54 protein-coding genes (2 of these 54 cut by a window edge) are annotated in these 56,995 nt (G+C 62.9%); 13 read left to right on the forward strand and 41 right to left on the reverse strand.

Annotation, left to right across the window (positions count from 1 at the left end; genetic code table 11):
• The 3 genes from QCE58_RS20465 to oxlT all read left to right on the forward strand — a co-directional run.
• Window positions 1-117, forward strand: partial view of a GntR family transcriptional regulator gene (locus QCE58_RS20465; RefSeq protein WP_250522018.1) — the 3' portion only. 642 nt of this gene lie to the left of the window's left edge; 117 of the gene's 759 nt are visible here — the last part of the coding sequence; its start codon lies off the left edge, out of view; its stop codon occupies window positions 115-117.
• Window positions 118-251: 134 nt separating this feature from the next.
• On the forward strand, window positions 252-1,871 hold the full coding sequence (locus tag QCE58_RS20470) for a gamma-glutamyltransferase family protein (protein WP_250521927.1): 1,620 nt from the start codon (window positions 252-254) through the stop codon (window positions 1,869-1,871).
• A 101-nt stretch (window positions 1,872-1,972) separates the two neighbouring features.
• Window positions 1,973-3,253, forward strand: coding sequence for an oxalate/formate MFS antiporter (oxlT, locus tag QCE58_RS20475; protein ID WP_244808217.1), 1,281 nt, complete (start codon window positions 1,973-1,975; stop codon window positions 3,251-3,253).
• A gap of 21 nt (window positions 3,254-3,274) precedes the next feature.
• On the opposite strand, the gene QCE58_RS20480 is transcribed toward oxlT, so the two are convergent.
• Window positions 3,275-4,126, reverse strand: a complete 852-nt coding sequence (locus QCE58_RS20480) for a LysR family transcriptional regulator (protein WP_008348117.1) — start codon at window positions 4,124-4,126, stop codon at window positions 3,275-3,277.
• 134 nt (window positions 4,127-4,260) lie between these two features.
• Between QCE58_RS20480 and QCE58_RS20485 the strand changes: the two genes are divergently transcribed.
• Window positions 4,261-5,133 carry a DMT family transporter gene (locus QCE58_RS20485; RefSeq protein WP_250521928.1) on the forward strand — a complete coding sequence of 291 codons (873 nt, stop codon included), beginning with the start codon at window positions 4,261-4,263 and terminating at the stop codon, window positions 5,131-5,133.
• A 63-nt stretch (window positions 5,134-5,196) separates the two neighbouring features.
• Here the strand turns inward: QCE58_RS20485 and QCE58_RS20490 are convergent, their stop codons facing one another.
• The 10 genes from QCE58_RS20490 to QCE58_RS20535 form a co-directional block, all read right to left on the reverse strand.
• The gene (locus QCE58_RS20490; RefSeq protein WP_250521929.1) at window positions 5,197-6,738 is read right to left on the reverse strand and encodes an amidase; all 1,542 of its coding nucleotides are present in this window, start codon (window positions 6,736-6,738) and stop codon (window positions 5,197-5,199) included.
• Window positions 6,739-6,767: 29 nt separating this feature from the next.
• Window positions 6,768-7,532, reverse strand: a complete 765-nt coding sequence (locus QCE58_RS20495; RefSeq protein ID WP_250521930.1) for an SDR family NAD(P)-dependent oxidoreductase — start codon at window positions 7,530-7,532, stop codon at window positions 6,768-6,770.
• 46 nt (window positions 7,533-7,578) lie between these two features.
• Window positions 7,579-8,229, reverse strand: coding sequence for an ANTAR domain-containing protein (locus tag QCE58_RS20500; protein ID WP_250521931.1), 651 nt, complete (start codon window positions 8,227-8,229; stop codon window positions 7,579-7,581).
• Between the two features lies 1 nt (window position 8,230).
• Complete coding sequence (locus QCE58_RS20505) at window positions 8,231-9,385, reverse strand: transporter substrate-binding domain-containing protein (protein ID WP_008348129.1); 1,155 nt, start codon at window positions 9,383-9,385, stop codon at window positions 8,231-8,233.
• An 81-nt stretch (window positions 9,386-9,466) separates the two neighbouring features.
• Window positions 9,467-10,453 carry an acetamidase/formamidase family protein gene (locus QCE58_RS20510; RefSeq protein ID WP_008348131.1) on the reverse strand — a complete coding sequence of 329 codons (987 nt, stop codon included), beginning with the start codon at window positions 10,451-10,453 and terminating at the stop codon, window positions 9,467-9,469.
• Window positions 10,454-10,465: 12 nt separating this feature from the next.
• Window positions 10,466-11,173: an ABC transporter ATP-binding protein gene (locus QCE58_RS20515; RefSeq protein WP_008348132.1), complete on the reverse strand. Its 708-nt coding sequence runs from the start codon at window positions 11,171-11,173 to the stop codon at window positions 10,466-10,468.
• On the reverse strand, window positions 11,170-11,880 hold the full coding sequence (locus QCE58_RS20520; protein WP_008348134.1) for an ABC transporter ATP-binding protein: 711 nt from the start codon (window positions 11,878-11,880) through the stop codon (window positions 11,170-11,172). Before QCE58_RS20520 ends, QCE58_RS20515 begins: the two co-directional genes overlap by 4 nt.
• A complete protein-coding gene (locus tag QCE58_RS20525) occupies window positions 11,877-12,959 on the reverse strand; it encodes an ABC transporter permease subunit (RefSeq protein WP_008348137.1) in 1,083 nt (360 codons plus the stop codon). Before QCE58_RS20525 ends, QCE58_RS20520 begins: the two co-directional genes overlap by 4 nt.
• A gap of 8 nt (window positions 12,960-12,967) precedes the next feature.
• Window positions 12,968-13,837, reverse strand: coding sequence for an ABC transporter permease subunit (locus QCE58_RS20530; protein WP_250521932.1), 870 nt, complete (start codon window positions 13,835-13,837; stop codon window positions 12,968-12,970).
• 72 nt (window positions 13,838-13,909) lie between these two features.
• A complete protein-coding gene (locus QCE58_RS20535) occupies window positions 13,910-15,142 on the reverse strand; it encodes an urea ABC transporter substrate-binding protein (RefSeq protein WP_008348141.1) in 1,233 nt (410 codons plus the stop codon).
• A 337-nt stretch (window positions 15,143-15,479) separates the two neighbouring features.
• Between QCE58_RS20535 and QCE58_RS20540 the strand changes: the two genes are divergently transcribed.
• Together QCE58_RS20540 and QCE58_RS20545 are read left to right on the forward strand one after the other, a co-directional pair.
• On the forward strand, window positions 15,480-16,289 hold the full coding sequence (locus tag QCE58_RS20540) for a class II aldolase/adducin family protein (RefSeq protein ID WP_008348142.1): 810 nt from the start codon (window positions 15,480-15,482) through the stop codon (window positions 16,287-16,289).
• 100 nt (window positions 16,290-16,389) lie between these two features.
• The gene (locus QCE58_RS20545; protein ID WP_250521933.1) at window positions 16,390-17,694 is read left to right on the forward strand and encodes an MFS transporter; all 1,305 of its coding nucleotides are present in this window, start codon (window positions 16,390-16,392) and stop codon (window positions 17,692-17,694) included.
• A gap of 9 nt (window positions 17,695-17,703) precedes the next feature.
• Here the strand turns inward: QCE58_RS20545 and QCE58_RS20550 are convergent, their stop codons facing one another.
• A complete protein-coding gene (locus QCE58_RS20550; protein WP_008348147.1) occupies window positions 17,704-18,615 on the reverse strand; it encodes a LysR family transcriptional regulator in 912 nt (303 codons plus the stop codon).
• Between the two features lie 152 nt (window positions 18,616-18,767).
• On the reverse strand, window positions 18,768-18,980 hold the full coding sequence (locus tag QCE58_RS20555) for a DUF6900 domain-containing protein (protein ID WP_250521934.1): 213 nt from the start codon (window positions 18,978-18,980) through the stop codon (window positions 18,768-18,770).
• 320 nt (window positions 18,981-19,300) lie between these two features.
• Between QCE58_RS20555 and ptsP the strand changes: the two genes are divergently transcribed.
• Window positions 19,301-21,832 carry a phosphoenolpyruvate--protein phosphotransferase gene (gene ptsP / locus QCE58_RS20560; protein ID WP_250521935.1) on the forward strand — a complete coding sequence of 844 codons (2,532 nt, stop codon included), beginning with the start codon at window positions 19,301-19,303 and terminating at the stop codon, window positions 21,830-21,832.
• Window positions 21,833-21,853: 21 nt separating this feature from the next.
• A complete protein-coding gene (ptsG, locus tag QCE58_RS20565) occupies window positions 21,854-23,638 on the forward strand; it encodes a PTS glucose transporter subunit IIBC (RefSeq protein ID WP_250521936.1) in 1,785 nt (594 codons plus the stop codon).
• A 1-nt stretch (window position 23,639) separates the two neighbouring features.
• Here the strand turns inward: ptsG and QCE58_RS20570 are convergent, their stop codons facing one another.
• Both QCE58_RS20570 and QCE58_RS20575 read right to left on the reverse strand, forming a co-directional pair.
• A complete protein-coding gene (locus tag QCE58_RS20570) occupies window positions 23,640-24,848 on the reverse strand; it encodes a benzoate/H(+) symporter BenE family transporter (protein WP_250521937.1) in 1,209 nt (402 codons plus the stop codon).
• 75 nt (window positions 24,849-24,923) lie between these two features.
• A complete protein-coding gene (locus QCE58_RS20575) occupies window positions 24,924-26,246 on the reverse strand; it encodes an MFS transporter (RefSeq protein ID WP_033536208.1) in 1,323 nt (440 codons plus the stop codon).
• Between the two features lie 290 nt (window positions 26,247-26,536).
• Between QCE58_RS20575 and QCE58_RS20580 the strand changes: the two genes are divergently transcribed.
• The gene (locus tag QCE58_RS20580; RefSeq protein WP_200889168.1) at window positions 26,537-27,043 is read left to right on the forward strand and encodes a MarR family winged helix-turn-helix transcriptional regulator; all 507 of its coding nucleotides are present in this window, start codon (window positions 26,537-26,539) and stop codon (window positions 27,041-27,043) included.
• Here the strand turns inward: QCE58_RS20580 and QCE58_RS20585 are convergent, their stop codons facing one another.
• The 13 genes from QCE58_RS20585 to QCE58_RS20645 all read right to left on the reverse strand — a co-directional run bounded on the left by QCE58_RS20585 (window position 27,044) and on the right by QCE58_RS20645 (window position 40,847).
• Complete coding sequence (locus QCE58_RS20585; RefSeq protein ID WP_250521938.1) at window positions 27,044-28,639, reverse strand: MFS transporter; 1,596 nt, start codon at window positions 28,637-28,639, stop codon at window positions 27,044-27,046.
• Window positions 28,640-28,686: 47 nt separating this feature from the next.
• Complete coding sequence (locus tag QCE58_RS20590; protein ID WP_250521939.1) at window positions 28,687-29,310, reverse strand: N-carbamoylsarcosine amidohydrolase; 624 nt, start codon at window positions 29,308-29,310, stop codon at window positions 28,687-28,689.
• Window positions 29,311-29,328: 18 nt separating this feature from the next.
• Window positions 29,329-30,363, reverse strand: a complete 1,035-nt coding sequence (locus QCE58_RS20595; RefSeq protein WP_034470926.1) for a 2,5-dihydroxypyridine 5,6-dioxygenase — start codon at window positions 30,361-30,363, stop codon at window positions 29,329-29,331.
• A complete protein-coding gene (locus QCE58_RS20600; RefSeq protein ID WP_250521940.1) occupies window positions 30,350-31,198 on the reverse strand; it encodes an alpha/beta fold hydrolase in 849 nt (282 codons plus the stop codon). Before QCE58_RS20600 ends, QCE58_RS20595 begins: the two co-directional genes overlap by 14 nt.
• Before the next feature lie 11 nt (window positions 31,199-31,209).
• Window positions 31,210-31,962, reverse strand: coding sequence for an Asp/Glu racemase (locus tag QCE58_RS20605; protein ID WP_034471022.1), 753 nt, complete (start codon window positions 31,960-31,962; stop codon window positions 31,210-31,212).
• A gap of 34 nt (window positions 31,963-31,996) precedes the next feature.
• Window positions 31,997-32,962: an amidohydrolase family protein gene (locus QCE58_RS20610; protein WP_250521941.1), complete on the reverse strand. Its 966-nt coding sequence runs from the start codon at window positions 32,960-32,962 to the stop codon at window positions 31,997-31,999.
• Window positions 32,963-33,033: 71 nt separating this feature from the next.
• A complete protein-coding gene (locus tag QCE58_RS20615) occupies window positions 33,034-34,224 on the reverse strand; it encodes a 2Fe-2S iron-sulfur cluster-binding protein (protein WP_034470917.1) in 1,191 nt (396 codons plus the stop codon).
• A gap of 10 nt (window positions 34,225-34,234) precedes the next feature.
• A complete protein-coding gene (locus tag QCE58_RS20620) occupies window positions 34,235-35,071 on the reverse strand; it encodes a xanthine dehydrogenase family protein subunit M (protein WP_250521942.1) in 837 nt (278 codons plus the stop codon).
• Window positions 35,068-37,473, reverse strand: coding sequence for a xanthine dehydrogenase family protein molybdopterin-binding subunit (locus tag QCE58_RS20625; RefSeq protein WP_250521943.1), 2,406 nt, complete (start codon window positions 37,471-37,473; stop codon window positions 35,068-35,070). The genes QCE58_RS20620 and QCE58_RS20625 overlap by 4 nt, the downstream gene beginning before the upstream one ends.
• A gap of 20 nt (window positions 37,474-37,493) precedes the next feature.
• Complete coding sequence (locus QCE58_RS20630) at window positions 37,494-38,003, reverse strand: aromatic-ring-hydroxylating dioxygenase subunit beta (protein WP_309780184.1); 510 nt, start codon at window positions 38,001-38,003, stop codon at window positions 37,494-37,496.
• Window positions 38,004-39,296: an aromatic ring-hydroxylating dioxygenase subunit alpha gene (locus QCE58_RS20635; protein WP_175980955.1), complete on the reverse strand. Its 1,293-nt coding sequence runs from the start codon at window positions 39,294-39,296 to the stop codon at window positions 38,004-38,006. It abuts the gene before it with no gap.
• Entirely contained in the window at window positions 39,283-40,527 is a 1,245-nt protein-coding gene (locus tag QCE58_RS20640; RefSeq protein WP_250521944.1) for an NAD(P)/FAD-dependent oxidoreductase, read from the reverse strand. The genes QCE58_RS20635 and QCE58_RS20640 overlap by 14 nt, the downstream gene beginning before the upstream one ends.
• Before the next feature lie 14 nt (window positions 40,528-40,541).
• A complete protein-coding gene (locus QCE58_RS20645; RefSeq protein ID WP_175980970.1) occupies window positions 40,542-40,847 on the reverse strand; it encodes a non-heme iron oxygenase ferredoxin subunit in 306 nt (101 codons plus the stop codon).
• Between the two features lie 166 nt (window positions 40,848-41,013).
• On the opposite strand from QCE58_RS20645, the gene QCE58_RS20650 reads away from it, so the two are divergent.
• Together QCE58_RS20650 and QCE58_RS20655 are read left to right on the forward strand one after the other, a co-directional pair.
• A complete protein-coding gene (locus QCE58_RS20650; RefSeq protein WP_250503250.1) occupies window positions 41,014-41,310 on the forward strand; it encodes a hypothetical protein in 297 nt (98 codons plus the stop codon).
• A gap of 22 nt (window positions 41,311-41,332) precedes the next feature.
• On the forward strand, window positions 41,333-42,457 hold the full coding sequence (locus QCE58_RS20655) for a DSD1 family PLP-dependent enzyme (RefSeq protein WP_250521945.1): 1,125 nt from the start codon (window positions 41,333-41,335) through the stop codon (window positions 42,455-42,457).
• On the opposite strand, the gene QCE58_RS20660 is transcribed toward QCE58_RS20655, so the two are convergent.
• The 5 genes from QCE58_RS20660 to QCE58_RS20680 all read right to left on the reverse strand — a co-directional run bounded on the left by QCE58_RS20660 (window position 42,445) and on the right by QCE58_RS20680 (window position 46,458).
• Window positions 42,445-42,741 (reverse strand): DUF3325 domain-containing protein, encoded by a 297-nt coding sequence (locus QCE58_RS20660; protein ID WP_175980974.1) that lies wholly within the window; start codon window positions 42,739-42,741, stop codon window positions 42,445-42,447. The two genes, QCE58_RS20655 and QCE58_RS20660, sit on opposite strands and share 13 nt — an antisense overlap.
• Window positions 42,738-44,396, reverse strand: coding sequence for a PepSY-associated TM helix domain-containing protein (locus QCE58_RS20665; protein ID WP_409014135.1), 1,659 nt, complete (start codon window positions 44,394-44,396; stop codon window positions 42,738-42,740). The genes QCE58_RS20660 and QCE58_RS20665 overlap by 4 nt, the downstream gene beginning before the upstream one ends.
• Window positions 44,363-44,650: a DUF3649 domain-containing protein gene (locus tag QCE58_RS20670; protein WP_034470895.1), complete on the reverse strand. Its 288-nt coding sequence runs from the start codon at window positions 44,648-44,650 to the stop codon at window positions 44,363-44,365. Before QCE58_RS20670 ends, QCE58_RS20665 begins: the two co-directional genes overlap by 34 nt.
• A gap of 262 nt (window positions 44,651-44,912) precedes the next feature.
• Complete coding sequence (locus tag QCE58_RS20675) at window positions 44,913-45,164, reverse strand: hypothetical protein (protein WP_250521947.1); 252 nt, start codon at window positions 45,162-45,164, stop codon at window positions 44,913-44,915.
• 79 nt (window positions 45,165-45,243) lie between these two features.
• A complete protein-coding gene (locus QCE58_RS20680; protein ID WP_008348170.1) occupies window positions 45,244-46,458 on the reverse strand; it encodes a YeeE/YedE family protein in 1,215 nt (404 codons plus the stop codon).
• 125 nt (window positions 46,459-46,583) lie between these two features.
• On the opposite strand from QCE58_RS20680, the gene QCE58_RS20685 reads away from it, so the two are divergent.
• Window positions 46,584-47,264, forward strand: coding sequence for a dihydrofolate reductase family protein (locus tag QCE58_RS20685; RefSeq protein ID WP_250521948.1), 681 nt, complete (start codon window positions 46,584-46,586; stop codon window positions 47,262-47,264).
• A 112-nt stretch (window positions 47,265-47,376) separates the two neighbouring features.
• Window positions 47,377-48,099, forward strand: a complete 723-nt coding sequence (locus QCE58_RS20690) for a DeoR/GlpR family DNA-binding transcription regulator (protein ID WP_008348173.1) — start codon at window positions 47,377-47,379, stop codon at window positions 48,097-48,099.
• 74 nt (window positions 48,100-48,173) lie between these two features.
• Here the strand turns inward: QCE58_RS20690 and QCE58_RS20695 are convergent, their stop codons facing one another.
• The 8 genes in view from QCE58_RS20695 to deoC are tightly spaced (at most 60 nt apart) and all read right to left on the reverse strand, a layout consistent with a single transcriptional unit that may run on beyond the window.
• Window positions 48,174-49,193: an ABC transporter permease gene (locus tag QCE58_RS20695; protein WP_250522019.1), complete on the reverse strand. Its 1,020-nt coding sequence runs from the start codon at window positions 49,191-49,193 to the stop codon at window positions 48,174-48,176.
• A gap of 38 nt (window positions 49,194-49,231) precedes the next feature.
• On the reverse strand, window positions 49,232-50,752 hold the full coding sequence (locus QCE58_RS20700) for a sugar ABC transporter ATP-binding protein (RefSeq protein WP_250521949.1): 1,521 nt from the start codon (window positions 50,750-50,752) through the stop codon (window positions 49,232-49,234).
• Window positions 50,753-50,799: 47 nt separating this feature from the next.
• Entirely contained in the window at window positions 50,800-51,804 is a 1,005-nt protein-coding gene (locus tag QCE58_RS20705; protein WP_250436582.1) for a substrate-binding domain-containing protein, read from the reverse strand.
• Window positions 51,805-51,856: 52 nt separating this feature from the next.
• Window positions 51,857-52,900, reverse strand: coding sequence for an ABC transporter permease (locus tag QCE58_RS20710; RefSeq protein WP_008348180.1), 1,044 nt, complete (start codon window positions 52,898-52,900; stop codon window positions 51,857-51,859).
• The gene (rbsK, locus tag QCE58_RS20715) at window positions 52,897-53,829 is read right to left on the reverse strand and encodes a ribokinase (RefSeq protein ID WP_250521950.1); all 933 of its coding nucleotides are present in this window, start codon (window positions 53,827-53,829) and stop codon (window positions 52,897-52,899) included. Before rbsK ends, QCE58_RS20710 begins: the two co-directional genes overlap by 4 nt.
• Window positions 53,826-54,308, reverse strand: coding sequence for an RbsD/FucU family protein (locus QCE58_RS20720; RefSeq protein ID WP_008348185.1), 483 nt, complete (start codon window positions 54,306-54,308; stop codon window positions 53,826-53,828). The genes rbsK and QCE58_RS20720 overlap by 4 nt, the downstream gene beginning before the upstream one ends.
• A 60-nt stretch (window positions 54,309-54,368) precedes the next feature.
• Window positions 54,369-56,759: an aldehyde dehydrogenase family protein gene (locus tag QCE58_RS20725; protein ID WP_008348187.1), complete on the reverse strand. Its 2,391-nt coding sequence runs from the start codon at window positions 56,757-56,759 to the stop codon at window positions 54,369-54,371.
• A 26-nt stretch (window positions 56,760-56,785) separates the two neighbouring features.
• Window positions 56,786-56,995, reverse strand: the 3' end of a protein-coding gene (deoC, locus tag QCE58_RS20730; RefSeq protein WP_250436587.1) for a deoxyribose-phosphate aldolase. Its footprint extends 798 nt past the window's final position; 210 of the gene's 1,008 nt are visible here — the last part of the coding sequence; its start codon lies off the right edge, out of view; it ends in the stop codon at window positions 56,786-56,788.

Consider the following 56,995-nt stretch of genomic DNA (forward strand, 5'->3'; position numbering starts at 1 on the left):
AGCGGCAGCCAGGCAAGCGTGAGCGGCCTCACGATGCAGCGCCTGCTCGCCGCCCGCACCGAAGCGGGGCGTTCGAGCGTCGCGCACGCACCGGCGCGACCGCGGCGCACCATCTGACGGCATCGCCGCACTTCCTTCAAACATGCGGCAAACCACGCTGCAAGGCATAGCCAGCAAGGCTCCATAGGGTTTTCACGGACGCCTGGCACGGAACTCGCATTGACGATTTCGTTGTATACAAGGAAACGTCGATGTCTCTGGAAGTCTCTGCTGCACTCAATCCCACACGCGGCTCGCGCGGCATGGCCGTGGCGCCGCATGCGCTTGCATCGCAAAGTGCGCTCGCCGTCCTTCGCGAAGGCGGCAACGCCGTCGAAGCGATGATCGCGGCCGCCGCCACCGTCGCGGTGGTTTATCCGCACATGAACAGCATCGGCGGAGACGGCTTCTGGCTGATCTCGCGTCCGGGTCACGCGCCGATTGGCATCGAGGCGTGCGGTGCGGCAGCGATGCGCGCCGACATCGGCACGTATCGCGCGCTGGGCCTCGACGCCATTCCTGCACGCGGCCCGCTCGCGGCCAACACCGTCGCGGGCACCGTCTCCGGTTGGGACTTCGCGCAGCGCTTCTCGAAGAACACGCTCGGCGGACGCCTACCCGTTGCGCGTCTGCTGGAAGACGCGATTCATTATGCGAAGGCGGGCATTCCCGTCACGCGCAGTCAGTCCGACTGCATGGCGGGCAAGTGCGGCGAACTCGGAAACGTGCCGGGCTTCGCGCAAACCTTCATGCCCGATGCCCGCGTGCCGCGCACCGGCGAGCGCTTCGTCAACGCGCGTCTCGCCGCAACGCTGCAACAGCTCGCCGATGCCGGTCTCGACGACTTCTATCGCGGAGATCTGGCGCGCAGCATCGCGCACGACCTGTCGTCGCTGGAAACGCTCATCACCCTCGCCGATCTCGAACGGCACACGGCTCGCGAACGTACGCCGCTCGCGCTCACGCATACGCTGGGCACCGTCTACAACATGCCGCCGCCGACGCAAGGTCTCGTGTCGCTGCTGATTCTCGGCGTGCGGGACCGCGTGCTGACCGACGACATGAACCCGCTCGGCCCCGAGTTCGTCCATGCATGCGTCGAAGCGACGAAGCTCGCCTTCAAGGTGCGCGACGAACACGTGACCGATCCGGACCACATGCGCATCGATGCCGTCACGCAACTCGATCCCGCCGCGCTCGATGCGATGGCCCGGCAAGTGTCGATGTCGCGCGCCGCGCCCTGGGGCCGTGGCCGCGGTCCCGGCGATACGGTCTGGATGGGCGTCATCGATGGCGATGGCGTTGCCGTCAGCTTCATCCAAAGCATTTATCACGAGTTCGGCAGCGGCATCGTTCTCCCGCAGTCGGGCATCAACTGGCAGAACCGGGGTTGCAGCTTTTCGCTCGATCCGTCGTCGCTCAATCCGCTGATGCCGGGCCGCCGTCCGTTCCACACGCTCAATCCCGCGCTCGCCCGTTTCGCCGATGGCCGCACGATGGTCTACGGCAACATGGGCGGCGACGGCCAGCCGCAATCGCAGAGTGCGGTGTTCTCGCGCATCGCGCGATTCGGCTGGAATCCGCAGGCCGCGATCGATGCGCCGCGCTGGCTGCTTGGCCGCACGTGGGGCCAGTCGACCGACTCGCTCAAGCTGGAAGCGCGCTTTCCCGACGAGACCATCGACGCATTGCGCGCGCTCGGTCACGACGTCGAAGTGCTCGCCGCCTACGACGAAGCGATGGGGCACGCCGGCGCAATCGTTCGGTATCCCGATGGATTATTCGAAGCCGGTCACGATCCACGCAGCGACGGCTCAGCCGCCGGCTGGTAACGCTCAACACGCTCTTGCTTCGAAGTGATCCGGTTCCGCGCTCGTCGAACCGGAGGGCACGACTCATCCTTTTTTAGCCGCACATCAACCGGGGAACGCCTATGAACACACGCATCCAGACACTGCACGACGATGCGGCCGCGCCCGCGATCGCCGCTCACAACCGCTGGCTGCAACTCGGTCTCGGCCTGCTTTGCATGATGTCGATTTCGAGCCCGCAATACGTGTGGACGCTGCTGACGAAACCGCTGTCGGCGAAGCTCGGCGTGCCGCTGCCCGAGTTGCAGGTCACGTTCTCGCTGCTCATCATCCTGCAGACGTTCTTCTCGCCGTTTCAGGGCAAGCTGATCGACCGCTTCGGTCCGCGCCTGCTGATTTCGCTCGGCACCGTCATGTCGGGCCTGAGTTGGGTGCTCTCGTCGATGGCCGCGAGCACATCGATGCTGTATCTCACCTACGGTCTCGTGGGCGGGCTCGGCACGGGCATCGTGTATGTCGGCGTGGTCGGGCTGATGGTGCGCTGGTTCCCCGACCGGCGCGGCTTCGCGGCGGGCGCGGTGGCCGCGGGCTACGGCATGGGCGCAATCGTGACGACGTTCCCGATCTCGGCATCGCTGGCGGCGCGCGGTCTCGATGCGACGCTGTCGATCTACGGCATCGCGTTCGCGGTCGTGGGCTTCGTCGCATCGCAAGGCTTGCGCGTGCCGCGTGACGAAGCGCCGGCGAAGGCATCGGCGGTGGCGGTATCGAACGTGCCGAATCTGCGTCCTTCGCAAATGATGAAGTCGCCGCTCTTCTGGCTCATGTTCGCCATGATGACGATGATGTCCACCTCGGGCCTCATGGTCACATCGCAGATGGCGACCTTCGCGGCGGACTTCGGCATCACGAAGGTCGTCGTGTTCGGCATGGCCGCGCTGCCGCTCGCGCTGACCATCGACCGCTTCACCAACGGACTCACGCGCCCGCTGTTCGGCTGGGTCTCCGACAAATTCGGCCGTGAAAACACGATGTTCTTCGCCTTTGCGCTCGAAGGCGTGGCGATGGCGCTGTGGCTCCTGACGCGTGACAACGCCGTCTTGTTCGTGCTGCTCTCGGGCGTCGTCTTCTTCGGTTGGGGCGAAATCTTCTCGCTCTTCCCGTCCACCTTGACGGATACCTTCGGCACGCGCCACGCCACCGAAAACTATGGCTGGCTGTATATCTCGCAGGGCATCGGTTCGATCTTCGGCGGACCGCTCGCGGCGCTCTTGCATCAGCACGCGGGAAGCTGGGTGCCGGTGTTCAGCGTCGGGATCACGCTCGACATCGTGACGGCCGTGCTCGCGATGTTCGTGCTGAAACCGATGCGGGCGAAGTTTCTCCAAAGAGCCGGCGCTTGAATGCTCGAATCGTGCGCGGCGCTAAAGCCGGAACTGCTGCCGCAGCGCCGTTGCGAGCAGATCGATGGCCTCGGTTGCGCGTCCGGTGTCACCGCGCATCAACACCACCTCGTGATCGGCTACATGCGCAAGACCGTCGATCACGCGCATGTCCGCGGTGACTCTTGCCCGGTCGAGCAGCGTCACCGCGAGCCCTGATTCGACGCACGCCTTGATGACTTGCGTCGATGCGCTGTCGAGCACGACTCGCCACTTGCGCCCCGCGGCTTCCAGTGCGTCTGTCATCGCCAAACGATAGGGACACGGCTCGGCGTACAGCGCCAATGGAACCGGACGTGACTCGTCGAGCGCGAACGTCGGACTGCCGACCCAGACGGGCGTCGTCAGCGTCAATACGTTCGCCGATCTGCTTCGGTGCGCGGGCTGAACGAAGATCGCCAAGTCGAGCTTGCCGCGCGCGATCTGATCCCGCAGCTTGAAGCTCGGCGCGGTCTTCACTTCGAGCACCACGTCGGGCCAGCTCGTCGCGAAGTCCGGCAGGATGTCATGAATCACATGAGCAGCGTATTCGTCGGGGATGCCGAGCACGACGCGGCCCGCCAGCCGTTTGCCCTTGATCTCGTCGATTATCCGGTCGTGAGCCGCCAGCAACTCGCCCGTGCTCGCCAGCAACCGTTTGCCCAACACGGTCAGCGTGACCGACTGATTGTCCCGCTCCAGCAATCTGCCGCCCGCAGCGGCTTCCAGACGCTGAATGTGAAGGCTCACCGCCGCCGGACTTCGGTTGACGTGCTCGGCCGCCGCCCGGAAGCGCCCCAGCCGCGCTATCGCGTGAAAGGTCCGCAGCAGTTCGATGTCTAGCACTGTGCTCATCGTGTGATCCCGGGTGGTTTAGCGTTGTTGAACGACCGGATCAGTATATTTTGATTTTCGAATCCACGGCGGCGCGCTAGTGTGGATGCATGGCGAGAACATACACAGACCAGCCCGTGCCGGGACGGAGCCCCATGCCGCTGCCTTTTCTCGAAGCGGCAATGGTGCTCGCCTGGAGTTCGGGCTTCATCGGAATGCGGTTCTCGGCGGACTATGCGCCGGTCTACCTGGTGACGTTGTGGCGGTTCATCGCGCTGTCCATCGGCTTGTTTCCGTTTGTGGCGCGGGAGATGCGGCATGCGCCCAAGTCTGTTCTGATCCGGCAATCATGCATCGGCGCATTGGCGATGGCCGGCTATCTTGCGGGCGTCGCGGGTGGCGTGCAGCTTGGCGTGCCCGCCGGTCTCGCGGCCCTCATCGCGGACTTGTTGCCTGTCGGCGTGGTGCTGATTACCACGTGTCTCTTTCGCCAGCGCAGCCCGGCTGTCGTGTGGGCCGGATTAGGGCTCGGTCTTGCCGGGACGCTGATCGTCTGTCGCGATGCCCTTTCTCTCGGCAGCGCGCCCGCATGGGCCTATGGACTGCCGGTCGCGGGGATGCTATCGCTCGCGGCGGGCACCGTCTGGCAGCAACGTTCTTCGCACTGCGGCACCCTGACTCCGCTCGGCATGCTCTGGCTGCAGAGCTTGGTGTCGTGCCCGATCTTTCTCGCGTTGCAAGCATCTCAAGGCCGCATTGCACCGATGCTGTCCGCCGGTTTCGCGGCGAGCGTCGCGTGGAGCGTCATCTTCGCGACGCTCGGCGGATGCGGTCTTTACTGGGCGTGTCTGCGGCGGACATCGTCTGCTCGCGTGACGAGCGTTCTGTTCCTCAGCCCGCCCGTCACGCTGATCTGGGCATGGGCGATGTTTCGCGAGCCGCTATCGTGGCTGATGGCTCTCGGCACGGTGATATCCGGCGCGGGAATACTTCTTGTCGTCAAGCGCAGCAGCGGCGATGGCGGCTAGCGCGGGATTCGTGCGGCCCGCCCGCAAAGGCGAGCCATTCGACGCACGCGCGTGCAACCCGCGTCAGGCGAGCACAGGCGCCTTCCGCTTGCCCGCGCCTTGCTCATACGCATAGGCCAACGCGAGCAAGGCGCCTTCGTCCCACTGGCGGCCCACGAAGATGAGGCCGAACGGCGAGCCCGACGCGTAATAACCCGCCGGCACCGCGACGCCCGGCAGACCCGCGATATTGATCTCGCCCACGGTCGTTTCCTGAATGGTGTCCTTGCCGTGTAGCGGCGGAAGCTCGCAACGCATCTGCGGGAAGACGAGGGCATCGAGTCGTTGCTCGTCGAACACCTTGTCGAAGAGACGCAGATAGCGCGCCTTCAGTGCGACGAATTCGGGCATCTCCGGCGGCAGCGACGGATTCGCCAGCGCGGCCTTGAAATCCGCCAGGTTATGCATGAAGTTCAACACGCCGTCCGGACCGAATGCGTCTTCGTCCTGCGTGGCCTGCGCGAACTCCGCGAAGGTCTTCAGCGCCGCGCCCTTGCCGAGCCGTTCGAGATACTTCTCGACATCGTAGGGAATGGATTCGAGACCGCGCGCATCGAAATTGGCCAGCGGCGCAGTCGTCTTGCGCAAATCGGCGAAGCCCGAGCCTTGAAACGGATCGTCGATCAGCGTCGCGCCGAGCGATACCAGTTCGCCCTTCGCACGCTCGTACAACGCGGCGGCTTCGTCGGAAAGCGGCTGATTGCGCCACCCGGGACCGTAGAGCCCGATGCGTTTGCCCCGCAGCGCGTTGCCGTCCAGCGCGGCCGCATAGCCGCCTTCCGGTTGCCGGCCCACGCTCGCGAGCGTCTTCGGGTCTTCGCTCGTATAGCCGGCGAGCACGTCGAGACACAGCGCGGCGTCTCTCACGTTGCGCGCGATCGGCCCGACGACATCGCGGTTGCCCGACAACGGCACCACGCCCGCATTCGGCACCAGACCGATGGTCGGTTTGATGCCCACGAGATCCTGCGCCGATGCGGGATTCTGGATCGATCCGCCGGTTTCCTCGGCGAGCCCGAGCACCGCCATGCCCGATGCCACCGCCGACGCCGTGCCCGCGCTGCTGCCGCCCGGCACGCGGTCGCGCATCGCGACATTGATCGTGGGGCCCGCCCAGCTATCGTTGGCGTGCGAGCCGGTGTGGCTCAGGATCGGCACGTTCGTCTTGCCGAGCAGAATCGCGCCCGCACGACGCATGCGCGCGACGACCGGCGCATCGCGCTCGGGCATCAGATCGACGCCGCCCGTCTTGCTGTACAGCTTCGACCATCCCGCGGTGGTCGGGAAGCCGACCATGTCCATCGGGTCCTTGATGACGACCGGCACGCCCGCGAGCGGCCCCAATGCTTCACCGGCCGCGCGCCGTTCGTCGATGCTGCGGGCATCGTCGAGCGCCGCCGGATTCAGAAAGATCAGCGCGTTATAGGTGCCGTTATGGCGCTCGATCCAGTCGAAGCAGGCCCGCGCCAGTTGCTCGGCCGTGAACTTGCCGCGCTTGAATCCGTCCTGCACGCTCTCGACCGTGAGGTTGACGAGATCGATGTCGATCGCACTGCGTGTTTCCATTCGATGCCCCCGTTGAGTTGCCCGGTTTGTCAGAGTTGAACGCCGCGCGTGAGCGCACCATCGACGACGATGTTCGCGCCGCTCACGAAGCTCGCCGCCGGACTCGCAACGAACGCCACCGCATTCGCGATCTCCTGCGGCTTGCCCATGCGGCCGGTCGGATTGAGCGCCAGCGCGCGTTCGAACAGCGCCGGATCGTTGTGCTCGATCCAGTCCCACACGCCGCCTTCGAAGTACACGTTGCCCGGCGAAACCGTGTTCGCGCGAATTCCCTTCGATGCGAGTTGATTCGCGAGCCCCTGCATGTAATGCACGAGCGCGGCCTTGAAGACGCCATAAGGTCCCGCAGCGAAGTCGATCTCGCGTCCCGATACGCTCGAAATCGCGACGATCGAAGCAGCCTTGCTCGCGGTGAGATACGGCATGGCGGCATCGACGAGATTGACCGTGCCGAGCAGATCGGTCTCGAACTCCTTGCGCCACGATTCGATGTCGTTGCCGATAGCAAGCGCGCTCACGTTGGACACGAGGATATCGAGCCCGCCCCACTCCGCACCCACGCGCTCGACCCAGGCCTTGAGCGCCGCGCCATCCGACACATCGACGGCCGCGCCCGATGCCCGAGCGCCGCTCAGTTCGGACAGCGCGCTCGCAGTCGCCGCGACGCTGGCCGCGTCGCGTGCGCAAATGGCCACGTCGGCGCCCTCGGCAGCCAGCGTCCGCGCAATCGCGAGACCGATGCCCTTGGTTCCGCCGGTGACGATCGCCTTCAAGCCCTTCAGTTGCAGGTCCATGTTCGTCGCTCCTTTGTACGTCGATGAAAATGGCGGCACGACGCGCTCACTCCCGGTCGCGCCCGTCCTCCGTTGAAAGTCCGCGCGCGATCTGCAGGACTTCGCCCGCCTGAATGACGGAGTGGCAGATATCGTCGATGGTCACGCGCTTTTCCATCGCCTGCGCGCGCAACATGTCGTACGCTTCGCGCTCGCTCACGCGATGCATGATCATCAAAATGTTCTTGGCTTCCTGCAGATGCCGGCTGTCGAGCAGCTTCTGTTCGAGCCTCGCGATGCGTTGCGTATGCTGACGCGTGCGCCTCGCGTGATAGAGCGCCATCACCACGGTGGACAAGAGACCGGAGGCGCGAATGGGCGTCGTGACGATGCCGTCCGATCCCAGCTTGATGGCCTGATCGATGAACGTCGGGTTCTCATACGCCACCACGCAGATGACGGGCGGCGCATCCGGACCGCTCCACTCGCCCTTCGGCGCACGCTCTTCGGGCAGCAACGCGCGAAACACCAGATCGGTCTTCTCGGGCAGCGTGTCCGTGGGCGGCCAGCATCGCTCCACCTGAAAGCCCATGCGCCTCAGATGATTCGTGAGCGTCAGTCCGTCATCGTCATCGGGATGAAACACGACGACGCGCGCATTGCGCTCGAGAATCGAACCCGTCAGGCTTCGCTGGCCTCTGTCTGTTCGCGCGCTCACGTCAGTACTCTCGCGTGCTCAGCTTCGTGACCCAGTCCCCGAGCGTCTGACGCGTCATGTACGGATCGGGGCCGACGGCGAACTTGGACTCGCGCAGGATCGTGAACTGGCCGTCGGCATTCGCGCGGCCGATGCGCGGATAGAGCGCCATGTGATGATTGACCGGATCGATACGCACGCGGCCTTGCGGCGCAGCGTATTCCGAGCCGAGCAGATGCGGCATGATCGCCCCGATCTCGTCGGAGCCCGAGCGCGCGTAGGCCTCGGCGAACATGTGCATCTGATAGTACGCGGCCTCCCAGTTCATGTCGGTCGGGGTATCGGAGCCGTAGCGCGACTGATGATGCGCCACCGCGCGATGATTCTCTTCCGTGTCGATGCTCTGAAAATACGGCGCCGCCGTGATGTGCCCCGCCGCGATGCCACGCTGCATCGCGTGGATTTCCGTCTCCGATGTGTTCAGGCTGCCGATCGGCATGCGCGACGGATCGAAGTCCGCGTGCGCGTAGGCATCGTAGAGATACGGCACGGTCGCGCCGATGACCGTGCTGAAGATCCAGTCCGGCGACTTGCGCCGGATGTCCGCGACGACCTGTTCGAACTGCTCGCGCGTGGCGTCGAGCGAAAGATAGCGTTCGCCGAGGATCGCGCCTTCCGGATGCTGAAGCAGCAGCTCCTGCATGGTGCGGTTGCATTCGTACGGATAGACATAGCTCGAACCGACGAAATACACGCGCGCGCCGAACGTCTCCGTCATGAAGTCCGCGAGTTGCACGCCGTTCTGATTGGGCGACGCGCCGCTGTAGATGATGTTGTCCGAATACTCGAAGCCCTCGTACATCTGCGCGTAAATCAGCAGACGGTTGTGCTTTTCGACGACGGGCAGCATCGCCTTGCGGCTCGTCGATGTGTATCCGCCGAAAATCGTATTGACGCCGTCCTTCACGATCAGACGCTCCGCAAGCTCGCGGAACGCAGCCGGATCGGACGCGGGATCGTAGTGGACGGCGACGAGCTCGCGCCCGCCTATGCCGCCGCGCGCATTGATCTCTTCGACGGCGAGGCGTGCACCACGCCATTGAGACTGCTCGAGCAACGCGGTCGAGCCGCTCGTCGAACACAACAGGCCCACTCGGATGGGATCGGACAAAGCCATTTCGTGACACGCTCTCGAATGCGCGCGGAACGGCGGCCCCGCGCGTGATACCAACTGCTCTGGATTCGTCTGACTGACGCGTTATTTGAGGTAGTGCTTGGCGACCATTGCGCCAACCGTGTATTTTGGATCGACAAAATTGCCCAGTCGAACCTTGCCGACCTGACTCAGCATCATGTACGCGTCCCACTTGTCGAAGCCGTATTCCGCGGCCATCCACAGCACGAGTTCACGGTACGCGATGCGCGTCGCGTCTTCCAGCGGCCGCGCGCTGCCGATGCTCATCAGCGCATCTTCGTTTTCGAGGCGCGGCCAGTCGATCTGCCACTTCTTGATGAGATCGACGCGCACGGTCGTCGTGCTCTGATATTCGACGGCCGTGCCGCAGACTTCGCCGTCGCCCTGACAGGCGTGTGCATCGCCGATGAACAGCCGTCCGCCCGGCGAGCGCACCGGCAAGTACGTGATGCTTCCCGGCCCCATGTCGGGCACGTCCATGTTGCCGCCGTGATTGTCGGGGGTGAGCGAATTGATCGAATCGATTTCGGGTGAAAGACTCAGCGTGCCGATATGCGGCTTGTACGGCAGCGTGTTGCGTTTGCTCCAGTACACGTTTTCTTCGTCGATCTTGATCTTGCGCACCACTTCGGGCAGCGGCTCGTTCAGGAGCGCGGTGTAATCCGTGCCCGTCAATCCGCCGAAGTTCGGGATCATGCAGCAGAAGCCGTGCGGATCGTCGCCGCGCGGCGCCATCTTTTCGATGTAGACGGCGACCACATCGCCCTTCTCCGCGCCCTCGATCATGATCGGCCCGTTCTGCGGATTGAGGAACGGCACCTGCAGCACTTGCGACGGCTTGTCCGTCTCCTCCCTGATCTTGCCTTCGAACGCGTCGCGCGTTTCCACGACGACGCGATCGCCGGGCTTCACATGCAAGACCGGCTGCGAGTACGGGCCGATCGTGTAGTGATACGTCTTCTGCATTTCCTCGGTCAGATGGTGTTCCACCGGCTCGCGATCGGCGCCGACGCCACGCTTCATCATGATCGAGTCTTCAAGCCATTTCATGTTTCGTCTCCGTCACAGTGCCAGATACTGGCGAATCAGTTGTTCGTCCGCGAGCTGCGCGGGGCTCAGCGTCTCGACGATGCGGCCCTTGTCCATCACGCAGCAGCGCGTCGCGATGCGTTCGACCATCCCCATGTCCTGCTCGACCAGCACCACGCCGATGCCCGTTTCACGCGCGATCTGCTGAAGCGTCTCGCCGATCAGATCGACGATCGATGGCTGGATGCCTTCGGAGGGCTCATCGAGCAATACCACTTTCGGCGAACTGATGAGCGCCCGCGCGATCGCAAGCTGCTGCTGTTCGCCGCCGCTCATGGTTCCGGCCTTCTGCTGGTAGCGCTTCTTCAGAATCGGAAAATAGCCGACCACCTTGTCCTTCATCTGCGCCGCCTGCGCGCGATTCGCCTGCGCGCCGACCTGCAGGTTTTCCGCGACCGTCAACGCGCCGAAAATCTCGCGGCCTTGCGGCACGTAGCCCATGCCCTTCTGCGCGCGAACATACGGCTTTTCGTGGCCGATGGATTCGCCATCGAGTTCGATGCTCCCCGCATCGAGATCGATCAGCCCGATCAACGCGCGCATCAGCGTCGTCTTGCCGACGCCGTTGCGCCCGATGAGCGCCAGCACTTCGCCCGCCCCGACGCTCAACGACACGCCGTTGAGCACGCGTCCGCCGCCGTATCCCGCTTCCACGCCCGACACCTGAAGCAACGCGCTCATTTCTTCTTCCCCAGATAGACTTCCGCGACATCGTCGCGTGCGAGGATCTCGTCGAGCGGGCCATCGGCGAGCAGGCTTCCTCCGTGCAACACGGTCACGCGCGACGCGATCTGCTTGACGAAGGTCATGTCGTGCTCGACCACCATCATCGTGAGACCCGCAGCCGACAGACGCTTGATGAGCTCGCCGGTCGCATGGGTTTCCTCGACGGACATGCCGGCGACGGGTTCATCGAGAAAGAGCAGCTTCGGACGCAGCGATACGGCCATCGCGATTTCGAGCCATTGCTTCTTGCCGTGCGACAGATTGCGCGCGAGCACATGTTCCTCGTTTTCCAGCATGAAGCGCTGCAAGAGTTCATCGAGGCTTTCGGGGCGATCGTCCTTCGCGCGATGCAGCGACAGTTGCAAGTGCTGACGCACGCTCAGGTCCGGGAACACGCCGGGAATCTGGAACTTGATGCTCATGCCCATGCGAATGCGTTCGTGCGGCAGCACATGACTCATGTCCTGGCCGAGAAACATCACGCTGCCTTCCGACGGCCGGTGCTCCCCCGTGATGAGCTTGAAGAACGTGCTCTTGCCCGCGCCGTTCGGCCCGATCACGCAGCGAATCTCGCCTGCATCGATGCGGAAGTCGATGCCGTTGATGACGTGCGCGCCGCCGAAGTGCTTCTTGAGTCCGCGCGTTTCCAGCAGCGTGGTCATGACTTGCCCTCCTCCCGTTTGAGACATGCGCCGCCGCGAGGCGCATCCTGACCCGCGCGGCCCTGCATGCGCCGCAGATGCCGCGCGACGAACGGCAGCAGACCTTCCGGCGCCGCGAGCACGACGATCAACAGGATCGCGCCGAGCAGGATCAGCGCGTACTGGCTGCCGTACACCGCGAGATTCTGCGAAAGCCACACGAGGAGCGCCGTGCCGAGAATGGTCCCGCCGATGCTCTTTCTGCCCGACGTCGCCACCCAGATCACAGGCATGGCGGCGGACGTGAGGCCCATCGTCGAGGGCGTGATGTAGGAGCCCCAGATCGTGTACAGGGCGCCCGACAATCCGCCGAGCGCGCAGCCGAGCACGAACACGAGCAACTGATGCCGGCGGATATCGACGCCCAGCATCTCGGCGCGCTGCGGATTCTCGCGAATGGCGATGAGCGTGAGGCCGAACGTGCCGTCGAGCAGCTTGCGCATCGCGGCATAGACGACGATCAGCAGAATCAGCACGAGGTAGTAGAAGCTCGCGTTTTCCAGCGTGAGCGGTCCGCCCGGCCAGGGAACCGTGAGCGGCGGCATGCCGCCCATGCCGTTGTAGCCGTTCAGGCGCGCTTCGCCGATCGCCCATTGCGGACCGGCCGTCTGCGACATGAACGTTTCGAGCACGAGCGTCACCGACAACGTGACGATGCCGATGAACACGCCCTTGATGCGGCCATAGAAGATCATGTAGCCGATCAGCGCCGCCGCGACGATGCTCACCACCAGTCCCGCGCCGAGACCGAGCCACGAATCGAACCAGGCATCGCCGTAATTCAGCGTGAAGATGCCGTAGCTGTAGCCCGCCAATCCGAAGAAGGCGGTCTGCCCGAAGGACAGGATGCCGCCATAGCCCCACATTGCGGCGAGGCCGACCGCGCCGAACGCCCACAACAGGCAGTACGCGAGATTGCCGCTCGTGGTGGCATCCACGACGAGCGGCAGCGTGAGCGCCACGAGCCAGGGCACGTAGTGCGCCGCGCGAGTCGTGGCGCTCGCGGGAGATAGCCGCGAAGGCTCTTTCGTTTGCTTCACATTGCCTCCTAGCGCGCGCGGGAAAAGAGGTTGCCGAGACCTTGCGGCATCAGCCGGATCACGACGATGACCGTCACCAGCAAGCCGATCTGCCCGAACAACTGACCATACGAGGCCGTGAGCGCGGTCTGGATGACGGCGAGCACGGCCGCGGCGGGCGTCGTCCCCGCGATCACGTTCGCGCCGCCGACGACCACCGACACGAACGCCTGCACGATGAAGTTGCTGCCCATCGTCGGCACGGCGGTCATGGTCGGCGCATAGAGCGCGCCGGTCAGGCCCGCGAGTCCCGCGCCGAGCGCGAACGTCAGCGTATAGAGACGGTCCGTGCGCAGGCCGAGACATTGCGCGATGCTGGCGTTCTGGATCGTCGCGCGGGCGCAGACGCCGTAGTTCGTCTTGAAGAACAGCAGATAGAGCGCGAACAGGATGGCCAGCGCGATGCCGGGCAGCACGGCGCGGTACGTCGAAAACGAATAATCGCCGAGCGAGAACGATCCGAACGGCGTGCCGATGCCTTCTATCGAAGGTCCGGCGACGAGCAGCATGGTCTGCTGCACGATGAGGCTGATTGCCCACGTCGCCACGACGGAATCGAACAAGCGGTCGTACAGGTGGCGAATCACGAGCCGCTCGATCACCACGCCCGCGAACGCCGCCGCGAGCGCCCCGAGCAGCATGGCGAGAGGAAGCGGCAAGCCGCGCTTGGCCGCGATGATCGTCACGTAGGCGCCGCACATGATGAACTCGCCATGCGCGAGATTGATGACGCCCATCATGCCGAAGATGACCGCGAGACCGAGCGCCGCGAGCACCAGATAGGCGAAGCTGTCGCCGAACTGATAGATGAGCGAATAGAGAACCGAAAAGGTGGCCATGCATGCTCCACGTTCAAGAGACCTGCGCGCGCCCGTCGTGTGCGTCGCGCGCGCCGGCCCGGATCAGGACGATCAGGACTTCTTGGGCAGGTTCGATGGCGTGTACTGGCGATGATCCGGCTTGTTGGGCAGATCGCAGCCCACCTTGCCGAGCCAGTACGGCTGGACGTCGTCCCAGACCTTCGGAATATCGACCGAGTGATCGTCCTTCACATGCACGAGGTAAATGGTGTGGCTCGCGTGATGGCTCTTCGGGTCCATGCACACCTTGCCCTGCGCGCCTTCCGTGCAGATGCCGCTTTCGAGCGCCTTGCGCACCGCGTCCTGATTCGTCGTTTTGGCTTTTTCGACGGCGGCCTTGTAGAGATAGATGGCGTCGTACGCGTTCGCTGCTTCCTGATTGATGTACGGCTCGTTCGGGAACTTCGCGTGGAAGCGCTTCTTGAAGTCGTTGCTGGCGGGCGTATCGACTTCTTCGACGTAGTTCGCCGTCACGTACATGTCCTTCAGCGCAGGCGGTTTGAAGCGCTTGTGCTCATACGCCTGACCGACGTTGACCGAACTCGCCATCGGCAGATTCAGATGTGCCGACGCCTGCTGCTCGTAGTACGACGCCTGATTGGCGCCGACCAGCAACGTCACCACGAAGTCGGGCTTCGCCTTCTGGATGTTCTGGATCGTCTGTCCGAACTGCGATACCGACAGCGGAATGAATTCCTCGCCGGCCATCGTGCCGCCGTTCTCCTTGACGATGTTGCGGACCCACTCGGCGGAAATCTGCCCGAAGTTGTAGTCGGCGGCGATGGTGTACACCTTCTTGCCGTACTTCTGCATCATCCACGGGATCAGCGTCGAGAATTGCTGTTCGGGCACGGCGCCCGTGACGAACGTGTTGGTATCGCACACGCCGCCTTCGTACTGATTGTCGTACCAGTAAAGCTGTTTCGCGCGGTCCATGATCGGCCGAATCGCTTCGCGAGATGCGCTCGAGAATGCGCCGAAGATCACATCGGGCTTGTCGGTCTGAACGAGACGCCGTGCCAGTTCCTGGAACTTGGTGTTGTCGGATTGCGTGTCGTAGGCGATCAGCGAGACAGGACGTCCGAGGATGCCGCCCTTCGCGTTGATCTCATCGACTGCGAGTTGCGTGGCGTGAATTTTCGGAATGGTCGCCAGTGCGAAGTTTCCCGAGGCATCTTCCAGCAGGCCGATCTTCACGGGATCGGCGGCACTCGATGCGAGCGAAGTCAGTGCAAGTCCTGCGGTAAGGGCGAGACGCATCCAGCCCGACGGCTTCAGCAACATGCGGATTCTCCAGAAATGAGCGCTAGAACAGGGGGAAAAACGCGGACAAAAAAAAGCCCCCTGACGAACCGCGGGTTCGTCAGGGGGCTTCTGTGCCGGATCCTCGGGCGGACATCTTTGTCAGGCCGCGAGGTATGGAGCCCAGTCTAATGCGTCAAATTTTTCCTTGTCAACGGTGGACAAAAATCGCCGGATGGCCGAAATCGCACGCGCGGCACAGGCGCCGGTGAAGCGGCGGGCCGGACGATATGCATAAATCCTATTCCGGATAGCCCCTGAATCCGCCGAAAGTCCGCTTCTATACTGGCATTCCATACCTTCACGAGGAGACGAAACGATGTTGATGGACGCCAAGGACTCGGTCTACAGTCCGACACAGGACGACCTGATTTTTCCGCAAGAACCGACGTTTTCGAGTTCCGCCGAGGAACGCCGCTATCGCAAGGAGCATCTCGCGGCCGCGTGCCGGATCTTCGCGCGTCATGGCTTCAGCTTCGGCTTCGGAGGCCATCTGACGGTGCGCGATCCCGAGCATCCGGAGCTTTTCTGGACCAATCCGATGTGCGTGCCGTGGTCGCGCACGAAGACATCGCAACTGGTGCTCGTCGATCATTCGGGCACGGTGATCGAAGGCAAGTACGCCGTGAATCGCGCGGGCTATGTGCTGCATTCGGCGATTCACGCGGAGAACCCCGACATCATCGGCTCGTGTCACGCGCATACCGTCAACGGCGACGCCTGGGCCGCGATGGGCAAGCCGCTCGACTACGTGACGCAGGACGCGTGCATGTTCTACGGCAGCCATACGGTGGTGCGCGATGGCGCGGGCAAGGTGCCGGTCGCGAATGAATCGGGCAATCCGATCGCGCGCGCCTTCAACGATCACAAGGCCATCATCCACCAGAATCACGGGCTGCTGACCGCGAGCCGTCACAGTATCGACGATGCCGTGTGGACGTTCATCGCGCTCGATCATTGCTGCAGGATGCAACTGCTGATGGACGCGGCCGAGTCGCGCCCGATCGAGATCGATCCGGAGTTCGCGGAGTATTCGCATCGCCATCTGGGCAATTCGTTCATCAGCTGGCTGCATTTCCAGACCATGCTCTACGAAATCAACGAGCAGGAGCCGGATTACCTCGACTGACCCATCGGTGTGCGAGGTACGGCGGCGGGATGCGCCATGTCGCAACTTGCCCGCGCATGCCGCCCGAGAGCGCTCAAGAAAATCTATATTGGAGACACGCATGGACGCGCTATATGGCGAAGAAGCCGTCAGACAGACGGACATGAGCCGCACTTACTACCGAGCCTACTGGCGGCTGTTGCCGCTATCGCTGATCTGTTATCTCGTTGCCTATCTCGACCGCGTCAACGTTGGCTTTGCGAAACTGCAGATGCTCGACGCACTGCGTTTCGACGACGCGATCTACGGCCTCGGCTCGGGCATCTTCTTCGCGGGCTACTTCTTCTTCGAGGTGCCGAGCAACCTCATCATGCGCCGTGTCGGCGCGCGTAAGTGGATCGCCCGCATCATGCTGACGTGGGGCGTCATCTCGGCGGCGATGATCTTCGTGCAGACGCCGATGCAGTTCTACATCGCGCGCTTTCTGCTCGGCGCCGCCGAAGCCGGTTTCGCGCCCGCGATCATGTATCTGCTCACGCTGTGGTTTCCGGCCCGCTATCGCGGCCGCGCGATGTCCATCTACGTGATGGGCGCGCCGCTCGCGTTCGTCGTCGGGGGTCCGATCTCCGGCTACATCCTGCATGCGTTCTCCGGCAACGCGCATATGGCTGCGTGGCAATGGCTTTTTCTGATCGAAGCGATTCCGGCCGTCGTGCTCGCGTTCGTCGTGCTTGCCTTTCTCGATGACGATCCCGCGCGCTCGCGATGGATCAGCGAGGACGAGCGCTCGAACGTGCTGGCCGAAATTCGCGCGGAGAACGCCGGCAAGATCGATCATCCGAGCGTGCGCGCGTTTCTCGCCAACCGGAAGCTGTGGTGGTTCTGCGCTATCTTCTTCTGCCTCATCATGGGCCTCTACGCGCTCGGCTTCTGGATGCCCTCGCTCATCAAGCGCAGCGGCGTGACCGATCCGTTGTCCATCGGCCTGTATTCGGCGGTGCCGAACGTCGTGGCGGCGATCGCGCTGTTCGTGTCGAATCGCAGCGCCGACCGCACCGGCGGACGCCGCGCGCATTTCGCCCTCTTCATGCTGATCGGCGCGGTTGGACTGGCCACGAGCATGTGGCTTTCGGCAGGCCCGATCATGACGACGCTCTGTCTGTCGATCGCGGCGGCGGGCGTCTATTCGTGCGTCGCGCTCTTCTGGGCGCTGCCGACGAGCCTCTTCGTCGGCGCATCGGTCGCGGCGGCGCTCGCGTTCATCAATTCGGTCGGGAATATCGCGGGCTTCGTATCGCCTTATCTCGTCGGCATGCTCAATGTGATGGTCGGTCACGCGGAAATCGGCATGTACGTGATCTCCGCGTTTCTCGTGCTCGGCGCGGCGATGACCATGCGTCTGCCGAAGACGCTCGACGACAAGTGAAACGCCGGCTCAGGCGGCCCACGGCGGCCGCTTGAGCCTTTCCGTCACGTAGTCGATGAACGCCCGCACACGCGGATGCAGCGACGAGTCGCGCGGATACAGCGCATAAATCGCGGTTTCGTCCTTCGGCTGGAAGTCGGTCAAGAGCGGCACGAGCATGTTGCTGCGAATCGACGGAAGCACCATATGCTCGGCCATGCGCGTGATGCCGACGCCAGCGAGGCACATGTACACCGAGCTCACGCCGCTGCTCGTCTGAAAGTTGCCGTCGATGAGCATGGACGTGCGCTCGCCATCGACCATGAAGGGCCAATGGTTGAGATGATCCATCGGCGGCTCCCACATCAGGCAATTGTGGTTGACGAGATCCGCCGGCACCGAAGGCACGCCGTGCCGCGCGATATACGAAGGCGACGCGGTCACGACGCGTTGCAGATGACACAGCTTGCGGCTGACGAGATTCGAGTCCTGCAGGCTTCCCATGCGGATCGCGACATCGAATCCTTCGCCGATCACATCCGCGAGCGTATCCGACAGCGACAGGCGCACCCGCAGGCCGGGATAGCGCTCCAGAAAGCCCGGAATGAGCGGCACGATCTGATCCATGCCGAACGAAGTCGCGACCGTCACGCGGATACTGCCGGTCATGTGCTGACCCGCGCGCGCGAGTTGGGCTTCGCCGGTGTCGATGTCGTCGAGAATGCGCTTGCACAGCGCGAGATATTCGTTGCCTTCCTGCGTGACCTGCAGACTGCGCGTCGAGCGCCTGAGCAGCGCGACGCCGAGGCGCTTTTCGAGCGCCGAGACCGCGCGGCTGACATACGGCTGCTGAAGGTTGAGCATGAGCGCCGCAGCGGTGAATCCGCCGGTTTCCGCGACGGCCTTGAAAATCCTCATTTCGACGAGGCGTTCGTCCTTCATGTACTCGGTGCGGCCTAAGCGATGATCAACCAGCGATCTTAGCCAGCGGCCGCTTACTTCTATATCGGGAGTTGCACGGGTATGGATTCCCGGCCGATTCGAGCGGCTCGAGCACGGGCTCGCGACCTCAGAAACCGTCTCGCCAACCGTCTTCAGACGGTGCTCGCCGCGCGCTTCACGCCGTTTCCGACCAAAAGACCCAAGTCGTAAGCGCGTTCGAGCGCGCGCCCGAGTTCCTCGACGCGACACATGCGGATGTCCGCGCTCGGCTTGCCGATCGGATCGAACGATTGAATGCCTAGCTCGTCGCGCGCGATTGTCAACAGCGGCTCCCAATAAGCTTCAGTCTTGTTGCGGTAGGTCATGGTTTGCGCTCCTTTCTCTTGCATTTATTACTTAACAAGCTTAGTAGCGCGAGCCCCCGTTACCTGCGACGGATCGCCGCGATTCGAATGTCGTCTCTAGAAATCGTCATTGCGCCGCGAAACAATAGCGCGCTTTTTGCCGCCACTGCTCTTGAAAGCAGAACGCGGCGTTTCAGAATCCGAATCGATGTGGGCAATCCGGCACGTACTGCGCGCTTTTGCGAACGCACATCCATTCGGTCAGCGAATCATGGAGCCGTTGCCTATGATTGATCTCAGGCCGGTTCCAGCTCATCGTCAAAGGACAAGGAGTCGTTCACATGAAAGCTCCTCAACGTTTGGCACGAATCGAGTTGATAGCGCCGTTGTCAGGCGTGATGGTCCAACTCGACACCGTGCCCGATCCAGTTTTCGCGCAGAAGATGGTCGGCGACGGCGTATCGATCGATCCCACTTCGGACGAATTGCTCGCCCCGCTCTCGGGGACAGTCACGCAGCTGCATCGAGCGGCGCACGCGGCGACGATCACCGGCGAAAGCGGTCTCCAGGTGCTGATCCACATCGGCCTCGACACCGTGATGCTGCGCGGGGAAGGCTTCACGCCGCTCGTCAAGGAAGGCGACACCGTCACGACCGGCCAGCCGCTGATCCGCTTCGATCCGGTCGTCGTCGGCGCGCGGGCCGTGAGCCTGCTCACGCAGATGGTCATCGCCAACGGTGAGCTCGTGACCCGCTACGTGCCCGCCACGGGCCTCGTCACGGCGGGCAAGGACGTCGCGTTGACGGTCGAATTCGTCGGCGCCGCCGCGGACGACGCGAGCGGCGGCCCAGCAGGCGCCATCCGGTCAGACGAAATCACGCTGCCGAATCCGCAAGGCCTGCACGCGCGGCCCGCTGCGGTATTCGCCGCCGAAGCCAAGAAATACAAATCCGACATTCGCGTCCTGCGCGGCGACGACAGCGCGAACGCGAAATCCGTCGTCGCGCTGATGGCGCTCGCGACGAGCTTCGGCGACAAATTGCGCGTCGAGGCCGCCGGCCCCGATGCCGGCGAAGCCGCCGCCGCGCTCGCGCGCCTGCTCGCGTCGGGCTCGGGCGAAAAGCCCGGCGACGCGCCCGCGCCCGCCGTTGCCGCGGCCGAACCGGTCGCACCGGCGCGCGCCCCGTACACGAACGCCAACGAATTCACGGGCGTATCCGCGTCGCCGGGACTCGCGGTCGGCAAGATCGTGCAATTCCGCCGCGAAGTCATCGACGTGGCCGAGGCGGGCGAATCGCCGCAACGCGAACGCGCACGGCTCGACGCCGCGCATCACGAAGCGCGTCAGCAAATCGAGGCGCTGAAGGCGAATCTGACCGATCCGTCCAAGGCGCAGATCCTCGACGCGCACCTCGAACTGCTCGACGATCCCGATCTCACCGACGCGGCCATCGCCGGCATCAGCGACGGCAAGAGCGCGGGTTTTGCGTGGCGCGCCGCGTTCGAGACGCAGGCGAGCAATCTGGAGAGGGTCGACAACGCGCTTCTGCGCGAGCGTGCGGGCGATATCCGCGATGTCGGCCGCCGCGTGCTGGCGCTGCTCGCGGGCGTAAAGCAGGCGCATATCGACGTGGCGGACGAATCGATCCTCATCGCCGAGGAGCTTTCGCCCTCGGACACGGCCTCGCTCGATCGCAGCAAGGTGCTCGGTTTCTGCACGACGACCGGCGGCGCGACGAGTCACGTCGCGATTCTGGCGCGCTCGCTCGGCATTCCGGCGATCTGCGGCATCGACGAAGATGCGCTGCAATTGCCCGATGGCACGCTCGTCGTGCTCGACGGTTCGCACGGCAGCCTGCGGCGCAATCCCAGTGCGGACGATCTGGCCAAGGCGCGCGAGCGCATCGACCGTCAGACGAAAAAGCGCGAGGAAGAGAAAGTCGCCGCGAGCAAGCAGGCCGTCACGGCGGACGGGCATCGCGTCGAAGTCGTTGCAAATATCCGGAATGCGCAGGAAGCGCGCGATGCGGTCGCGGCGGGCGCGGAAGGCGTCGGACTGCTGCGTTCCGAATTTTTGTTCGATAACCGCGACACCGCGCCGTCGGAAGACGAACAGGCCGCCGAATATTGCGCCGTGGCCGAAGCGCTCGGCCGCGAGCGTCCGCTCGTCGTGCGAACGCTCGACGTCGGCGGCGACAAACCGCTGTCGTACCTGCCGCTGCCGAAAGAGGACAACCCGTTCCTCGGGCTGCGCGGCGTGCGCGTGAGCCTCGATCGTCCCGATATGTTCCGCACGCAATTGCGCGCGATTTTGCGGGCCGCGCCAATCGGCAATCTGCACATCATGTTCCCGATGGTCGCGTCCATCGAGGAAGTGCGCGCGGCCAAGCGGCTTCTTCAGGAAGAAGCCGGCGATCGCATCGACAGCGTCAAGGTCGGCGTGATGATCGAAGTGCCGTCCGCCGCGCTCATCGCCGAGCCGCTCGCGCGCGAAGTCGATTTCTTTTCCATCGGCACCAACGATCTGACGCAGTACACGGTCGCGATGGATCGCGGACATCCGAAGCTCGCGAAACAGGCGGACGCGCTGCATCCGGCGGTGCTGCGTCTGATCGGCATGACCGTCGATGGCGCGCACAAGCATGGCAAGTGGGTCGGCGTGTGCGGCGGCATCGCGTCCGATGCGATGGCGGTGCCGGTGCTCGTCGGCCTCGGCATCGACGAGCTGTCGGTCAGCGTGCCTGCCGTCGGCTCGATCAAGGCGCAACTCGCGCGCCTCACGATGGGCGAAGCCCGCCAGCTCGCGGCAAAGGTAATCACGTTGGGCACGGCCGCCGAAGTGCGCGCCCTGCTCGCCCCGTACGCGGAATAAGCGGAACAAGCGGAGAAAAAAATGTTCAAAAACGCATTCGGCGTGGTGCAGAAGGTCGGCAAGTCGCTGATGCTGCCGGTCGCGGTGCTGCCCGTCGCCGGCCTCTTGCTCGGTCTCGGCGCGACCGATTTTCATGGCTACGTGCCCGCCATCATCCTCGAACTGATGAAGAACGCCGGCGACGTGATCTTCGGCAATCTGCCGTTGATCTTCGCGATCGGCGTGGCGCTCGGCTTCACGGAAAACGATGGCGTATCGGGAATCGCCGCGACCATCGGCTATCTCGTGATGACGGCGACGCTCGGCGTCATCGCGAAGCTCGAAGGCGTCGAGCCGACGATGATCATGGGCATTCCGTCGATCCAGACCGGCGTGTTCGGCGGCATTCTCGCGGGCGGTCTCGCGGCGTGGATGTTCAACCGCTATTACCGCATCACGCTGCCGGCCTATCTCGGTTTCTTCGCCGGCAAGCGCTTCGTGCCGATCGTCACGGCCATCGGTGCGATCGTGCTCGGCGCGGTGCTGTCGGTCGTGTGGCCGCCGATCGGCGGTGTCATCAAGGCGTTCTCGCAATGGGCGGCGGTCTCCGATCCCCGCACCGCAGCCACCGTGTACGGTTTTGTCGAACGTCTGCTGATTCCGTTCGGTTTGCATCACATCTGGAACGTTCCGTTTTTTTTCGAGGCGGGCAGCTTCCTCGATCCGACGACAGGCAAGATCGTTCATGGCGACATCAACCGTTTCTTCGCCGGCGATCCGACCGCGGGCATTCTGTCGGGCGCCTTCCTGTTCAAGATGTTCGGCCTGCCCGCCGCAGCGATCGCGATCTGGCATTGCGCCAAACCCGAAAAGAAGGTTGCGGTCGGCGGCATGATGGTGTCGGCAGCGCTGACTTCCTTCCTCACCGGCATCACGGAGCCGATCGAGTTCGCGTTCCTGTTCGTCGCGCCCGTGCTGTACTTCATTCACGCGTGTCTCGCGGCGTCGGCGCAATTCGTCGCCAATACGCTGAACATGCACATGGGCTTCACGTTCTCGCAAGGCGCGATCGACTTTTTGATGTTCAACCTGATCGGCAACAAGGCGACGCACGCGTGGTACGTGTTCATCCTCGGGCCGATCTATGCGGCGATCTATTACGTCGTGTTCCGTTTCGTGATTACGCGCTTCAATCTCAAGACGCCGGGACGTGAGGACGATACGGCGGCCACTGCCGCGGTAAGTTCCAGTGGCGTCGGCGGACGCTCGCGCGATCTCGTGCTCGCGTTCGGCGGCCGCTCGAACATCAAGAGCCTCGATGCGTGCATCACGCGCCTGCGCATCACGGTGAACGATCCGTCGCTCGTCGATGATGCAAGGTTGAAGGCGCTCGGCGCTGCGGGCGTCGTGCGCGTCGGCAACGGCGTGCAGGCGATTTTCGGGCCGCTGTCGGAGAACATGAAGACCGACATGCAGGACTATCTGAAGACCGCGGGAAGCGACGCCGATCTGCCAGTGGCGGGCGCAGCATCCACCGCCACAGCTTCCGACGCGATGAGCGCCCCGGGTGCGGCGCCCGCGCAGGATGCAGCGCAGCAGAAGGCGCGCGCGGAAAAGATTCGCGCGGCGCTGGGCGGTGCGGCCAATATCCTCAAGCTCGAACCGCTCGCGGCCACGCGCTTGCGCGTCGCGCTCGGCGATGCGTCGCGGCTCGACGGCGCCGCGCTGAAAGCAGCGGGCGTGCCGGCGACGCAGCCGCTTGCCAACGGCGAAGTCGATCTGATCGTTGGACTCGAAGCGGAGAGCCTTGCGGGCGCGATGCGTTGATTCACGCGGGCACGTCGCCCGAGCGCGGCTTTTCCACGGCGTAGTAAGCGAGGCACCCCGCCACGACGCCCCAGAAAGCCGCGCCGATACCAAGCAAGGTCACGTCGCTGAGCGTAACGACGAACACGATCATCGCGCTCAGCGGCAACGCCGAACGAAACGCGCTGACGAAAGACTTTTCGAGCACGCCCATCATCGCGAGCCCGGCGAGAATCGCGATATACGCGCCGGGCAGATTCGCCAGCAGAAACACATATGCCGTGGCGAACACGCCGATCGCCACGCATATGACGCCCGCGATCAACGCGCCGATGTAATGCCGGCCATGCGTGCCGCCCGACACGAGAATCGCATTGCTCGGCCCCGCAAGCACCGAAGGACAGCCGCCGAACGGCGCGGTGATCGCGCTCAGTACGCCGCTATAGATCGTCACGAGCCGCAACGACGTGCGATATCCCGATGCCCGCGTCACCGCGATTCCCTGCGCGTTCTGCACGAAAATCACGGTGATGAGCATCGGCAACAAGAGTTGCGAGATCGCGTGAATATCGAAGCGCGGCGCGACGAGCGCAGGCGTCGCCGTCCATGCGCCGCCGCTGTGACTCGGCAAACGGAAGCCCGTTGCGAAGAGAATCGCCGCGCCTGCCAGCATCGCGCCGATGAGCGGCGGCATGGGCGCTGCGTTGCGTCGCTCGAGCCACATCAGCCCGAAGAACGCGATCGACATGCTGGCGCCTATGAGCGGCGCGGCTATCGTCGAATGCACGACGGCCAGCACGTACTTGATGAAGAGTCCGGCGATCATCGCCATGACGATCGCCATGGGCACCCATCGGTCGAGCAGCGCGACGAGGTTCGTCACGCCGAGCACGAGCAGCACCGCGGCGCACACGAGATACGTGCCCACGGCTGCGCCGAATCCGTATTGCGCGATCACCGGCGCGGCGAGAATCGCGCCGGGAATCGTCCACAGAAAGAGCAAAGGCTGACGCGTCTTCCAGCTGATGACGATGCTCGCCAGCCCGTTCATGCCGATCGACGCGAACAGCCACGACGATGTCTGCGCGAAGCTCAAGCCGCCCTCGCGCGACGCGGCGATGATGATCGCGACCGGTCCCGTCGCGGAAAAAGTCATGCTCGCGAACGCAAGCGAAAAGTACAAAAACCATGACCGGCCGATGCCGCTATCGGATGCGCCGCCAACAGACATGTGTCTCGCTCGAACGGAAGCGTTTTCTCGCGTCGGCATCGACGCAGAAAAACGCTGCGGATTGAAGGGCCGGCCTCAATGCGCCATCGATTCGGCATGTACGGGCGCACGCCATGCGAGACCGATGATCACGCCGAGCACGCAAAGCGCGCCAATGTACCAGGCGGGGGCCATCGTGATGCCCTGCCGCCCTACCAGAAACGAGGCGATTGCGGGCGCGGTGCCGCCGAAGATCGCATACGCCGTGTTGTACGAGAGCGCGAAACCGGTGAAGCGCACTTCCGGCGGAAAGCTCTTCACGATGATGTAAGGCCCGAGCGTGATCGTCCCGATCAGGAAGCCGCCGAGGATATACAGCGCCCACACGGACTGACTGCCCGCGTTCAGGTTCATGTAGAACGCGCCGGTGACGAGCAGCATCGCGACACTGCCGATCGCATACGCGCGCCCGCCGCCGATCTTGTCGGCTGCCCATCCAGCGAAGGTGCTGCCGACGATCAGCCCGAAGATCGACCACGAGTTGTTCGTGAAGACATCCTTCGGCGCGAAGTGGAACTGCGATTGCAGGAACGTCGGCGTGTAGAGGAAGTACAGCACGAAGATGCCGGAGAACACCCACGTCGCCAGCAGCGAGACGATCACCGCGCCGCGATGCTCTTTCAGCACGACCGCGAGCGGCAGACGCGCATCCGCTTCACGCTTCGCACGCAGCGCTTCGAACACCGGCGTTTCCTGCAGATAGCGGCGCAAATAAACGGAGATCAGACCGAACGCGCCGCCCGCGATGAACGGCAGACGCCAGCCCCAGCTCTTCAGATCCGCCGGCTCCATGTTGCCGATGAGGAACTTCGCCGACAGCGCGCCGAGCAGAATGCCGGTGCAAAGACCCGACATCAGAAGACCGCATGCGAGACCGATACGATCGCGCCTGACATGCTCGGAGCAGAAGATCCACGCACCCGGCACTTCCCCGCCGACCGAAAGACCCTGCAAAACGCGGCACAAGAGAAAGAGCAACGGCGCGACGATGCCGAGCGTCGCATAGCTCGGCAACAAGCCGATGAGCAACGTCGGCGCGGCCATGAGAAAAAGGCTCAGCGCGAACATCTTCTTGCGGCCGATGCGATCGCCAAAGTGCGCGAAGAAGATGCCGCCGATCGGACGCACGAGATAACCCGCTGCGAAGATGCAGAACACTTCGAGCTGCGCGAGCCATTCGGGCGTCTGCGGCGGAAAGAACACGGTGGCGAGCAGCTTCGTGAAGAACACCGCGACGATGAAGTCGTAGTACTCCAGCGCGCCGCCTAGCGACGCCAGCATCAGCGTCTTGATATCGTTGCGTGACATCGACCGCCCATGAATGGCGACGTCGTCCGTCTGTACCGGGGTAGAACTCATCTTTGGCTCCAAACTCTGAGTGAGGTGACGTTCAACGCATTCGCCATTTAATCAGCATGCTGATTATTCATGCGCGCCTTCTTCACCTGCGCATGACCCTGTGCGACGCATCGTTCTATTGACTTCGCGTATTGACTTCAATCATTGACATCCGGCGCTCCAGCCATCAGCATTTCGTCAGTACGCTGACGGATAGATTTGTATCCGGAAAAAATTGGGAGCGCAACTGTGATTGCACCTACAATCTTTAGATTCCTGCGTGGCAAAACTTCTTCGATAAAGGGTTAAGGATGAGTACCGTTGCCGATAAAAAAGCTGCTGTTTCCGATGGCGGCATCGAGACCGGACACTTGTGGCAGCGGCCGGGGTTTCTGATCCGGCGGCTCAATCAGATCCATATCGCGCTCTTCTTCGAGTGCTGCAAGGACTTCGCCATCACGCCCGTGCAGTACGGCTTGCTGACCACATTGAGCGAGCGGCCCGGTCTCGACCAGACATCGCTGTGTGCGGAAGTGGGCGTCGATCGCACGACGATGGCCGACGTGCTGCGCCGTCTGGAGGAACGCGGACTCGTCAAGCGCGAGCCGAGTCCGCACGACGGGCGCCTCAAGATCGCGAACATCACGGCGAAAGGACGCCGCACGATGAAGGACATGTACGGCAGCATGCGTGAAGCTCAAGTCAGATTCCTTGGCCCGCTGAGCCCCGAAGATCGCGCTCATTTCGTGCGAATGATGATGCAGCTCGTCGAAGGCAATAACCAGTACGGCCGCACTTCCCTGAAGCATTTCGACTGACTATCGCGTGATATCGCGGCGGTACGTTTCGGGCACGAAGAGCGCGCCGACCGCGAACGACACTACCGCGATCACGATCGGATACCAGAGCCCGAAGTATACGTTGCCGCGCGCCACAGCCATCGCCGACACCACGAACGGCAGCATTCCGCCGAACCAGCCCGAACCCAGATGGAACGGCAACGATAGCGACGTATATCGAATGCGCGCCGGAAACAGCTCGACCATGAATGCGGCCATCGGGCCGTAGACCATCGCGAGATAAAGCAGCAGAAGCCACATCAGAAATACGACCATTGGCGCGTTGATTTTCGACGCATCCGCATGCGCCGACCAGCCCGAGGCGATCAACGCCTTTTCCAGTTCGCGTTTGTCGCTTCCATGAACGACGATCGAGCCGATTTGCGTCGATGCCGCTTCTCCCGCTTGCAACGGAGCGCGGTCATACGAAACACCCGATGCGCTGAGAAACGAGCGTATGCGATCGCATTCCGTCACTGGCGCGGAGAACAGCGTAAAGCGGCAATCGTCCGCGTGGACCGTGACAGGTGCGCGCTTCTGAAACGCTTCCAACCGAGGATTCGCGTAGTGCGTGAGCGCATGAAAGATCGGTTGCGTCGTCGCGGCGAGCAACAGGCACGCGAGCATCATGATCCACTTTCGTCCAATGCGATCCGATAGCCAGCCGAACACGAGGTAGAACGGAAATACCGCGATCAATGCAATCGCGAGGAACAGGTTCACCGTATTGGGCGCGACTTTCAGCGTGTTCTGCAGAAAGTACATGGAGTAGAAATGTCCAGTGCCGAAGACGACACCCACGCCCGATGCCGTGCTGAACAGCATGATCAACACGTATTTGAGGTTCGCCCATTCGCCGAAGCTCTCGCCTATCGGCGAAGTCGATAACCTGTTCGCGCGCTTCATCTCACGAAAGGTCGGCGATTCGGCGAGCTTCGTGCGCAGATACACCGAGATCGCGAGCAACACGATCGACACGAGGAACGGCACGCGCCAGCCCCAACTCTGGAATGCGGCTTCGTCCATCGATGCACGGCTGATGCTGACCGCCGCGATCGATGCGAGCAGGCCCAGCGTCGCTGTCGTTTGCAGCGAGCTCGTATAAAAGCCGCGCCGATCCACAGGCGAATGTTCCGCGAGATAGGTCGCCGCGCCGCCCGTTTCGCCGCCGAGCGCGAAGCCTTGCAAGAGCCGCAACGCAACGAGCAAGCCAGGCGCCGGCATGCCGATCTTGTCGAACGACGGCAGCAAGCCCACGCCGATGGTCGCGACGCCCATCAACACGATGGTCGCCATGAACGTGTACTTTCGCCCGATGCGATCGCCGAGCCTGCCAAAGAAGAGCGCGCCGAGCGGACGTACGAGGAAGCCCGCACCGAACGTCGCGAGACTCGCGAGAAAGGCCACCGTATCGTTGCCGCTCGGAAAGAACAACGTGCTGAACGTGCCCGCTAGCGCAGCGTAGATATAGAAGTCATACCATTCGAGCAACGCACCGAACGAAGACGCGACGATCAGCGTGAATTCATGACGCGTGACTGCGCGGTGCGACCGCTCCGAAAGAGACGTGGCCATGTCGATCCCATGCGCCCTGGCATCAGGCGAGCCGTGCTACGAGATGATCAAAGATCTTTGAGCAATTCGAGCGCTTCATCACGCTTCATCACGGCAGCGTATTTCTGCGCCATGTCGAAGAGATTCGCCTCGTGCGGCGCAATCGCGCGATCACCGACGCAATCCGACAACACGAATGGACGAAATCCGTATTGCATCGCATCGACGACGGACGACCGCACGCAACCGCTCGTCACTGCACCCGCGACGACGAGCGTTCGCACGCCATGCTGCGTGAGCCATGCCGCGAGCGACGTCCCGAAGAACGCCGATGGCGCTGTTTTGCGCACGACGAGTTCGCCTGCGCGCGGCGTGAGCTGCGGCACGATCGCGCTGTCGTGCGAATCTTCCTTCAGCGCGAGCAGGCCCGGCACTTTCATCGTGAAGACGTTGTGATCGGAGTCATCGTCGGCGAAGACGATACGGCTATGTGCAACCGGCCAGCCCTTCTCGCGCGCATGCGCAAGCAAGGGCACGGTGTTCTCGATGGCTTGCGGAATATTGCCGCCGCCGAACACGTCGGGATTCGCGAAGCCGTTCACCAGATCGACGATCAAAAGGCCGACCGGCGCTTTCGGTTCGAGCGTCGAGCCGAAGCTCTGACGCTTGTAGGTTTCGATATCGTGGGACATGTGCGGGGTTTTCCTGGGTCAGCGGTCGAGGACCACGCCATCGCGCACGACGGCTTCGCCATCGAGGAATACATCGCAATGACGCAGCGGAATGTCGATATGACAGGTCGTCGAGCGGCTGCCGCCGGCTTCGTTATTCGGTCCGAGCGAAAACAGGAAGTTGCCTTCGAACGCGCGCGCATCCATGCCGATGGTCGCCTCGCGATCGTAGAGCCCGAGCGTCGACCAGTGAGCGCGCGGCTGCAGGCCCCAGCCAATGTGCGAAATCGCGTAGGCCTCTGGATCGTTGAACGTCGCCATGTATTCGCTTAGCAATTGCGCGTCGATGCCGCCTTCGATGCGCTTTGCATAACCGCCTTCGACGGTCAGTTCGATGCGTTCCTGCACATAGCTTTTCTGCGGCAACAAAATATCGCCGCGATCGATCACGATGCGGCCATGCGCCTTGCCATCGTTAGGAAACGTCAGCGCGAATCCGCTTGGCCAGTGATCCCAGCGCCCCGGTTCATCGACGAAACCGTATTCGGCGATCGGTTCGAACTCGCCGAGCGGACAGCGAAAATCCGTCCCCGCGGCGGAGACGATATGCATCTCCTTAGCGCGCGCGATGCGCGCCCGTGCGGCGAGCACGCGTTCGCGATCGGCGGGTGTCGGCACGAGGCGCGTAAGCACTTCGGGTGGCTCGACCGCGAGCAGGATCTTCGTGCCGGCCTTGAGTATGTCGAGTTGCTCGGGCGAGAACAGCAAGGTCATCAGATCGAGCACGAGATCGCTTTCCTTCAACGCGGCAATCGCGGCCCGGTTGCCGGTCAACGGCGTCGTGCCGAGATACGCGAGGGAATCGCGGCTCAACGCCTTCTCGCCGTTCACCGGCGGCAAGTCGAGGCGATTGACGATTGCGCCCATCGCTTGCGTCGCGATCAGTGCGGTCGATAGCGTTTGCGGATGCGTCGACGCGCTCGTGAGAATGGTGACGGTCTGCCCTGCTTCGAGACGCGAGAGCTCGAGCACCTTCGTCCACGCATCGACCATCTGATAATCACTGACTGGCATGATTGCCTCCTTCAACGAGCGTCGGAATGGATGCCCCGAGGAAATCGCCGAGCGCGGCGTGAAAGCCAGCTTCGTCGTCCCACGGAATCATGTGACCAGCGTCACGCACGCGCGTGTGCTGAAGATGCGGCACGAGTGCGCGAATCTCTTCGACGTCTTCGTCGCGCACGACGTCGCCTCTGCCCGCGGTGACGAGCAGCGCGGCAATCCGCAGATGCGCGAGATCGGCGTGAATGTCGTCGGTATGGAAGCCTTCAAAGCTCGCGCGTATCGCGCGTTCGTCACATGTATGAAGCCACTCCGCGCGCAACGCGAGTTGTTCATCGGTCCATGTGGGACAGAAGGCGCGCATTGCGTCGGCCGTCATGCCTTCGCGCGACTGCCGGATAGAATCGATGTACCACGGCAATTGCGACGGATAGCCACGACGTCCCGGTCCCGAAACGGGCGGATCGATCATCGCGAGACGCGTCATGCCCGCGGGCTGCGAACGCGCAGCGCGTATGCCGATGCGCGCGCCCATCGAGTGACCGACGACGCTGTAGCGCTCGAATCCCAAAGTAGTTGCGAACGCAACCAGATCGGCGGCTTGTGCGTCGAGGCTGTAGTCGAGCGAATCCGATGCCGACGACAAGCCTCGTCCGCGCACATCGAGCACATAGGTATCGAACACTTGGCCAATATGCTCCGCGACGAAGCCCCACGTCACCGCAGGACTCGTAATGCCCGGCACGATGATCACCGGATCGAGTCCCGTGCGTGCGCCACCGTAACGCAGATAGTGCTGACGGATGCCATTCGCCTGAACGTTCGCGCCGTACAGATAGGTCGACATGTCGCCCTCGCTCAATATGCGCCGGACAGCAACGCGCCCGCGCCCGGCACGACGGCTTCGAGACCGAGTTGCTTGAGCATCGCATAGGTCGTCGCGACGGCCGCGGTGACGACCGGCTTGCCCGTCATTGCCTCGACCTTCGCGATCACCGGCAACGAAGGCATCTGCACGCATGCCGACAGCACGATGGCATCGGCTTCCTCATATCGCATCGACATGACGATCTCGGGAAGGCGGCTCGGATCATGACGCGCGACTTCGAGATTGTCGGGAATCTCGAGCGCGCGATAGTCGATCACGTCGTAATCCTCATTGCGGATATAGTCGACCACGAGTTCGGTCAACGGCTTCATATAAGGCGTGACGACGACCACGCGCTTCGCGCCGATCACCTTCAATGCATCGACCAGCGCGCCCGCGCTCGTGATGACGGGCGCATCGCCGCCGTTGTCGACGGTGCGCTCGTGCAAGCGCTTTTGCGACACGCGATGATAGCCATGACCCATCGCCATGATCGCGACGAGACACGCATAGCCGAGCACATCGACGCGCGCATCGGAGAGTTCAACTGCGCAGCGGTCCGACTCAGCATCCATCGCGGCGAGTTCTTCCTTCACGACCTTTTTCATCCGCATGCGGCTCGAATGAAACGTGAAGCGCTCGGGGCGAATCGTCTGGCGCGCGAGCAACATCGCGGGAATCTCGGTCTCCATCGTCGTGTTCGAACTCGGCACGATCTGGCCGATGCGGTAGTGCTTGGTCATGTGCTGCTCCATGTGCTTGTGTTCTTCGGGGTGGTCAAAGGCGGAAGAGGCGTTCCGCATTGCCGTGACAGACGAGCGCTCGCGTGGCGTCGTCGAGCGGCGCGCGTTCTATGAAGTCCGCTGCGATCTCCGTCGATTCATACGGATAGTCAACCGAGAACATCACCGCTTGCGCACCCATTTCGCCGATCGCGCCGATGAGCGCCGGGGCCGAGCAAACGCCCGAGGTCGTGATCATGATGTTCGTACCGATGTAATCCGAAGGCGTGCGTTCAAGACTCAGGCCATGCGAATAAACCGCGAAACGGCTGTCGAAGCGCCAGCGCAAGAACGGCAGACCTTCGCCCATGTGCCCGAGAATGATCTTCAGATTCGGGAAGCGATCGAACACGCCGCTGAACAGCAGGCGCAATGCGTGGCTGCCGGTTTCGATGCCCCAGCCCCAAGTCGCGCCGCTGAGTTCGGGATGACCGTCGAGCACGCGCGGGCTCACGAATGCATCCGTCGGATGCAGATATAAAGGTACGTCGAGTTCCTGCATCGTCGCCCAGAAGGGATCGTAAGCGCGGTCGTCGTAGTAGGTGCCGAGTGTGTGACCATTGACGAGCGCGCCCTTGAAGCCGAGTTCGCGCACGGCGCGCGTCAGTTCATCGGATGCGGCCTTCGCGGTATGCATGGGCAACGTCGCAAAGCCGCCGAAGCGCAACGGATGACGCGCGATCTGCTGCGCGAGAAAGTCGTTGCTCGCCCTCGCGCGGCTGATCGCGAGCGCCGCATCCGGCTCGCCCTGCACGCTCGGGCCCGTTTGCGAAAGTATCGTGTAGTCGATGCCCGCGCGATCCATTTCGACGATGCGCTGTTCGTCGAAATCGGTCAGGCGCGCGGCGAGATCGCGCAGGACTTCAGGCGCGATGTGCTGCGTGAAGCTCTTCGAATAGCTCTGGAAACCGGGCGTGCTGAAATGCTCTTCCAGGGCGATCTTGCGAATCCGCTTGTTCATTTGAACTCCATTTGATCAGTAGGCTGACGATATGATCGTGCGACGAGCCGGGACCGGCTCATCTCGCGTGCTCAATCGCCCTTTCCGAAAAGCTGTTTGATGCGCGCCCAGATGACGCTCCACACGAGGCTGCCCGCATTGAACTTCGCGGACGATGACGACAGCGCCGCCTCGGGCGCCGCGTTACCGCCGAGCTGCGCCGTGATGCGCGCGCCGAAATCCGCGATCATCCTGCGCACGAAATCCTTCACGAGGCCCGAACGCGAGAACTGCGCGAGCGGTCCTTGCAACATGTATTCGAGCGTGACCGCGACCCGCGTTTGCGCGCCCCCGCCTTCGCTCGTCAATGCATATGTCACATCGCCATTCGCTCGCGAACGGCTGATGTTGTCCTGCCCCGCTCCACGCATGACCGCGCGATGCGCGGCATCGTCGCGTTCCAGGCGCGCCGCGCCAGCGAAGTTCGCCGACATCGGTCCGAACTTGATCGCGATCTTGCCCTTCACGCTTTCGCCGTCGTGCTCCACGAGTTCCGCGCCCGGAAGACACGACGTGACCGAAGGCAGATCGCCCATGAACGCCCACACCTTGTCGAGCGCGAAGGGAACGACGAAGCTGTCGTCTATTGCGGTCCACCCTTTGCGTTGCGCGGCGGGTTGATCCGTCGATGCAGTGCTCGCGGCCACGGGTGCCTGCGGCGCGGCAACCGGTGTAGCGGCGAACGTCTGAAACGCTGGCGCCGAAATAGTTGCATCGCTAACTATTGCGCGTGCGATAGGCGCATCCGCAATCGGTTCCGCTTTCAGATCGGCGAGAACCGCCTTGATCGCAGCGACGATGCCCATATAGCCTGTGCAGCGGCACAGATTGCCCGACAGTTCGAGCCGGATGCGTGCTTCGTCCGCATCGGGAAAGCGGCGCACGATATCCCGCGCGGTGATCAGCATGCCGGGCGTGCAATAACCGCATTGCAGGCCGTGATGGATCGAGAACGCACGACGCAGACGCTTCATCAGTTCGTCGTCGTCGAAGCCTTCGATGGTGCGTATGTTCTGCTGATCGCAAGCGACGGCGAATGTGATGCACGAGCGCACCGGTTCGCCATCGACGAGCACGGTGCAGGCGCCGCACACGCCGTGCTCGCAACCGAGGTGCGTGCCGGTCAGGTTGTGTGCATCGCGAAGAAAGTCGCCGAGATGCACGCGCGATTCGACATCCTCGCGCACGGATCGATCGTTGATAGTAAGTTCGATGACGGACATGGCAGTCTCTTTAAACCGTATTCGCGTTCGACGCGCCGAACGCCTGCAGAAGACAACGTTCGAGCGCTGCGGTATGAATCTGCCGATCGATGCCGTCCGCGTTCGGCATCGCACTCGTCACGGCTTGCGCGAGCGCTTCGCCGTTGGCGGCAGACGGGCCGCGTTGCGCGATCTGCCGTGCGAGATCATCGAGTGCGGCCGGCGGGCCATCGAGCGCGCCGAGCACGATGCGCGCGAGTCCCGTGCGTGCATCGAACGCAGCCGCTGCGCTTGCATGTGCGAATTCGCCGGTCTTGCGGCACAGCTTGTAATAACCCCAGCGAAGCGTCGGACCGAGCTTCGGCAGCAACACGGCGGTAATGATCTCGCCGTCAACGAGCAACGTCGTGAACGCACCCAGCATGAATTCGCTCACGCGGACTTGCCGCGCGCCGCCTGCTTTCGATAGCTCCAGACGGGCATCGACAGCGGACAATGCAAGCGGCCAGTCGGCGGCGGGATCGGCATGAGCAAGACTGCCGCCGATGGTCCCGCGATTGCGAATCGCACGATACGCGATGCCGCCCGCCACATGCTGCATGTACGGATGACGCAGCAGTGCGTGCTTGCCGTCTTCGATCTCCGCATGCGTGACCGCCGCGCCGATACGCACGTGATCGCCCGCGTCGGAGACACTGCGCAGGTCCGCGATGCGCGATACATCCACTACGCGGCCAGGTCGTGCAAGCCGCAAGTTAAGCATCGGGCCCATCGACTGACTGCCCGATATCGGCTTTGCGCGAGTCAACTCCTTGAGCGCGTCGGGCAATGACATCGCCCTTACATACTCGAACGCAGCGGCTTTCATCCCGCCACCTCCTGACTGAGTTCTTCCTTGCGCGCCGCCTTGCGAGCCTTCGCGGCCTCGATCGCGGCCAGCAAACGGCGCGGGGTCAACGGCGTTTCTGACACGAGCGCGCCGATGGGCGTGAGCGCATCGTTCACTGCATTGAAGAGTGCAGCCGGCGGCGCGATCGCTCCGCCCTCGCCCACGCCCTTCGCGCCGAATTCCGTATAAGGCGACGGCGTTTCCATATGGATGATCGTCAGCGACGGCAACTCGGTCGGTCCCGGCAATATGTAGTCGGCGAGTGTCGACGTGAGCGGTTGCGCGTTGTCGTCGTAGAGCGTTTCCTCATAGAACGCGGTGCCGATGCCTTGCGCCGTGCCACCGATTGTCTGCCCTTCGACGACCATCGGATTGATCATGCGACCGCAATCTTCGACGATCACATAGTCGAGAATCTCGACGTCGCCTGTCCTCGGATCGACGGCGACTGCCGCCGCGTGCGTCGCATAGCTGAACGCGCCGGTATCGACCTTCGGCTTGAAGCCTTGCGTCGCTTCGAGACCCGCGAGATTCACGCCCGCAGGCAAGCGCTCGGGACGGAGATACCATGCAGCCGCGATCTCCTGAATCGTCACGCGGCCCGTTACGCCGATCACTTCACCGTTCTCGAAGCGCACCGCTTCCTGTTCTTCCCCAAGCAGATGTGCGCCGATGAAAAGCAGACGCGGCACGAGTTCGCGGCACGTCGCGGCCACCGCGCCGCCAGCCATCACGATGCTGCGCGATGCGTACGTGCCTGTCGAATACGGCGTAAGGGCGGTATCGCCATGCACGACCTTGATCTTTTGCAGCGGCACGCCGAGCACTTCGTTCGCGATCTGCGCGAGCGTCGTCTCCATGCCTTGTCCGTGCGAGTGGATGCCCGCGCGCAGTTCGAGTCCTCCATCGGCCGTGATACGCACGGTCGCGAGATCGTATCCCGGCACGACCGGCAAGCCCCATGATGCGAAGACGGCCGTGCCATGCGCCGATTGCTCGGTGAACGTCGCGAATCCGATGCCGACGAGACGCCCATCCTTCTCGCCCTCTTTCTGCCGTGCGCGCCACTTCGGCACATCGAGTTGCGCCACTGCGCGTCGCAGGCTCTCCTGGAAGTCGCCGCTGTCGTAGTGTTTCTTCACGACATTGGTATAAGGCATGTCCGCGCCACGCACGAGATTGTCATGGCGCACTTCCCACGCTTCGCGTCCGACCGCGCGCGCGATCGCATCCATCGTGAGTTCGATTGCGAAGCACACGCCCGTGCGCGCTACGCCGCGATACGGCAGAAAGCCCGGCTTGTTGGTCGCGGCGCATTGCGTACGGCAGCGATAGCCGCTCAAATCGTAAGGCCCCGGAAGGTTGCCGAGCGCCTGCCCTGTTTCAAGACCGATCGTAAAGGGCCATGCGGAGTACGCCCCGCCGTCGATCAAAAGCTCCGCATCGAGCGCGAGCAGACGGCCGTTCGTATCGGCATACGCAGTGAGTTCGTAGTGATGCTGACGCGAGTTCGCGCCCGCGATCAAATGCTCGCGCCGATCCTCGATGAAACGAAAAGGCTTCTTGTACGTCAGCGCGAGCCACGCAATGCACAGCTCTTCCTGCTGCAACACGCACTTGTAGCCGAACGCGCCGCCGACATCGGGCGAAATGACGCGCACCTGCGCATGATCGATGCCGAGACATTGCGACAGCACCGTGCGAATCATATGCGGCACTTGCGTCGAGGTGATGACCACGAGTTGCGAATGCGTATGGTCCCAATACGCGAGCACGGCCTTGCCTTCCATCGGCACCATGCATTGACGCGCGAGATCGACCTTCTGCTTGACGACAACGGGCGCGTCCTTCGAACGCTCGTCGAAGTCGATGTCCGCCTTGAGGTCCAGAAAGAGATTGTCCGTCCAGTGATCGTGCACGCGCACGTCGGTGCGTTCGCGAGCGGTGAACGCGCTGGCGAAGGCTGGCAGCTCGTCGAGATCGAGCTCGATTTCCTCGGCGATATCTTCGGCTTGCGCGCGGGTCTTCGCGAAGCACATCGCGACCGGCTCGCCGACGAAGCGCACCTTGCCCGATGCGAGCGGCGGATGCGACGAAGGCTTGTACGTCGGCAGGCTCGAATCGGCGACGATATCCGTGGCGTCGTGCATGTCGTCGCGCACGATCACCTGTGCCGCATGACTCGCCGGCTTGCCGATATGCACGATACGCGCATGCGCAACCGGACTGCGCAAGAACGCGACCTCCTGCAGATCGGGAAACGTGTAGTCGGCGACGAACTTGCCCTTGCCATGAAGATGCCGCTCGTCTTCGCGCCGCCTCACGCGCACGCCGACGCCACCGCTTTCGGCTGGCGCTTCCATGTGTTCCGTGTCACTCATGCGCTCTCTCCCAACGATGTTCAGACAGGGTAGGCGAGATCGTTCGCGATCATCGCGGTGTCGTAGACAGCCTGTCTTTCCTTCAGCAGAAGAACGTTACCATTGCGCGCGAAGCGGTCAAAAAGCCTGCCCTCCTCATGCAGCGTAGTCGCGCCTTCGACGAGCGTTTGCAGCAGCATGTAGTTGCTCTGCGCGACGATTTCCTCGTCGGTCGCGTTCAAGATACGCACGTTGGAAACGAAGTGCAGCATTTGACGCGGCGCGAACATCTGCGTGCGCGCAATCGCGACCGCACGATCGCGCAGCATGTCGCGTCCTTCGGCGTAGACGAGCCCGACGGGAAATCCATTGGCCGCGTTCTCGTATTCGGTCACGCGATAAAGACAGTTCTCGGTAAAGAATTCAGGCCAGCGCTCGATGTCCCCGCCATCGAGCGCCGCGCAATACTCCGCATGAAAGTCTTCGACCGCCGCGCGTGCGATCAGCGCCTTGTCGTGCGCGATGTTCTGTTTTTCGAATCCTGGCAGCATCTAGAACCCCATCACTTCACGATAGTGCTTGTACATGGCGCGAATGGCGGCTTCGGAGATCAGGTTGTCGGCCGTTCCGATCTTGTCGCCATCCAGCTTGATGATGCTGCGGTCGCTCACCGAGCGGCGCACGCCTTCCTGAACGAACTTCATCGCTTCGTTGTCTTCGAGGCCGAGAAAGCCCGACGGTCCCATCAGATTGCCCTGACGCAAACGGTGACGCACCATGTCTTCCGTGTCGTCTTCATAACCGAACATCGTCCAGAGCATGATCATGCTGTTCGGTCCGTTCGGCACGATATGTCGAATGCCGAGCGTATTCATCTCGCGCTGCACGATGAGGTTCGGCCAGATGGTCTGCATCGTCACCGACCATTCGGAATCGAACTCCTTGATGAATTCGAGGAAGCGCTCGTCACGCAAGATCATGCCGTCGTGGAAGGAACGCATCTCCTTCTTCTTGTCTTCATCGATGGTGGCGTAGAGCGAATCGCTTTTTGCGGAGGCCATCGTGCCGTGAATGCCGTATTTGCTGTCCGCGACCATCGCCGAACGATTGCCCGCCACGAGCAGGCCGAACACGACGAGGAACGAGTGCAGCAACGTCGCGTGATACGGGTCCTTCAAGTTCTCGTGATACATCTTCCAGTTGCACGGCAGCTCGTTCTTGTAGAAGCCGAGCACGCGCAGGCGCTTGCCGTTGAACACTGCGTCGAAGTCCTCGAGTATCTCGGGCGTGAGATAGTCTTCAAGCGATTCCATGTCCTGCGTGAACGATGCGAACACGACCCCATTGCGCGTCGCAACCGCAAGTTTGCGAAGACCGTGATCATCGTTGCGGAAATCCTTCGGCATGCCGCCCAGCTTGTTCACCCCACGCCGGAACGGCACGCCTTGCAGATTGCCCTTGAGGTCATACGACCATTGGTGATACGGGCACACGAACTCCTTGTTGTTGCCGCGGCTATGCCGGCAGAACTCCGCCCCGCGATGCGCGCAGCGGTTTTCGAACACGTTGATCGAGCCGTCTTCCGCGCGCGATACGACGACCGGCGTCGGGCCGACATACGAGCGCTTGAAATCGCCGGAATTGGGCACTTCCGCTTCGAGCGCGACGAAGTTCCAGGTGCGCCCGTGGAAGATCCGTTCGACTTCGCGCGTATAGACCGCCTCGCTCGTGTACACCCAGTCCGGGATGCATTGCAGCCCTTCTTCGGGCCAAACGAGCCCTTCTATCGGCGGGTTTTTCGATTGAGGCGTATGAATGCCGATGATCGTTTCAGACGAGTACACCTTGATCTCCCGAGTGTGTTGAGCGAACCAGCTTGTCGAGCTGGCGCAGCTTGATCGTGGGGTCGGCGAGCATGCGAGGATCGACCGCAACGGCTTCTTCGACGAGCCTTCTGATGGCGCGCAATTCGCCGCCTTGATTGATCGCGAGCACATGCGCGATGACGCCGCCGCGCAGACCCATCAGCACGGTCTTGTCATCGACGCCCGCGCGTTCGATCCACTGATCGATCTCGCCATCGGGCAGGCCGAGCATCTGGATGTTCCAGTCGTATTGGTCGGTCCAGAACCACGGCGTCGGTGCATAAGCAATCTCTTCTCCGGCGATGTTGCGCGCCGCCACGATCGCCTGTTCCTGCGCGTTCTGCCACGATTCAAGACGCGTCGCGCGACCGTTTGCGCCGTATGGGAAGTTGGCGCAATCGCCTGCCGCATAGACATTCTCGGCGGACGTGCGGCAATGCCGATCGACGACGATGCCGTTGTTCGTCGCCATGCCCGCAGCTTTGGCGAGTTCGTCGTTCGGCTCCTGGCCGATAGCGATCACGCCCAAGTCGAACGGCGTTGCATCGACTTGCACGCCGTCCGCGTGCTCCGTGACTTGCAGATGCTTCACGTCGAATATGAAGCGCACGCCGTGAGTTTCGTGCTTCATGCGCAGACGTTCGGCGAACATGGGCGGCAGCGCGCGGCTCAGCAAGCCCGATGCCGTTTCGAACACGCTCACGTCGAGGCCGCGCGTTCTTGCGCTCGCCGCGAATTCCAACCCTAGAAATCCAGCGCCGATCACAGCCACCGATTGCGCCGTTTCGAGCCGCGCACGCAAGCGCATCGCATCGTCGAGCGTGCGCAGATAGAACGTATGCGGACCTTCCGGCGCGCCCGGCAACTGCCGCGCACGACCACCCGTCGTCAGGATGCAATGGTCGTAGCGCAGTTCGCCATTACGTTCGAGCGTCGCGACGCACGATTGCGTATCGAGCCGCAGCACTCGATCGTTGAGCCATTCGATGCGCGCATCGCCGTATCGCTCGACGGCATGCACCCAGCCGTTGAAGCAATCGTCATCGTCCTTCGCGATGAGGACATCCTTTGACAGCGGCGGCCTTTCATACGGCGCATGACGCTCATCGCCGACCAGCACGATGCGCCCTTCATAACCATGCGTGCGCAACGCTTCTGCCGCGCGCGCGCCAGCCTGCCCCGCTCCGATGATCAATGCAGTCCGAGTCATGATTTGCGCGTGCATCAAAGATCGACGTAGATCTCGCCGCCTTCCACCTGCACGCCGTATACGCGAATCGGTTGCGTGACTGGCGCGCAAAGGGCAGCGCCCGTGCGGATATCGAAACGCCCCTGATGCAGCGGACATTCGATGCAGCCGTCTTCCATATAGCCGTCGCTCAAGAGCGCGAACTGGTGCGTGCAAACGTTGTGCGTGGCATGCACTTCTCCGTCGAGCAAATAGAGCGCGATGCGCTCTTCGCCGATCGTCACGCCGAGCGGTTCGTCTTCCACTAGATCGGCGAGCTTCGCCGCGAACTTGAGTGCCATTCGTCGTCCCTTCGAAAATCGATCAGTATGCTGATGAATCTGTTGTTCGTATGCTAGCAGGACTTTTCGCCGAGTCAACCGATCAAAAATAATGGCTTTCCCGTAGAGAATCCGGCAAGAACGCGTTCGTGCGATGATTCGAAGATTCGTCCCATCGATCAGCGTCATGCCTTCCACCGCCGTCACGCGCACGAACCCGCTGCCGCTCGCGAGCATTGGCTTCATCCTTGCATCGATGCTGTGCCTCGCAATTGTCGATCCGCTCGCGAAAGCCATCGCGCTGCGCTATCCCGCCAACGAGCTCACGTTCTTTTGCATGTTGTTCGGCCTGATTCCGCCCGTGGCGATGTGCGCTGTCGGCCAGCGCTCGCTGATCGATCGCGTGAAGCGGCTCGGCTTCAGGGGACAGACCTGGCGCTGCCACGCAACGGCGATAGCGCTGCCGACGGGACCGATCGCCTGATCATCGCTCGACCAAGGACATCATGAATCTCGAAGCACTCGACACGCCCGCCGCGATCATCGATATCGCGCGAATGCAGCACAACATCGACCGGATGCAGACGCGCATGAACGCGCTCGGCGTGAAGTTCCGGCCGCATGTGAAGACGACGAAATGCGCCGGCGTCGTGCGCGCGCAGATTGCAGCAGGCGCGCAAGGCATCACCGTATCCACGCTGAAAGAAGCGGAAGCATTCTTCGCGGCGGGCATCGACGACATTCTCTACGCGGTGGGTATCGTGCCCGCGAAGTTGCCGCGCGCGATGGCCCTCAAGCAAAAAGGCTGCGATCTGAAGATCATCGTCGACAACGCGTCGGCGGCATCGGCGATCGTCGCGTATTGCAAGCACGCGAACGACATATTCGAAGTGTGGCTCGAAATCGATACGGATGGTCATCGTTCAGGCCTCGCGCCCGATGACGACGCGCTCATCGAGATCGGCCGCGTGCTTCAGGAAGGCGGCATCGAAGTCGGCGGCGTGATGACGCACGCTGGCTCCAGCTACGAATTGAACGATCAAGAAGCGCTCGCCGCGCTCGCGGAACAGGAGCGCGCGGGATGCGTGCGCGCGGCCGAACGGCTTCGCGCTGCGGGCATCGCATGCAGGACCGTGAGCGTCGGCTCGACGCCGACCGCGCTCGCCGCGAAGCATCTCGAAGGCGTCACCGAAGTGCGCGCCGGCGTTTATGTGTTCTTCGATCTTGTGATGGCGAACGTCGGTGTTTGCGATGCAAACGATATCGCGTTGAGCGTGCTCACGAGCGTCATCGGTCATCAACCCGACAAGGGCTGGGTCATCGTCGATGCGGGATGGATGGCGATGAGCCGCGACCGCGGCACGTCGAAGCAGACGCACGATTACGGTTATGGACTTGCATGCGCGCTCGACGGTACGCCTCTCGAAGGCTGCGAACTCGTCGGTGCGAATCAGGAGCACGGCATTCTCGCCGTCGAATGTCGCGATGAGATCACGAAGCGGTTTCCGATCGGCACGAAGCTGCGCATCCTGCCGAATCATGCATGCGCGACGGGCGCGCAATACCCCGAGTACCAGGCGTTAGCCGCCGACGGCAGCACCACCGCATGGCCGCGCTTTCACGGCTGGTGAGATCGACGAGCGGAAAGCCGCTCATAAACGATGAGACCGCCAAACACGATTCCCGCCGAAACACTCGTGCAGCCGCTATAGCTGACGAGGCCGAGCGCCCATCCTTGATAGTCGACGATGAAGCGCAGCGCGAGCACGAGACCGCACCATCCTGCTATTCGAAAGCCGCGCGTTTGCCCTGCGCGAAGCGCGCGGCCGAATAGCATCATCTGATGACGATCCATCGAGACCGCGAGGCAAGCGAAGGCCATCAGGCAGAAAACGATGCGCAAGAGATGCGTCATGCGCTTTCCTTTTCGCGCTCGGGCATGACGGCACGCGCCGCGACGCGCTTGCCAACGGGCTTCGTGCGCGGACGATGGCGTGTCACGCGTATCGCCAATGCCGCATGCAGCAGGGCGAATGCCCACATCATCAGATCGAAGCCGGCGAACACCCAATCGCCTTGCGCGATGCTGCGCCACAAGGGCCGGTTCGTGGTCAGCGCATTGAGCGCCGGCACGAGCGCGAGCATCGCCGTGGCGAGCCAAAGCAGTTCGATCCACGCGCGCCTTGCGGGACGCACGAACGCATATAGCAGCGTCGCGCCCCACATCGCGAAGAAAACATTGACCTCGGCATCGTCACGCGCGGCGATGCCGAGCGGCAGCAGCCGATTGCCCCACAGAAAGCTCGTCATCGCGATGGAAAGTCCCGCGATGCTCGCGATATTCAAACGTTCGACGAGCCAGAAGCCGGCGTACGGCCGCGCCGGGTCGGCCAGCTTCTGACGGCGCTTGACCGTCCACATGACGAGCCCCGTGCCGACCATCGCCGTGCCCGCGAGACTGACGATGAAGTACAGCCAGCGCAGTTGCATATCGCTGAAGCGTCCGAGATGCAGCGCATAGAGCACGCCGCGCGTTTCGGCCGCGCCGCCCACGCTGTCCTTCACTTCGATGAGCTTGCCCGTCACGCCATCGAAGAGCATGTACTGCGGACTCATCGACACGCGCGACGCCTCACCTCGCGAAACAGCCACGCGCGCGGTGCTGTCGCCGGGATTGGTGATCGTCACGCGACCGACCTTGTCGCGGCCCCAGCGCGCTTGCGCTTCGCGCACCATCGCATCGACGGGTGCAAGCGGCGCGTTCTGTCCGGAAGACTCGCGAGGCTGAATGAACGCGCTGAGTTGCGAAGTCATCGCGGCGCGTTCGGCGGGTGTCCTGAAGGCGGTCTGCGCGCCCCACGGCATGTACATCGCCATCAACGTGACGAGGCCGGTGTAGGTGATCATCGCGTGAAATGGCAGACCGAATACCGACAGCGCGTTATGCGCGTCGAGCCATGAACGCTGACCCTTGCCCCATCGAAAAGTGAAAAAGTCGACGAAAATTTTCTTGTGCGTAATGACGCCGCTCACGATCGCGACGAGCATGAACATGGCGGACAGGCCCGCGAGCCAGCGCCCCCATAACACCGGCATGTAATAAAACTGGAAATGAAAGCGATAGAAAAATTCACCGCCGAGGGTCTCGCGCGCGGTTGTGCGCTCGCCCGTGACCGGATCGAAACGGGCTGATTCGAATGCGCGCTTGCCCTTGGATGCGCCCGGCGTACGCCAGAACGAATCGATGACGCTCGTGCGTTCGTCCGGCAATGCGAAGCTCCACTGCGTACTGCCCGCCGCGATCTTGCCGAGCGTCTCGACGACGCGTTGCGCGACGAGCGCCGCATCCGGCATGTCGCGCTGCTGCGCTTGCTCGGGCCGCATCCATTGCGACGTTTCGTCCTTGAAGTAGCTGACGGTCCCGGTAAGGAACATCGCGTAGAGAATCCAGCCTGCGAGCAGGCCCGCCCACGTATGCAGATCGGACATGCTCTGGCGAATGCCGCGGCCTTTCGCTTTGGAATCGCGCGCGCTTTTCACGAGACGTGTCCTCCCGGCCATACCGTCCATGCGGCCATCAACAGCGGCACGGCGATGAACGCGAGCCCGCTCCATGCCCGACGCGCGCTGCGAACCGCGAACACCCAGATCACCGCGCACACGTAGACGACGAAGCTCACGAGCATGCCGGTGAGCACGGCTTGCGGCTTGCTCATCGGCAGGGCGAGTGCCGCGACGCTCGCGAGCGCGGCGAGCGCGTATCCGCCGAATATCGCGGCCACGATGCGAGAGACGAGCGGGCCGTGCCGGACGAGCGCGCTCATTGGTCGTGTACGCGTCGGCGCGTCATAAGCTTTCAAGGCGTTCTTATGCGAAAGATTGGCCGGATGCACGTCTGCAACGACGAGACGGAATCAGGCGCGTTGAGGTGCGCGTTGCGCGGCGTAAATGATAATAATTATCAATAACGCTCCGCAAGCTTGTCAAGCAACGCTTAAAAGTGGAACGCTGTGGCGCGATCGCGCGAACAGAATGCGATGCGCGTGTGGCGCATCGGCAAGGACAGAATGGACGAACTGGCGGCGTTTATTCTTTGCCCGTGACCCACTTTTTCGTCGCGTGATAGCCGCGCTTCGACGTATCGGCGATGGCATGTCCGGCCGATTTCGCGCCGTCGCCGATGGCGTGCGCCGCATCGCGCGCCGCATGTCCGGTCTGGCGCCCGGCCGATTTCACGTCTTCCTTGAACTGATGGGCGCCCGATTCGACGCTCGCATGTGCCAACGGGCCGAGCGCGATCAGCAAGGCCGGAACGATGAGCAAGATGGTCTTTTTCATGCCGGCGATTTTCGCATATCGCGCGGACCGCTCCGTTCCGAAAAAAAACGGAACGAACGTGTCACGCGCGGTGTAACTCTCAGCAAGCCGTCGGCCGCACGCGCTCGACTTCGAGTCCGAAAAACGGACGCAGTCGCGTGCCGACTACATTGCCGAAGAAGGCCGCGACGAGCCACAGCCAGCCATGCAGGCTGCCCGATACGATGCCGCTGAAATACGCACCGATGTTGCAGCCGTACGCGAGCCGCGCGCCATAACCGAGCAGCAAGCCGCCGACGATCGCCGCGATCAGCGAGCGCATCGGCACGCGCCAGACGGGCGCATAGCGGCCCGCGAGCGCGGCGGCGAGCATCGCGCCGAGCACGATGCCGATATCCATCACGGATGTAACGTCGTGAGAAATCGGCGCGGCGAGCGCGGCCGCGTTGGCCTTGCTCATCCAGTATGGCCAGCTCGCGGTATCGACGCCGAACAGGGCCGCCGCTTTCGCGCCCCACAACGCGAACGCGGACGTGATGCCCCATGGACGCCCGGACAGTGCGAGCGTCGCGAAGTTGAGCACGGCGAGGGCGATGCCGCCTGCCACGAGCGGCCACGGTCCATGCAGCCATGGCGATGTATGCGCCGGCTGCACGTGCGCGGCGACGAGCTTGCCATGACGGCGCTTCTCGATGACGACCGTGACCGCCGCGATCAGCGCGAACACGATCCAGTTGACGGCGAGCGCGGGCCCCGCGCCGAGCGTCTTCACGAGCGATACCGGTTGCATTTGCGGCAATGCGGTCCAGAACGGCATGTGCGCGGTCGCGATGACGGAACCCGCGATGAACGCAGCGAGCGTCACGATCATTCGCGTGCTGCCGCCGCCGACCGTGTACAACGTGCCCGACGCACAGCCGCCGCCCAGTTGCATGCCGATACCGAAGATGAACGCGCCCACGACCACCGACGTCCCTACCGGCGACACGAGCCCGGTCACCGGCGTGCCGAAAAGCGACCCTGCCGCGAGCGCGGGAAAGAACAGCGCGACGCCGACCGCGAGCATCAGCATCTGCGCACGCAGCCCGGCGCCGCGGCCATCGGAGATGAACACGCGCCACGCCGACGTGAAACCGAACGCCGCGTGATAAAGCGAGACGCCGAGCAGCGCGCCGACCACGTAAAGCGCAGCCTGGCGCGCGCCGACGGTTTGCCCGAGATACACCGCGCCGAGCACGATCAACAACGCGGCGATGCCGAGCGGCTTCGGATCGATATCCGCGCGGCGTGCAAGAGGAGTAGCGAGATCTGACATGACGATAAGCGTTTCGAAAAAATGCGGAAGAGCTACTTATTTTCTCGCGTTTGGCTGATCTTCGCAGGCGGCACAGCGCTTGCATCGGCCGATGCATCGAAGCCCTTTCCTGCACGGAGAAGAAGATGCATATCGTCTGTCACATGATGTCGTCGATCGACGGCCGCAGTCTCACCGATAACTGGAACCTCGATTTCGCGTCGCCCACCTACGAAGACACCGCCGCGCGCTTCAACGCCGATGCGTGGGTATGCGGCCGCGTCACGATGCAGGAAATCTCGCATGGCAAGGACCGCGACTATCCGCGCGGGCTCGCGAAGCGTCCGATTCCACGCACCGATCATTTCGCGAAACGCGACGCGAGCCAGTACGCGATTTCCATCGATCCGAAGGGACGTGTCGCCTGGAAGAGCAATACGGCGCTCGAATCGCATATCGTCGAAGTGCTGAGCGAGAGCGTCGATGACGATTACCTCGCGTATCTGCAATCGATCGACGCATCGTATGTGTTCGGCGGCAAGGACGATATCGAACTGAAGCGCGTCGTCGAAACGCTCGAACGCGAGTTGAAGATCAAGAAGCTGATCGTCGAAGGCGGCGGACATGTGTCGGGCGCGTTCGTCAATGCGCAGCTTGCCGATGAAGTCAGCGTGCTGATCATGCCGCTCGTCGATGGACGCGAAGCGCATACGTCGTCGTTCGAAGTCGCGATGGACAAGTGGAAAAAGCCCGCCTACCTCAAGCTGGATTCCATCGAAAAACTGGAACACGACGTCGTGTGGCTGCGCTATACGCGCAAGTCCTGAACCTCGGGATTTACCCGCGCCACCGCATGCAAGCCGTTAAAAATGCGGCTTGCATTGTTATAATTCTTTCATCCCGCGAATAAAAGCTAACATCATTCCTCGCGCCGCTCCGATGGCCAAGAACGACCGCCTGCGTGCCCTTTCCGGCGCGCTCGAAAAACAGAACGTGATGCGTCTGCGCGATGCGGCCGCGCTGCTCGGCGTTTCGGAGATGACGGTGCGCCGCGATATCGCCGCGCATCCCGGCCAGTTCACCTATCTCGGCGGCTATATCGTCAGCGCCGCCGATGTCCCCAACGCGGGCTACACGATCGAGGAAGAGAAAGACCATTTCGCGCAAGCGAAGGCGGTCGCTTCGAATCACGCGGCGCGTCTGCTCGCGGATAGCGAAACCATCTTCATCGATTGCGGCACGACGCTGACCACGCTCGCGCGGCAGATTCCCACGGAGATGCATCTCACTGTCGTGTGCTATTCGCTCAATGTCGCGGAAATTTTGCGGCGCAAGCCCAACGTGCGGATGATCCTGCTCGGCGGCGTCTATGTGCCGTCATCGGAATCGTTCGCCAGCGACGAGAGCGTCGAAACCTTGCGGCGCATGGGCATCAACAAGGCGTTCATGTCGGCGGGCGGCGTCGATGAAGCGCGCGGCGTGACGTGCTGGAACTTTCATGAAGTCGCCATCAAGCAAGCCGCGATGGCGAGTTCGGTGGAACGTCATCTCGTCGTCGACGCGAGCAAGTTCGGCAAGGTCAAGGCCGTGCGCTTCTCGCAGCTTTCCGAGTTCGATTCGGTGATTACCGAGGAAGGTCAGAAGCTCCGCAAACGCGTCTGAATCGTTCCGATAAAAATCAGAAAGGCTCGTTCAGGTTTCGAACGAGCCTTTTTTGTTCCGCTTTTCGAAGGGCGTTACTGTCTGCGTCCCAGCGCGAACAACGTCCCCGCAACGAGAATGAACGCGCCGATGATGACCTTCTGCCAGGTGCTCGGCACGCCGATGAGAATCAGCACGCTATTGATGAGCGTCACCAGCACGACGCCCAAAAGCGTACCCACCACCGTTCCCGTACCGCCCGTGATGCGGGCACCGCCGAGAATCACCGCCGCGATCACATCGAGTTCCGTGCCGACGAGATCGAACGGGTTCGCAAGCCGGTTCGTCGACACGTGCAGGATGCCCGCCACGCCCGCCAGCAAGCCGGTATAGCCGAACACGAAAAGATGAATGGCGCGCAAGTTATAACCGAGACGTTCTGCAATGGCGAGCGAGCCGCCCATCGCATAGACGCCGCGGCCCATCATCGTGCGATTGAGCAGCCACCAGGTCACGATCGCCGCGATCACGAGCGCGAGCACGGACACCGGCAACACCGCGCGCAAGCCATCCGGCGTGTGATAGAAAAACAGCGGCAGGCGCCCGAACGTATCCATGCTGTGCGGAATGTTCATGAAGAACTGCGTGCCGACGAACGTCAGCAACAATCCGCGATACAAATATTGCGTGCCGATGGTGACGATCAGCGAAGGCGCTTTCAATCGATGCACGAGCATGCCGTTGATGACGCCGAGAATCACGCCGCCGATTGCGCCCGCAAGCAGAATCAGCACGAACGGGCACTCCGGCCACCAAGCGAAGACAGCTTTCGTGATCGAATACATCGTCAACGCGGCGATTGCCGTGAACGACACGTCGATGCCGCCCGACGCCAGCACGACGAGCGTGCCGAGCGCGAAGAGCGAGACCGTCGTCGCGGAATGGAGCATGTCGAACAGTGTCGCGAACTGGAAGAAGCGCGGATTGATGCTGCCCACGACGAGACACGTCACCACGATCAGCCCGACCGTGAACCACTCCGGATTGCGCATCAGTTGCGCATGCAGATTGCCCTTGCGCACGCGCGGCGCGACCTGGGCCGCGTGTTGCGGCATCGTCTCGCTTCCCGTGCGGCGGATGGATTCGCTCATGCTCATGCTGCCTCTGAAAGTAGCGCGTGATAAAGATCGGCCTCGTTCAAGCGGTCCGCGCGATATTCGTTCGCGACGCGGCCTTTCTTCATCATCAGAATACGGTCGCAGTTCTGCAGCAGTTCGGGCAGGTCGTCGCTGATCAATATGATGCCGATGCCCTCCTTCGACAGCCGCTGCATGATGCGATAAATGATGTCCTTCGATCCCACATCGACGCCCACGGTCGGACCATGCAGGATCAGCACGCGCGGATCGATCGCGAGCCAGCGGCCGATCAGCACGCGCTGCTGGTTGCCGCCCGAAAGCGATTGCACCGGCTTGTCGACATCGGGCGTCGCGATCTGCAAGTCCTTCACGGTGCGCTCGGCAAGCTCTTGCGCACGCTTGCGATCGATCTGACCGAAGCGGTCACGCAGGCTCGCGATCATCGCGGTGACGACGTTGTCGCGAATCGGCTTGTCGAGAAAAAGTCCTTCGTTCAGGCGGTCTTCGGGCACATAGCCGATACGTTGCGCCTTCGCATCCGCGGGCGAATGCAGACGCACGCGCATGCCGTCGAGCGTCACCATGCCCGTATCCGCAGGCGCGACGCCCGCAAGCGCACGCGCAAGTTCGTTGCGGCCCGAATCGAGCAGACCTGTCACGCCGAGAATCTCGCCCTTGTGCAGCTTGAACGACACATCGGCGAACTGGCCCTTGCGGCCGAGACCTTGCACGTCGAGCACGATCTGCGACGCGCCTCCGTCACCTTCCGCGCGATAGCGTTCCGTCGACAGATGCTTGCCCGTCATGAGCTCGCTGATCTGCGCCTTCGTATAGTTTTCGATCGGACCTTGCGCCATCTTCTGGCCGTCGCGTAGCACGATCACTTCGCCGCCGATCGCATAGCACTCGTCGAGCTTGTGACTCACGAACAGCACGGCGACGCCATCCGCGCGCAAACGCGCAAGCACGGCGATGAGGTTATCGACTTCTTTCTGCGTGAGCGATGTCGTCGGCTCGTCCATGATGACGAACTTCGCTTCGCTCGCAATGGCGCGCGCGATCGCAACGAGCTGGCGCGTCGCGAGCGGCAGTTGCTCGATGAGCGTCTTCTGGAAATCCGCGTCGCCCGGCAGTCCGACGGCTTCTAGCGCACGCGCGGCGGTTTGTGCGAGCGCTTTGCGATCGAACGTGCGCGCGAGCTTGCCCGCATGTTCCGCGAGTTCGGATGTCAGCGCGACGTTCTCCGCGACGCTCATGTTCGGCAGCAGCGACAAGTCCTGATAAACGGTTTCGATGCCCGCCGAAAGCGATTCGAGCGGCGAAAGCTTCTTGTGACGCGCGCCTTCGATCACGAGCTCGCCTTCATCGGGCGGTTGCGCGCCCGAGATGATCTTGATGAGCGTGCTCTTGCCGCAACCGTTCTCGCCGAGCAAGTGATAGATCTGGCCGCGCTCGAACGAGAGGCTTACGCCACGCAGCGCATAGACGCCGGTGAAACGTTTATGGATATCGACGACTTCGAGGAGCGGTGTCATATCGTGTAGTCGAGCGAGGCACACCGCAGTGCGCCTCGCGAATGGCATCAGAAGTTGTATTGCTTGTAGTTCGACTTGTCGACATCGACCCAGCCGGTGCCGCGCACGATCACGCCCTTGCCCGGGCCCTTCGTGACCGTCACCTTGTTATAGCCGGTGATGCCGAGGTCTGCGCCGTTCTGCACTTCCTTGCCGTCGACGAGCATCTGCGCGACCTTGTTCATCGCGAGACCGGCGAGCTTCGGATCCCAGAACGCGATGCCGTTGATCGCGCCGCTTTCGAGGAACTTGGCCGCTTCGGTCGGCAAGCCGGTGCCGTACACGCAGATCTTCCCGACCTTGCCGGCCTCTTCGACCGCGCGGCCGATACCGATGACGTCGAGCGACGACGAACCCTGGAAGCCCGTCAGATCCGGATGCTTGCGCAGCACTTCCTTCGCGACCTGATACGCGCGCTCGCCATCGTTGTTCGTTTCGAGCTTCGGTTCGACCAGATCCATCTTCGGATACTTGGCCTTCGCATTGCCGATGCCGCCATCGGCCCATTGCACCTGCGAGCGCGAGCCGAGCGAGCCGACCAGCACGGCCCACTTGCCCTGATTGTTCATGCACTTCGCGAGACGCTCGTTCAGGCCCGCGCCGTATGCGGTGTTGTCGAAGGCTTCGATGTCGACCATCGTGTTCTTCGCGTTGTCCGCTTCATGCGTGACAACCTTGATGCCCCGATCCATCGCTTTCTTGAGGGCGGGTTCGAGCGTCGGCGGATCGTAGGGCACTACCGCAATTGCCGTGACCTTCTTCGCGATCAGATCCTCGATGATCTTGAGTTGCTGCGCGGCGTCGGCGCGGCCCGGACCCGTCTGATATGCGTTGATGTTCGGATTCTCCTTGCCGAACTCCTTCACGCCTTCGTCCATGCGATTGAACCAGTTGATGCCGGTCACTTTCACGACCGTCACGATGGTTTCGTTGGTCGCGGCCTGCGCCGCTGCGATCGCGCCCGCCGCGAGTGCGATCGCGGTGAGTGCGGTGCCCAGTTTGCTCAGCTTCATTGCGTTGTCTCCTTTATCTATCCATTGGTCTCTTTGAACATCACACGCAACACTAACGTCCGGTCGATGCGGGCGGCGGTGGAACATTGCTCTTGGGCGCGGCTCCGCCGATGCCGAAGATCGCGCGCACGCGATCGCCGCCCGCGAATGCAAGCGATGCGAGCAGCAGGAAGCCCCACGCGCAATCGCCGAAAAACTGCGATACGCCGAGCAGATTGAAGAGGCTCGACAGAAATTGCAACACGGTCGCGGCGAGAAACACGCAGACGATGCGTCCATAACCGCCCGCCGGATTCACGCCGCCCATCACCGCGATCAGGATCGCGATCAGCAGATACGAATTGCCGTAGTCCCACTTCGCGCTCGACGTATGCGTCGCGCTGATGAGACCCGCGAGCGAGGCGAGCACGCCGCACATGCCATACGTGAGAATCAGCATGCGCGCGCGCGGAATGCCCGCGTAGAACGCGGCCTTCGGGTTCGTGCCCATCAGATAGAGACGCAGGCCGAACGGCGTACGCTTCAGAATCCAGCCGAGCAGCAGAACCGCGGCGATGAAGATCCACAGTGAAATGGGCACTTGCAGGAAGGTGCCGTTGCCGATGTTCGACAGCGGATCGACGTATTCCACGCGCACGGATGCGCCGTTGCTCAACACCACCGCGATGCCGGTGAAGAGCAACTGCGTGCCGAGCGTGCAGAGAATCGGCGTGAGCTTCAGCTTCGCGATGACGACGCCATTGAGCAAGCCGCCGAGCGCACCCATCACCATGACGATGCATACGAATACCGCGGTATAGAGCGCGGGCGAATCGTCGGCGGAGACCATATGCGGCAGCATCATCGCGGCGACCATGCCGGAGAGATTCGCAAGGCCCACGCCCGACAGATCGATGCCGCCGTTGCCCGACACCATCGACAGCATGATGCCGAGCGCAAGCAGGCCGAGCTCGGGCAACTGGCCGCCCATCGACTGAAGATTGTCGATGTCGAGGAACTGGCCGTGGGACATCCACGTTGCGACGATCACCACGAGCACGTTCACGCCGATCAGAAAGTTGAACTGGCGATCCGCGAGCCACTTCGACGCTTTCATTGCGTGACGCTCCTTTCCGCTAGCAGCGCGTTGATTTCATCGAGACGCGGCATCGACGGCGCGGTGCCCGGACGCGTCACCGAAATGCTCGCGAGCGCGCAGCCGAAGCGCACTGCATCCACAGGGCTTTCGCCGCGTGCGAGGGCCGCCGCGAAGCCGCCGGTGAAGCCATCGCCCGCGCCCGCCGTCTCGACGACGCGGCCGCATTCGAAAGCAGGCACGAGCGTCGATTCGTTCGACGTATGCAAGAGCGCGCCCGCTTCGCCGAGCGTGACGATCACGGCGCGTGCGCCTTTTTGGAGCAGTACGTTCGCGGCGCGGCGTGCGTCGTCCGCCGAAGCGATCTCGATGCCGGTGAGCGCCTGCGCTTCGGTTTCGTTCGGCGTGACGTAGTCGCAAAGCGGATAGATATCGTCCGTCAGCGGCAAGGCGGGCGCGGGATTGAACACCGTCGTCACGCCATGTTTGCGCGCGAGTTCGAGTCCACGGCGCGCGGCCGGAATCGGTTGTTCGAGCTGCGTGACGAAGACGCCGGCACGCGCGATATCGTCTTCGATCGCATCGACGTCTTCGGGCGCGAGCGTGCCCGCAGCGCCCGCCGCGACGATGATCGCATTGCCGCCCGTGTTCTCATCGACATAGATATGCGCGGCGCCCGTCGCGACATCGTTCATTACCGTTGCGCGCGATGTGATGCCTTCGGCGCTCCATGTCGCCTGCGCGATATCGCCGAACGCATCCGCGCCGATGCGGGTGCAGAAGATCACGTCCGCGCCCGCGCGTGCGGCGGCCACCGCCTGATTCGAGCCCTTGCCGCCCGGTCCCATCTGGAACGCGGAACCCGCGACCGTTTCGCCGAGCAGCGGCATGCGTTGCGCGCGAAACGCGAGGTCCGTCACATAGATGCCGAGAATGACGACGCTTTTCATCGCGTGCCTCCGTGCGCGGCTTCGGGCGCATCCGGCGCGAGTTGCACGCCCTTCTTGAAGATGAAGCAGCCATAGCCGCGCGCTTCGCCCGTCGCGATCACGCAATATGCGTTCTTCGCGCGCTCGTAGAACGCGAAGCGTTCGACCGGCGCGAAGGGCAGCGCGCGGCCTTCGGCATCGTCCACTTCGCGTTGCGCTTCGCGTTGCACGGCGGGCAAGGTAGTTGCATCGCCAACTATCTCCATGCGGCCCGCGGGATCGTCGACGAACGTATCGAGCGGCAGCACCGACAACACGGCGCGCACCGCACGCGGCGCGCTCACGCCGTCCATGCGCAGCACGCGGCCGAGCACCGTTTTACGCGCGACAGAGTCAGCGGGGAAATGGGCATCGCAGATCACCACTTCGTCGCCGTGGCCCATCGCGGCAAGCGCGTACAGGATATCGGCGTTCAAGAGCGGATCGATGTTCTTCAGCACAGCGTCTCCTCCATGCATGAGCGCGTTCCGTATCGGAATCGCGCCGAGTCAATTCCTTGATCAGTCTCCGTACGGCACCCAGATGTTCTTCACTTGCACCGCCTGTCGAAGGAAAGGCAGCCCTTCGCTTGCGGCATCGTGCCAGTCGAACACGCGGCCCTGATCGACGAACGTGCGCTTCAGATTGCCGATCGACTCGCGCTCCACCATCGCCGATAGCGCCGCGCCGTGGAAGCACCAGAGCGCATCGACGTCATCGTGTTGCGCGAGCGTTTGAGCGAGCGAACGCGCATCGCCGGTGACGATGTTCAGCGCGCCGCCCGGCACATCCGATGTCTCGACGACCTGATAGAAGTCCGTCGCCATCAGCGGACACGTCTCGCTCGGCACGACGACCACGCGATTGCCCAGCGCGAGCGCGGGCGCGACGAGCGACACGAACCCGAGCAACGGCGCTTCATCGGGACACACGATGCCGATCACGCCCAGCGCTTCGTGCATCGCCAGCGCGACGCCATGCAGCGGGGGCGCATGCACGGCGCCGTCGTACTTGTCGGCCCAAGCGGCATACGTGAAGAACCGCGCGATCGATGCATCGACTTCGCGCTTCGCATCGCGCTCGCTCGAACCGGCGCGCGTGACGAGCTGCTTCGCGAATTCATCGGCGCGTGCGCTCAGGTTTTCCGCGAGGTAGTACAGCACTTGCGCGCGGTTGTGCGCGCTCGCCGACGACCATTTCGTCATGCCGCGCGCGGCCGCGACCGCATTGCGTATGTCCTTGCGATTGCCTTCGCCCACTTCGCCGACGATCTCACCGGCGGGCGAATGCACGAGCCGCGAATAACCGCTGTCGGGCCGCGCCTGCTTGCCGGCGATGAAGAGCTTCGCCGTGCGATCGAGCGCACTCACATTGCCCGCATCGACGAGCGAATCCGGTTGCGCCTGCAACGATTTCGTTTCGCCGCGAACCGGAAGCTTGGCCCATGCGCGCGGCTTCAGGTATTCGTAGATGCCCTCGCGTCCGCCTTCGCGTCCGAAGCCCGACTCGCGATATCCGCCGAAGCCGACCGCCGCATCGAAGAGATTGGTCGCGTTGATCCACACGACGCCGCATTGCAGGCGCGGCGCGACGTCGAGCGCGCGGCTGATGTTCTCGCTCCACACGCTCGCGGCAAGGCCGTAGCGCGTGTTATTTGCGAGCGCAACGGCTTCTTCCGGCGTGCGGAAGCTCATCGTCACGAGCACGGGCCCGAAGATCTCTTCCTGCGCGAGCGTCGATGCGGGCGCGACGTTGGTGACGAGCGTCGGCGGAAAGAATGCACCGCTCTCGGGCAACGTGGCACGCGGCGATCGATAGACTTCGCAGCCTTCGCGCTCGCCCTTGTCGACGAGCGCGCGAATGCGTTCGAGCTGAATGTCGTCGACGACCGCGCTCATGTCGATGCCCTTATCCAGCGACGTGCCGACGCGCAGCGTATCCATGCGGCGCTTCAGCTTCTCGACGAAGCGCGCTTCGATGCCTTCCTGCACGAGCAGACGCGAGCCCGCGCAACACACTTGTCCCTGATTGAACCAGATCGCATCGACGACACCTTCGACGGCGCTGTCGATATCGGCATCGTCGAACACGATGAACGGCGACTTGCCGCCGAGTTCGAGCGTGAGCGACTTGCCCGAACCCGCCGTGCTCGCGCGGATCTGACGGCCCACTTCGGTCGATCCCGTGAATGCGATCTTCGCGACGCGTTGATGTTCGACGAGCGCCGCGCCCGTGCTGCCATCGCCGGTGACGATGTTGAGCACGCCCTTCGGCAAGCCCGCGCGATGCGCCAATTCAGCGAACAGCAACGCCGTCAACGACGTGAATTCCGCGGGCTTCAGCACGACGGTATTGCCGAGCGCGAGCGCCGGCGCGATCTTCCACGCGAGCATCAGCAGCGGGAAATTCCACGGCACGATCTGGCCGATCACGCCGAGCGGCGCCCAGTCCGCGAACTCCTTGTCCTGCAGTTGCGCCCATCCCGCGTGATGCAGAAAATGCCTTGCTACAAGGGGTATATCGATATCGCGCGACTCGCGGATCGGCTTGCCGTTGTCGAGCGATTCGAGCACGGCGAAGAGACGGCTGTGCCGCTGCACCATGCGCGAAAGCGCATAGAGATGACGCGCGCGCCCCGCTCCGCCGATGGCTTGCCAGCCTTCGAGCGCATCGTGCGCGGCTTGCACAGCGGCATCGACATCCGCTCCCGTGCCTTGCGCGATCGATGCGAGCACGCGGCCGGTCGCGGGTTCTCGTGAGTCGAAGCGCGCGGCGTCGTCGCTGTCGCGCCATGCGCCGTTGATGAAGTGACCGAAGCGCCCGTCATGCTGATCGAGCCATGCGCGCGCGGCGCGATCGTCTTCCGGTGCGGGTCCATATTCCATCGAAGAGAAGTATTCGGCAACGCTCATGAGGCTGTTTAGTGAAGTCTGTTGGATCAGGCGACGGGATGGCGATTGAACGACGAATAACGTCCGCTCACATGGTGTTCGAGTTGGCGTTCGATATCCGCGAGCAGGCTCGATGCGCCGATGCGAAACAGATCCGCTTCTAGCCATTCGCGCCCGAGCTCTTCCTTCATGAGGATCTGATACTCGAGCACCGACTTCGCAGTCGACACGCCGCCCGCCGGCTTGAAGCCGATCAT

Origin of the sequence: Caballeronia sp. LZ028 (assembly GCF_031451415.1) — a bacterium.
GTDB classification, from domain to species: Bacteria; Pseudomonadota; Gammaproteobacteria; order Burkholderiales; family Burkholderiaceae; genus Caballeronia; species Caballeronia zhejiangensis.

Excerpts from the sequence above, each read along its gene's own strand:
- QCE58_RS20470 (WP_250521927.1), top strand. The coding sequence starts at position 252 with ATGTCTCTGGAAGTCTCTGCTGCACTCAATCCCACACGCGGCTCGCGC.
- oxlT (WP_244808217.1), top strand. The coding sequence starts at position 1,973 with ATGAACACACGCATCCAGACACTGCACGACGATGCGGCCGCGCCCGCG.
- QCE58_RS20480 (WP_008348117.1), bottom strand. The coding sequence starts at position 4,126 with ATGAGCACAGTGCTAGACATCGAACTGCTGCGGACCTTTCACGCGATA.
- QCE58_RS20485 (WP_250521928.1), top strand. The coding sequence starts at position 4,261 with ATGCCGCTGCCTTTTCTCGAAGCGGCAATGGTGCTCGCCTGGAGTTCG.
- QCE58_RS20490 (WP_250521929.1), bottom strand. The coding sequence starts at position 6,738 with ATGGAAACACGCAGTGCGATCGACATCGATCTCGTCAACCTCACGGTC.
- QCE58_RS20495 (WP_250521930.1), bottom strand. The coding sequence starts at position 7,532 with ATGGACCTGCAACTGAAGGGCTTGAAGGCGATCGTCACCGGCGGAACC.
- QCE58_RS20505 (WP_008348129.1), bottom strand. The coding sequence starts at position 9,385 with ATGGCTTTGTCCGATCCCATCCGAGTGGGCCTGTTGTGTTCGACGAGC.
- QCE58_RS20510 (WP_008348131.1), bottom strand. The coding sequence starts at position 10,453 with ATGAAATGGCTTGAAGACTCGATCATGATGAAGCGTGGCGTCGGCGCC.
- QCE58_RS20515 (WP_008348132.1), bottom strand. The coding sequence starts at position 11,173 with ATGAGCGCGTTGCTTCAGGTGTCGGGCGTGGAAGCGGGATACGGCGGC.
- QCE58_RS20520 (WP_008348134.1), bottom strand. The coding sequence starts at position 11,880 with ATGACCACGCTGCTGGAAACGCGCGGACTCAAGAAGCACTTCGGCGGC.
- QCE58_RS20530 (WP_250521932.1), bottom strand. The coding sequence starts at position 13,837 with ATGGCCACCTTTTCGGTTCTCTATTCGCTCATCTATCAGTTCGGCGAC.
- QCE58_RS20535 (WP_008348141.1), bottom strand. The coding sequence starts at position 15,142 with ATGTTGCTGAAGCCGTCGGGCTGGATGCGTCTCGCCCTTACCGCAGGA.
- QCE58_RS20540 (WP_008348142.1), top strand. The coding sequence starts at position 15,480 with ATGTTGATGGACGCCAAGGACTCGGTCTACAGTCCGACACAGGACGAC.
- QCE58_RS20545 (WP_250521933.1), top strand. The coding sequence starts at position 16,390 with ATGGACGCGCTATATGGCGAAGAAGCCGTCAGACAGACGGACATGAGC.
- QCE58_RS20550 (WP_008348147.1), bottom strand. The coding sequence starts at position 18,615 with ATGAAGGACGAACGCCTCGTCGAAATGAGGATTTTCAAGGCCGTCGCG.
- QCE58_RS20555 (WP_250521934.1), bottom strand. The coding sequence starts at position 18,980 with ATGACCTACCGCAACAAGACTGAAGCTTATTGGGAGCCGCTGTTGACA.
- ptsP (WP_250521935.1), top strand. The coding sequence starts at position 19,301 with ATGAAAGCTCCTCAACGTTTGGCACGAATCGAGTTGATAGCGCCGTTG.
- ptsG (WP_250521936.1), top strand. The coding sequence starts at position 21,854 with ATGTTCAAAAACGCATTCGGCGTGGTGCAGAAGGTCGGCAAGTCGCTG.
- QCE58_RS20570 (WP_250521937.1), bottom strand. The coding sequence starts at position 24,848 with ATGTCTGTTGGCGGCGCATCCGATAGCGGCATCGGCCGGTCATGGTTT.
- QCE58_RS20575 (WP_033536208.1), bottom strand. The coding sequence starts at position 26,246 with ATGAGTTCTACCCCGGTACAGACGGACGACGTCGCCATTCATGGGCGG.
- QCE58_RS20580 (WP_200889168.1), top strand. The coding sequence starts at position 26,537 with ATGAGTACCGTTGCCGATAAAAAAGCTGCTGTTTCCGATGGCGGCATC.
- QCE58_RS20585 (WP_250521938.1), bottom strand. The coding sequence starts at position 28,639 with ATGGCCACGTCTCTTTCGGAGCGGTCGCACCGCGCAGTCACGCGTCAT.
- QCE58_RS20590 (WP_250521939.1), bottom strand. The coding sequence starts at position 29,310 with ATGTCCCACGATATCGAAACCTACAAGCGTCAGAGCTTCGGCTCGACG.
- QCE58_RS20595 (WP_034470926.1), bottom strand. The coding sequence starts at position 30,363 with ATGCCAGTCAGTGATTATCAGATGGTCGATGCGTGGACGAAGGTGCTC.
- QCE58_RS20600 (WP_250521940.1), bottom strand. The coding sequence starts at position 31,198 with ATGTCGACCTATCTGTACGGCGCGAACGTTCAGGCGAATGGCATCCGT.
- QCE58_RS20605 (WP_034471022.1), bottom strand. The coding sequence starts at position 31,962 with ATGACCAAGCACTACCGCATCGGCCAGATCGTGCCGAGTTCGAACACG.
- QCE58_RS20610 (WP_250521941.1), bottom strand. The coding sequence starts at position 32,962 with ATGAACAAGCGGATTCGCAAGATCGCCCTGGAAGAGCATTTCAGCACG.
- QCE58_RS20615 (WP_034470917.1), bottom strand. The coding sequence starts at position 34,224 with ATGTCCGTCATCGAACTTACTATCAACGATCGATCCGTGCGCGAGGAT.
- QCE58_RS20620 (WP_250521942.1), bottom strand. The coding sequence starts at position 35,071 with ATGAAAGCCGCTGCGTTCGAGTATGTAAGGGCGATGTCATTGCCCGAC.
- QCE58_RS20625 (WP_250521943.1), bottom strand. The coding sequence starts at position 37,473 with ATGAGTGACACGGAACACATGGAAGCGCCAGCCGAAAGCGGTGGCGTC.
- QCE58_RS20630 (WP_309780184.1), bottom strand. The coding sequence starts at position 38,003 with ATGCTGCCAGGATTCGAAAAACAGAACATCGCGCACGACAAGGCGCTG.
- QCE58_RS20640 (WP_250521944.1), bottom strand. The coding sequence starts at position 40,527 with ATGACTCGGACTGCATTGATCATCGGAGCGGGGCAGGCTGGCGCGCGC.
- QCE58_RS20645 (WP_175980970.1), bottom strand. The coding sequence starts at position 40,847 with ATGGCACTCAAGTTCGCGGCGAAGCTCGCCGATCTAGTGGAAGACGAA.
- QCE58_RS20650 (WP_250503250.1), top strand. The coding sequence starts at position 41,014 with ATGCCTTCCACCGCCGTCACGCGCACGAACCCGCTGCCGCTCGCGAGC.
- QCE58_RS20655 (WP_250521945.1), top strand. The coding sequence starts at position 41,333 with ATGAATCTCGAAGCACTCGACACGCCCGCCGCGATCATCGATATCGCG.
- QCE58_RS20660 (WP_175980974.1), bottom strand. The coding sequence starts at position 42,741 with ATGACGCATCTCTTGCGCATCGTTTTCTGCCTGATGGCCTTCGCTTGC.
- QCE58_RS20665 (WP_409014135.1), bottom strand. The coding sequence starts at position 44,396 with ATGGACGGTATGGCCGGGAGGACACGTCTCGTGAAAAGCGCGCGCGAT.
- QCE58_RS20670 (WP_034470895.1), bottom strand. The coding sequence starts at position 44,650 with ATGAGCGCGCTCGTCCGGCACGGCCCGCTCGTCTCTCGCATCGTGGCC.
- QCE58_RS20675 (WP_250521947.1), bottom strand. The coding sequence starts at position 45,164 with ATGAAAAAGACCATCTTGCTCATCGTTCCGGCCTTGCTGATCGCGCTC.
- QCE58_RS20680 (WP_008348170.1), bottom strand. The coding sequence starts at position 46,458 with ATGTCAGATCTCGCTACTCCTCTTGCACGCCGCGCGGATATCGATCCG.
- QCE58_RS20685 (WP_250521948.1), top strand. The coding sequence starts at position 46,584 with ATGCATATCGTCTGTCACATGATGTCGTCGATCGACGGCCGCAGTCTC.
- QCE58_RS20690 (WP_008348173.1), top strand. The coding sequence starts at position 47,377 with ATGGCCAAGAACGACCGCCTGCGTGCCCTTTCCGGCGCGCTCGAAAAA.
- QCE58_RS20695 (WP_250522019.1), bottom strand. The coding sequence starts at position 49,193 with ATGCCGCAACACGCGGCCCAGGTCGCGCCGCGCGTGCGCAAGGGCAAT.
- QCE58_RS20700 (WP_250521949.1), bottom strand. The coding sequence starts at position 50,752 with ATGACACCGCTCCTCGAAGTCGTCGATATCCATAAACGTTTCACCGGC.
- QCE58_RS20705 (WP_250436582.1), bottom strand. The coding sequence starts at position 51,804 with ATGAAGCTGAGCAAACTGGGCACCGCACTCACCGCGATCGCACTCGCG.
- QCE58_RS20710 (WP_008348180.1), bottom strand. The coding sequence starts at position 52,900 with ATGAAAGCGTCGAAGTGGCTCGCGGATCGCCAGTTCAACTTTCTGATC.
- rbsK (WP_250521950.1), bottom strand. The coding sequence starts at position 53,829 with ATGAAAAGCGTCGTCATTCTCGGCATCTATGTGACGGACCTCGCGTTT.
- QCE58_RS20725 (WP_008348187.1), bottom strand. The coding sequence starts at position 56,759 with ATGAGCGTTGCCGAATACTTCTCTTCGATGGAATATGGACCCGCACCG.